Origin of the sequence: Agromyces sp. NPDC057679 (assembly GCF_042799635.1) — a bacterium.
Taxonomy (GTDB): Bacteria; Actinomycetota; Actinomycetes; order Actinomycetales; family Microbacteriaceae; genus Agromyces.
In genome coordinates, this window is sequence record NZ_JBHVIK010000005.1 from 109,087 (window position 1) to 163,032 (window position 53,946).

Annotated in this window: 58 protein-coding genes (2 of these 58 cut by a window edge); 35 read left to right on the forward strand and 23 right to left on the reverse strand. The window is 71.7% G+C overall.

The window, feature by feature from the left end:
* From ACFVAJ_RS19990 to ACFVAJ_RS20000, 3 genes are all read left to right on the forward strand, one after another.
* Positions 1-986: the 3' portion of a PhoH family protein gene (locus ACFVAJ_RS19990; RefSeq protein WP_376947817.1), read on the forward strand. 418 nt of this gene lie to the left of the window's left edge; only the last 986 of its 1,404 coding nucleotides appear in the window; its start codon lies off the left edge, out of view; its stop codon occupies positions 984-986.
* A 149-nt stretch (positions 987-1,135) separates the two neighbouring features.
* Positions 1,136-1,537, forward strand: coding sequence for a nuclear transport factor 2 family protein (locus ACFVAJ_RS19995; protein ID WP_376947297.1), 402 nt, complete (start codon positions 1,136-1,138; stop codon positions 1,535-1,537).
* Entirely contained in the window at positions 1,534-2,208 is a 675-nt protein-coding gene (locus ACFVAJ_RS20000) for an HAD family hydrolase (protein WP_376947299.1), read from the forward strand. Before ACFVAJ_RS19995 ends, ACFVAJ_RS20000 begins: the two co-directional genes overlap by 4 nt.
* Before the next feature lie 82 nt (positions 2,209-2,290).
* Here the strand turns inward: ACFVAJ_RS20000 and ACFVAJ_RS20005 are convergent, their stop codons facing one another.
* The 5 genes from ACFVAJ_RS20005 to xseA form a co-directional block, all read right to left on the reverse strand.
* Positions 2,291-3,706, reverse strand: coding sequence for a class II fumarate hydratase (locus ACFVAJ_RS20005; RefSeq protein WP_376947301.1), 1,416 nt, complete (start codon positions 3,704-3,706; stop codon positions 2,291-2,293).
* Between the two features lie 62 nt (positions 3,707-3,768).
* Complete coding sequence (locus ACFVAJ_RS20010) at positions 3,769-4,443, reverse strand: carbonic anhydrase (protein ID WP_376947303.1); 675 nt, start codon at positions 4,441-4,443, stop codon at positions 3,769-3,771.
* A gap of 23 nt (positions 4,444-4,466) precedes the next feature.
* A complete protein-coding gene (locus ACFVAJ_RS20015; RefSeq protein WP_376947305.1) occupies positions 4,467-5,108 on the reverse strand; it encodes a DUF4245 domain-containing protein in 642 nt (213 codons plus the stop codon).
* Positions 5,108-5,362 (reverse strand): exodeoxyribonuclease VII small subunit, encoded by a 255-nt coding sequence (locus ACFVAJ_RS20020; RefSeq protein ID WP_376947307.1) that lies wholly within the window; start codon positions 5,360-5,362, stop codon positions 5,108-5,110. Before ACFVAJ_RS20020 ends, ACFVAJ_RS20015 begins: the two co-directional genes overlap by 1 nt.
* Positions 5,363-5,372: 10 nt before the next feature.
* Entirely contained in the window at positions 5,373-6,680 is a 1,308-nt protein-coding gene (xseA, locus tag ACFVAJ_RS20025) for an exodeoxyribonuclease VII large subunit (RefSeq protein WP_376947309.1), read from the reverse strand.
* A 40-nt stretch (positions 6,681-6,720) separates the two neighbouring features.
* Here xseA and ACFVAJ_RS20030 point away from each other — a divergent pair, with 40 nt between their 5' ends.
* The 4 genes from ACFVAJ_RS20030 to ACFVAJ_RS20045 all read left to right on the forward strand — a co-directional run bounded on the left by ACFVAJ_RS20030 (position 6,721) and on the right by ACFVAJ_RS20045 (position 12,332).
* Positions 6,721-7,761 carry a 4-hydroxy-3-methylbut-2-enyl diphosphate reductase gene (locus ACFVAJ_RS20030; RefSeq protein WP_376947819.1) on the forward strand — a complete coding sequence of 347 codons (1,041 nt, stop codon included), beginning with the start codon at positions 6,721-6,723 and terminating at the stop codon, positions 7,759-7,761.
* A 115-nt stretch (positions 7,762-7,876) separates the two neighbouring features.
* Complete coding sequence (locus ACFVAJ_RS20035; RefSeq protein WP_376947311.1) at positions 7,877-8,515, forward strand: TetR/AcrR family transcriptional regulator; 639 nt, start codon at positions 7,877-7,879, stop codon at positions 8,513-8,515.
* Entirely contained in the window at positions 8,506-10,242 is a 1,737-nt protein-coding gene (locus tag ACFVAJ_RS20040) for an ABC transporter ATP-binding protein (RefSeq protein ID WP_376947313.1), read from the forward strand. The genes ACFVAJ_RS20035 and ACFVAJ_RS20040 overlap by 10 nt, the downstream gene beginning before the upstream one ends.
* 68 nt (positions 10,243-10,310) lie before the next feature.
* Positions 10,311-12,332, forward strand: a complete 2,022-nt coding sequence (locus ACFVAJ_RS20045; protein WP_376947821.1) for an ABC transporter ATP-binding protein — start codon at positions 10,311-10,313, stop codon at positions 12,330-12,332.
* 28 nt (positions 12,333-12,360) lie between these two features.
* Here ACFVAJ_RS20045 and ACFVAJ_RS20050 read toward each other — a convergent pair whose 3' ends face one another.
* Both ACFVAJ_RS20050 and fbaA read right to left on the reverse strand, forming a co-directional pair.
* On the reverse strand, positions 12,361-13,026 hold the full coding sequence (locus ACFVAJ_RS20050) for a DUF6264 family protein (RefSeq protein WP_376947315.1): 666 nt from the start codon (positions 13,024-13,026) through the stop codon (positions 12,361-12,363).
* An 11-nt stretch (positions 13,027-13,037) separates the two neighbouring features.
* Entirely contained in the window at positions 13,038-14,072 is a 1,035-nt protein-coding gene (fbaA, locus tag ACFVAJ_RS20055) for a class II fructose-bisphosphate aldolase (protein ID WP_244853242.1), read from the reverse strand.
* Between the two features lie 130 nt (positions 14,073-14,202).
* On the opposite strand from fbaA, the gene ACFVAJ_RS20060 reads away from it, so the two are divergent.
* Both ACFVAJ_RS20060 and glpX read left to right on the forward strand, forming a co-directional pair.
* A complete protein-coding gene (locus ACFVAJ_RS20060; RefSeq protein WP_376947318.1) occupies positions 14,203-15,222 on the forward strand; it encodes a fructose-bisphosphatase class II in 1,020 nt (339 codons plus the stop codon).
* Positions 15,223-15,388: 166 nt separating this feature from the next.
* Positions 15,389-16,390: a class II fructose-bisphosphatase gene (glpX, locus tag ACFVAJ_RS20065; RefSeq protein WP_376947320.1), complete on the forward strand. Its 1,002-nt coding sequence runs from the start codon at positions 15,389-15,391 to the stop codon at positions 16,388-16,390.
* Positions 16,391-16,466: 76 nt separating this feature from the next.
* Here glpX and rmuC read toward each other — a convergent pair whose 3' ends face one another.
* Positions 16,467-17,927: a DNA recombination protein RmuC gene (gene rmuC / locus ACFVAJ_RS20070; RefSeq protein ID WP_376947322.1), complete on the reverse strand. Its 1,461-nt coding sequence runs from the start codon at positions 17,925-17,927 to the stop codon at positions 16,467-16,469.
* A gap of 57 nt (positions 17,928-17,984) precedes the next feature.
* Positions 17,985-18,602: a 3'-5' exonuclease gene (locus ACFVAJ_RS20075; RefSeq protein ID WP_376947327.1), complete on the reverse strand. Its 618-nt coding sequence runs from the start codon at positions 18,600-18,602 to the stop codon at positions 17,985-17,987.
* A 143-nt stretch (positions 18,603-18,745) separates the two neighbouring features.
* On the opposite strand from ACFVAJ_RS20075, the gene ACFVAJ_RS20080 reads away from it, so the two are divergent.
* A complete protein-coding gene (locus ACFVAJ_RS20080) occupies positions 18,746-19,531 on the forward strand; it encodes a class I SAM-dependent methyltransferase (protein ID WP_376947329.1) in 786 nt (261 codons plus the stop codon).
* Between the two features lie 19 nt (positions 19,532-19,550).
* Here ACFVAJ_RS20080 and ACFVAJ_RS20085 read toward each other — a convergent pair whose 3' ends face one another.
* Positions 19,551-20,222, reverse strand: coding sequence for a hypothetical protein (locus ACFVAJ_RS20085; protein WP_376947331.1), 672 nt, complete (start codon positions 20,220-20,222; stop codon positions 19,551-19,553).
* Positions 20,223-20,331: 109 nt separating this feature from the next.
* On the opposite strand from ACFVAJ_RS20085, the gene ychF reads away from it, so the two are divergent.
* The 7 genes from ychF to ACFVAJ_RS20120 all read left to right on the forward strand — a co-directional run bounded on the left by ychF (position 20,332) and on the right by ACFVAJ_RS20120 (position 24,720).
* Positions 20,332-21,405 carry a redox-regulated ATPase YchF gene (ychF, locus tag ACFVAJ_RS20090; RefSeq protein WP_376947333.1) on the forward strand — a complete coding sequence of 358 codons (1,074 nt, stop codon included), beginning with the start codon at positions 20,332-20,334 and terminating at the stop codon, positions 21,403-21,405.
* Between the two features lie 7 nt (positions 21,406-21,412).
* Entirely contained in the window at positions 21,413-22,081 is a 669-nt protein-coding gene (locus ACFVAJ_RS20095) for a helix-turn-helix domain-containing protein (RefSeq protein ID WP_376947335.1), read from the forward strand.
* 81 nt (positions 22,082-22,162) lie between these two features.
* Positions 22,163-22,693: a VOC family protein gene (locus tag ACFVAJ_RS20100; protein ID WP_376947337.1), complete on the forward strand. Its 531-nt coding sequence runs from the start codon at positions 22,163-22,165 to the stop codon at positions 22,691-22,693.
* A gap of 187 nt (positions 22,694-22,880) precedes the next feature.
* Complete coding sequence (locus ACFVAJ_RS20105; RefSeq protein WP_376947339.1) at positions 22,881-23,333, forward strand: hypothetical protein; 453 nt, start codon at positions 22,881-22,883, stop codon at positions 23,331-23,333.
* A 189-nt stretch (positions 23,334-23,522) separates the two neighbouring features.
* Positions 23,523-24,227, forward strand: coding sequence for a CHAD domain-containing protein (locus ACFVAJ_RS20110; RefSeq protein WP_376947341.1), 705 nt, complete (start codon positions 23,523-23,525; stop codon positions 24,225-24,227).
* Between the two features lie 17 nt (positions 24,228-24,244).
* A complete protein-coding gene (locus ACFVAJ_RS20115) occupies positions 24,245-24,481 on the forward strand; it encodes a hypothetical protein (protein WP_376947343.1) in 237 nt (78 codons plus the stop codon).
* On the forward strand, positions 24,478-24,720 hold the full coding sequence (locus ACFVAJ_RS20120) for a hypothetical protein (protein ID WP_376947345.1): 243 nt from the start codon (positions 24,478-24,480) through the stop codon (positions 24,718-24,720). Before ACFVAJ_RS20115 ends, ACFVAJ_RS20120 begins: the two co-directional genes overlap by 4 nt.
* A 109-nt stretch (positions 24,721-24,829) precedes the next feature.
* Here ACFVAJ_RS20120 and ACFVAJ_RS20125 read toward each other — a convergent pair whose 3' ends face one another.
* Positions 24,830-25,393: an ArsR/SmtB family transcription factor gene (locus tag ACFVAJ_RS20125; protein WP_376947347.1), complete on the reverse strand. Its 564-nt coding sequence runs from the start codon at positions 25,391-25,393 to the stop codon at positions 24,830-24,832.
* 67 nt (positions 25,394-25,460) lie between these two features.
* Here ACFVAJ_RS20125 and ACFVAJ_RS20130 point away from each other — a divergent pair, with 67 nt between their 5' ends.
* Together ACFVAJ_RS20130 and ACFVAJ_RS20135 are read left to right on the forward strand one after the other, a co-directional pair.
* Positions 25,461-26,033 carry a dienelactone hydrolase family protein gene (locus tag ACFVAJ_RS20130; protein WP_376947349.1) on the forward strand — a complete coding sequence of 191 codons (573 nt, stop codon included), beginning with the start codon at positions 25,461-25,463 and terminating at the stop codon, positions 26,031-26,033.
* Positions 26,034-26,071: 38 nt separating this feature from the next.
* Complete coding sequence (locus ACFVAJ_RS20135; RefSeq protein WP_376947351.1) at positions 26,072-26,620, forward strand: GNAT family N-acetyltransferase; 549 nt, start codon at positions 26,072-26,074, stop codon at positions 26,618-26,620.
* 21 nt (positions 26,621-26,641) lie between these two features.
* On the opposite strand, the gene ACFVAJ_RS20140 is transcribed toward ACFVAJ_RS20135, so the two are convergent.
* Entirely contained in the window at positions 26,642-27,391 is a 750-nt protein-coding gene (locus ACFVAJ_RS20140; protein WP_376947353.1) for a patatin-like phospholipase family protein, read from the reverse strand.
* Positions 27,392-27,511: 120 nt separating this feature from the next.
* On the opposite strand from ACFVAJ_RS20140, the gene ACFVAJ_RS20145 reads away from it, so the two are divergent.
* On the forward strand, positions 27,512-29,020 hold the full coding sequence (locus tag ACFVAJ_RS20145) for a hypothetical protein (RefSeq protein ID WP_376947355.1): 1,509 nt from the start codon (positions 27,512-27,514) through the stop codon (positions 29,018-29,020).
* 19 nt (positions 29,021-29,039) lie between these two features.
* On the opposite strand, the gene ACFVAJ_RS20150 is transcribed toward ACFVAJ_RS20145, so the two are convergent.
* Positions 29,040-29,384: a LysR family transcriptional regulator gene (locus ACFVAJ_RS20150; RefSeq protein WP_376947357.1), complete on the reverse strand. Its 345-nt coding sequence runs from the start codon at positions 29,382-29,384 to the stop codon at positions 29,040-29,042.
* Positions 29,385-29,527: 143 nt separating this feature from the next.
* On the opposite strand from ACFVAJ_RS20150, the gene ACFVAJ_RS20155 reads away from it, so the two are divergent.
* On the forward strand, positions 29,528-30,130 hold the full coding sequence (locus ACFVAJ_RS20155; protein ID WP_376947359.1) for a class I SAM-dependent methyltransferase: 603 nt from the start codon (positions 29,528-29,530) through the stop codon (positions 30,128-30,130).
* Between the two features lie 13 nt (positions 30,131-30,143).
* On the opposite strand, the gene ACFVAJ_RS20160 is transcribed toward ACFVAJ_RS20155, so the two are convergent.
* The 5 genes from ACFVAJ_RS20160 to ACFVAJ_RS20180 all read right to left on the reverse strand — a co-directional run bounded on the left by ACFVAJ_RS20160 (position 30,144) and on the right by ACFVAJ_RS20180 (position 35,818).
* Positions 30,144-33,959, reverse strand: a complete 3,816-nt coding sequence (locus ACFVAJ_RS20160; RefSeq protein ID WP_376947361.1) for an SCO7613 C-terminal domain-containing membrane protein — start codon at positions 33,957-33,959, stop codon at positions 30,144-30,146.
* Entirely contained in the window at positions 33,956-34,204 is a 249-nt protein-coding gene (locus ACFVAJ_RS20165; protein ID WP_376947363.1) for a helix-turn-helix domain-containing protein, read from the reverse strand. Before ACFVAJ_RS20165 ends, ACFVAJ_RS20160 begins: the two co-directional genes overlap by 4 nt.
* The gene (locus tag ACFVAJ_RS20170) at positions 34,204-34,680 is read right to left on the reverse strand and encodes a DUF2975 domain-containing protein (RefSeq protein WP_376947365.1); all 477 of its coding nucleotides are present in this window, start codon (positions 34,678-34,680) and stop codon (positions 34,204-34,206) included. Before ACFVAJ_RS20170 ends, ACFVAJ_RS20165 begins: the two co-directional genes overlap by 1 nt.
* Before the next feature lie 80 nt (positions 34,681-34,760).
* Positions 34,761-35,159 (reverse strand): hypothetical protein, encoded by a 399-nt coding sequence (locus tag ACFVAJ_RS20175; protein WP_376947366.1) that lies wholly within the window; start codon positions 35,157-35,159, stop codon positions 34,761-34,763.
* An 80-nt stretch (positions 35,160-35,239) separates the two neighbouring features.
* Positions 35,240-35,818, reverse strand: a complete 579-nt coding sequence (locus tag ACFVAJ_RS20180; RefSeq protein WP_376947368.1) for a 1-acyl-sn-glycerol-3-phosphate acyltransferase — start codon at positions 35,816-35,818, stop codon at positions 35,240-35,242.
* 88 nt (positions 35,819-35,906) lie between these two features.
* Between ACFVAJ_RS20180 and ACFVAJ_RS20185 the strand changes: the two genes are divergently transcribed.
* From ACFVAJ_RS20185 to ACFVAJ_RS20205, 5 genes are all read left to right on the forward strand, one after another.
* Positions 35,907-36,245 (forward strand): NIPSNAP family protein, encoded by a 339-nt coding sequence (locus ACFVAJ_RS20185; RefSeq protein ID WP_376947369.1) that lies wholly within the window; start codon positions 35,907-35,909, stop codon positions 36,243-36,245.
* 13 nt (positions 36,246-36,258) lie between these two features.
* Positions 36,259-37,938: an ABC-F family ATP-binding cassette domain-containing protein gene (locus tag ACFVAJ_RS20190; protein ID WP_376947371.1), complete on the forward strand. Its 1,680-nt coding sequence runs from the start codon at positions 36,259-36,261 to the stop codon at positions 37,936-37,938.
* A gap of 44 nt (positions 37,939-37,982) precedes the next feature.
* Positions 37,983-38,411 carry a PPOX class F420-dependent oxidoreductase gene (locus tag ACFVAJ_RS20195; RefSeq protein WP_376947373.1) on the forward strand — a complete coding sequence of 143 codons (429 nt, stop codon included), beginning with the start codon at positions 37,983-37,985 and terminating at the stop codon, positions 38,409-38,411.
* Between the two features lie 62 nt (positions 38,412-38,473).
* Positions 38,474-39,334 (forward strand): DNA-formamidopyrimidine glycosylase family protein, encoded by an 861-nt coding sequence (locus ACFVAJ_RS20200; protein ID WP_376947375.1) that lies wholly within the window; start codon positions 38,474-38,476, stop codon positions 39,332-39,334.
* Positions 39,335-39,465: 131 nt separating this feature from the next.
* Complete coding sequence (locus tag ACFVAJ_RS20205; RefSeq protein WP_376947377.1) at positions 39,466-41,184, forward strand: cell wall-binding repeat-containing protein; 1,719 nt, start codon at positions 39,466-39,468, stop codon at positions 41,182-41,184.
* 60 nt (positions 41,185-41,244) lie between these two features.
* Here ACFVAJ_RS20205 and ACFVAJ_RS20210 read toward each other — a convergent pair whose 3' ends face one another.
* The gene (locus tag ACFVAJ_RS20210) at positions 41,245-41,463 is read right to left on the reverse strand and encodes a hypothetical protein (protein ID WP_376947379.1); all 219 of its coding nucleotides are present in this window, start codon (positions 41,461-41,463) and stop codon (positions 41,245-41,247) included.
* Positions 41,464-41,525: 62 nt separating this feature from the next.
* The gene (locus tag ACFVAJ_RS20215; protein WP_376947381.1) at positions 41,526-41,882 is read right to left on the reverse strand and encodes a DUF4180 domain-containing protein; all 357 of its coding nucleotides are present in this window, start codon (positions 41,880-41,882) and stop codon (positions 41,526-41,528) included.
* Between the two features lie 239 nt (positions 41,883-42,121).
* On the opposite strand from ACFVAJ_RS20215, the gene ACFVAJ_RS20220 reads away from it, so the two are divergent.
* The 7 genes from ACFVAJ_RS20220 to ACFVAJ_RS20250 all read left to right on the forward strand — a co-directional run bounded on the left by ACFVAJ_RS20220 (position 42,122) and on the right by ACFVAJ_RS20250 (position 47,003).
* Positions 42,122-42,304, forward strand: coding sequence for a CsbD family protein (locus tag ACFVAJ_RS20220; RefSeq protein WP_376947383.1), 183 nt, complete (start codon positions 42,122-42,124; stop codon positions 42,302-42,304).
* A 36-nt stretch (positions 42,305-42,340) separates the two neighbouring features.
* Positions 42,341-42,598 carry a DUF6458 family protein gene (locus ACFVAJ_RS20225; protein WP_376947385.1) on the forward strand — a complete coding sequence of 86 codons (258 nt, stop codon included), beginning with the start codon at positions 42,341-42,343 and terminating at the stop codon, positions 42,596-42,598.
* Positions 42,599-42,775: 177 nt separating this feature from the next.
* Positions 42,776-43,315, forward strand: coding sequence for an RNA polymerase sigma factor (locus ACFVAJ_RS20230; protein ID WP_376947387.1), 540 nt, complete (start codon positions 42,776-42,778; stop codon positions 43,313-43,315).
* An 88-nt stretch (positions 43,316-43,403) separates the two neighbouring features.
* Complete coding sequence (locus ACFVAJ_RS20235) at positions 43,404-44,822, forward strand: hypothetical protein (RefSeq protein WP_376947388.1); 1,419 nt, start codon at positions 43,404-43,406, stop codon at positions 44,820-44,822.
* 84 nt (positions 44,823-44,906) lie between these two features.
* Complete coding sequence (locus tag ACFVAJ_RS20240; protein ID WP_376947390.1) at positions 44,907-45,767, forward strand: Fpg/Nei family DNA glycosylase; 861 nt, start codon at positions 44,907-44,909, stop codon at positions 45,765-45,767.
* Positions 45,768-45,792: 25 nt separating this feature from the next.
* Positions 45,793-46,386: a GNAT family N-acetyltransferase gene (locus ACFVAJ_RS20245; protein ID WP_376947392.1), complete on the forward strand. Its 594-nt coding sequence runs from the start codon at positions 45,793-45,795 to the stop codon at positions 46,384-46,386.
* A complete protein-coding gene (locus ACFVAJ_RS20250; protein WP_376947394.1) occupies positions 46,383-47,003 on the forward strand; it encodes a GNAT family N-acetyltransferase in 621 nt (206 codons plus the stop codon). The genes ACFVAJ_RS20245 and ACFVAJ_RS20250 overlap by 4 nt, the downstream gene beginning before the upstream one ends.
* Here the strand turns inward: ACFVAJ_RS20250 and ACFVAJ_RS20255 are convergent.
* Positions 46,987-48,921, reverse strand: coding sequence for an anthranilate synthase family protein (locus ACFVAJ_RS20255; protein ID WP_376947396.1), 1,935 nt, complete (start codon positions 48,919-48,921; stop codon positions 46,987-46,989). The two genes, ACFVAJ_RS20250 and ACFVAJ_RS20255, sit on opposite strands and share 17 nt — an antisense overlap.
* Positions 48,922-49,116: 195 nt before the next feature.
* Between ACFVAJ_RS20255 and ACFVAJ_RS20260 the strand changes: the two genes are divergently transcribed.
* Complete coding sequence (locus ACFVAJ_RS20260) at positions 49,117-49,944, forward strand: putative protein N(5)-glutamine methyltransferase (protein WP_376947398.1); 828 nt, start codon at positions 49,117-49,119, stop codon at positions 49,942-49,944.
* Here the strand turns inward: ACFVAJ_RS20260 and ACFVAJ_RS20265 are convergent.
* Positions 49,936-50,592, reverse strand: coding sequence for a phosphoribosyltransferase (locus ACFVAJ_RS20265; protein ID WP_376947400.1), 657 nt, complete (start codon positions 50,590-50,592; stop codon positions 49,936-49,938). The genes ACFVAJ_RS20260 and ACFVAJ_RS20265 overlap by 9 nt on opposite strands.
* A 233-nt stretch (positions 50,593-50,825) precedes the next feature.
* Here ACFVAJ_RS20265 and ACFVAJ_RS20270 point away from each other — a divergent pair, with 233 nt between their 5' ends.
* The gene (locus ACFVAJ_RS20270; RefSeq protein ID WP_376947402.1) at positions 50,826-52,562 is read left to right on the forward strand and encodes a substrate-binding domain-containing protein; all 1,737 of its coding nucleotides are present in this window, start codon (positions 50,826-50,828) and stop codon (positions 52,560-52,562) included.
* A 154-nt stretch (positions 52,563-52,716) separates the two neighbouring features.
* On the opposite strand, the gene ACFVAJ_RS20275 is transcribed toward ACFVAJ_RS20270, so the two are convergent.
* Positions 52,717-53,946 carry the 3' portion of a DHA2 family efflux MFS transporter permease subunit gene (locus ACFVAJ_RS20275; protein ID WP_376947404.1) on the reverse strand. Its footprint extends 309 nt past the window's final position, so the window shows 1,230 of its 1,539 coding nt (coding positions 310-1,539); its start codon lies beyond the right edge, outside the window; the stop codon is at positions 52,717-52,719.

A 53,946-nucleotide genomic window follows, 5' to 3' on the forward strand; every position in this document is an offset into this window, starting at 1 on the left:
CGCGCATCCTCGCGTGCGCCGCCAACCTGCAGCAGGACGGGATTCCGGTCACCGTCGTGTCGAAGGACCTGCCGCTGCGCGTCAAGGCCGCCTCGATCGGACTCGACGCGCAGGAGTACCGGCACGAGCTCGCCCTCGACTCGGGCTGGACGGGCATGGCCGAGCTCTCGCTCGGCTCGAACGACATGGCCTCCCTCTACGAGCACGAGCAGATGACGACGAAGGAGGTCGACGGGATGCCCGTGAACACGGGCCTCGTCATCCACTCCGACCGCGGCTCGGCCCTCGGCCGGGTCGTCGGCGAACGCGAGGTGAAGCTCGTGCGCGGCGACCGCGACGTCTTCGGCGTGCACGGCCGCTCGGCCGAGCAGCGGCTCGCGATCGACCTCCTGCTCGACCCCGAGGTCGGCATCCTCTCGCTCGGTGGGCGCGCCGGCACCGGCAAGTCGGCGCTCGCGCTGTGCGCCGGGCTCGAGATGGTGCTCGAGCGCCAGCAGCACAAGAAGATCATGGTGTTCCGCCCGCTGTACGCCGTCGGCGGGCAGGAGCTCGGCTACCTGCCCGGCGACCAGGGCGAGAAGATGAACCCCTGGGGCCAGGCGGTGTTCGACACGCTCGGCTCCGTCGTCTCCGACAACGTGCTCGACGAGGTGGTCGACCGCGGACTGCTCGAGGTGCTGCCGCTCACGCACATCCGCGGTCGCTCGCTGCACGACGCCTTCGTGATCGTCGACGAGGCGCAGTCGCTCGAACGCAACGTGCTGCTCACCGTGCTCAGCCGCATCGGCCAGAACTCGCGGGTCGTGCTGACCCACGACGTCGCCCAGCGCGACAACCTCCGAGTGGGCCGCCACGACGGCATCGCCTCCGTCATCGAGACGCTGAAGGGACATCCCCTCTTCGCGCACATCACGTTGACGCGGAGCGAGCGCTCGGCGATCGCGGCGCTCGTCGCCGAGGTGCTCGACGGGGCGGAACTGACGTAGGAGGGGCCGGGTCTCGCGCGGCGGCGCGCGGTTCGGAGGAGTACGCACGATCGGGAGGAGGTCCGCCGATCGTGCGTTCTCCTCCCGAGCGGTGGCGGCCTCCGGGTCGAGCAGGGCGGGATGTCGGCGGATCGCGACAGGATGGTGGCATGCTCAGCGACCCGACCCCCGCCGGCGTGATCGAAGCCCTCTGGAGGCGCATGCAGGCCCGCGACTGGGCGGGCGTTCGCGAACTCCTCGCCGACGAGCTCGTGGTCGACTGGTACGCCTCGCTCGAGCGCATCGTCGGCCCCGAGAACTTCGTCGCGGTCAACGCCGAGTACCCCGAGGGCTGGTCGATCCGCGTGCTCTCGATCGTGGCCGACGGCGACCGGGTCGTCTCCGAGGTCGAGGTGCCGCACGAGGGCGTCGGCGTGTTCCGAGCCGCCTCCTTCTGGACGGTTCGCGACGGGCTCATCGTCGAGGGTCGCGAGTACTGGACGACCCGCGGCGGCGATCCGGCGCCCGAGTGGCGGCGGCAGTGGGTCGAGGCGATGGCCGACGCTGGGTGAGCGGGCCGGGGGACCGCGACACGGGCACCGGCCGGCGCGTGCACGCGGTGCTGTTCGACGTCGACGGCACCCTGCTCGACGCGCTCGACGGGCAGCGCCGGATCTGGGGCAGGTGGGCCGCACAGCGCGGTCTCGACGCCGAGCGCGTCCACGAGGTCGCCCTGCGGACCCGGCCGCTCGAGACGGCGGCCGAGTTCCTCCCCGCGGCGGAGGTCGAGGCGAGCATCGCCGAGTTCGACGTGCTCGAAGACGCCGAGGCCGCGCACGGCGAGCTCCGTGGCATCCCCGGCGCCGCCGAGCTGCTCGACGCCCTGCCGCGAGGCGGCTGGGCCGTGGTCACGTCGAACGCCGAGCGCAGGGTCGTCCGACGCTTCGCACGACTCGGGCTGCCCGTGCCGTCGGTCGTCGTCGACAACGCCGCGACCGAGCGCGGCAAGCCCGCACCCGACCCCTACATCCTGGCCGCGCAGCGACTCGAGGCGCGCCCGGTCGACTGCCTCGTCATCGAGGACTCGCCATCGGGCGTCGCCGCCGGCCTCGCCGCGGGCATGACGGTGTGGAGCGTGAATCGGGCCGTGCCGGTCGACGGGGCGCACCGCCACTTCACGACGCTCGCCGACGCGGCCCCGGCGATTCGCCGATTCGTCGACGGGGTCACCGACACACGCTGAGTCCGGCGCCGTCTGCGACAGTCCCGAGACGACGGATGCCCCGTGCCGAGACCGGCACGGGGCATCCGAGGTGCTTCGAGGACTACTTCGCCTGCGGCGGACGCGTCATCGACAGGAGGTCGAGGGCGCTGTCGAGCTGCTCTTCCGTGAGGTCGCCGCGCTCGACGTAGCCGAGGTCGATGACGGCCTCGCGCACCGTGATGCCCTTGGCCACCGAGTGCTTCGCGATCTTCGCCGCCGCCTCGTAGCCGATGAGCTTGTTGAGCGGGGTCACGATCGAGGGCGACATGCCGGCGAGGGCGGTCGCGCGCTCGACGTTGGCCTCGAGACCGTCGATCGTCTTGTCGGCCAGCACGCGCACGGAGTTCGCGAGCAGGCGGATCGACTCGAGGAGCGCGGTGCCCATGACGGGGATCTGCACGTTGAGCTCGAACGCGCCCGAGGCGCCGCCCCAGGCGATGGTCGCGTCGTTGCCGATGACCCGCGCGCAGACCATGAGCACGGCCTCGGGCACGACGGGGTTGACCTTGCCCGGCATGATCGAGGAGCCCGGCTGGAGGTCGGGGATGTTCAGCTCGCCGAGGCCGGTGTTCGGGCCCGAGCCCATCCAGCGGAGGTCGTTCGCGATCTTCGTGAGGCTCACGGCGATCGTGCGGAGCGCGCCGGAGGCGTCGACGAGGCCGTCGCGGTTGGCCTGCGCCTCGAAGTGGTCTGCCGCTTCGGTGACGGGCAGCTCGGTCTCGCGCTGGAGGAGCTCGATGACGAGCTGAGGGAACCCGGCCGGGGTGTTGATGCCGGTGCCGACGGCGGTACCGCCGAGCGGCACCTCGGCGACGCGGGGGAGCGCCGTGCGCACACGCTCGATGCCGAGGCGCACCTGGCGGGCGTAGCCGCCGAACTCCTGGCCGAGGGTGACGGGCGTCGCGTCCATGAGGTGGGTGCGGCCGGCCTTCACGACGTCGGCCCACAGCTCGGCCTTCGCCTCGAGGGCGACGGCGAGGTGGTCGAGCGCGGGGATCAGGTCGTCGATGAGCGCCGCCGTCACGGCGATGTGCACCGAGGTCGGGAAGACGTCGTTCGACGACTGCGAGGCGTTGACGTGGTCGTTCGGGTGCACGGGGCTGCCGAGCTTGGTGGTCGCGAGGGTCGCGAGCACCTCGTTCATGTTCATGTTCGAGCTCGTGCCCGAGCCGGTCTGGTACACGTCGACCGGGAAGTGCTCGGTGAAGCCGTGCGCGCCCGAGATGACCTCGTCGGCGGCGGCTTCGATCGCCTGGGCGATGCCCGCGTCGAGCACGCCGAGCTGCGCGTTGGCCTGCGCGGCGGCCTTCTTGATGCGCGCGAGCGCCTGGATCTGCTGCGGCTCGAGCCCCGACCCCGAGATGGGGAAGTTCTCGACGGCGCGCTGCGTCTGCGCGCGGTAGAGGGCACGGGCGGGAACCCGCACCTCGCCCATCGTGTCGTGCTCGATGCGGTAGTCGGCGGCGTTGTCCACCACGGTGTGTTCCCTTTCGGTTGCTGCGATGCCGGCCCCGCCGGCGGGAGACGCGCTGCGCGGCGTCAGATGCGACCGAGGACGATGTCGGTCTCGACGCGACCCTCGAACAGTCGGTAGTTCGCGCCGACGATAGCCAGCGTACCCGCTGCGATCGCGTCGCTGATCATCTCCGAGCTCTCGACGAGCTCGGTCACGGTGTTGCGCAGGTGCTCGCGCCCGACGTAGCCGGCGTCGACGTGCGAGGGGTCGATGGCACCGTCGGCGCTGGCGCCGTTGCCGGCCACCTTGCGCACCGCGGGCACGATCTTCTCGACGAGGCCGGCGATGAACGAGGGCAGCGGTGCGGCGTCGCTCGCCTGCGAGTCGATGGCGGCGCGCACGGCGCCGCACTCGTCGTGGGCGAGCACGACGACGACCGGCACGTGCAGGATGCCGACGGCGTACTCGAGCGAGCCGATCGCGGACGGCGAGACGACCTGGCCGGCGTTGCGCACGACGAAGGCGTCGCCGAGGCCGACGTCGAAGATGATCTCGGCGGCGAGGCGCGAGTCGCTGCAGCCGAAGACGGCGACCATGGGGCGCTGCGCGTGCGCGAGCGACGTGCGCCGGTCGATGTCCTGGCGGGGGTGCTCGGGCGTGCCGGCGACGAATCGCTCGTTGCCGCGACGGAGTTCGCGCCACGTGGCAGCCGGAGTGTCGGGCCGTTCGGTGGTGGGATCGTTCGGCTGCTCGGTCACGTGGCTCCTCGTCGTCGGGCGGGTCAGTCCTGTGCGTCGACCGTCGGGGCGATGGCCGTCGCGAGTGCGGTGAACTCCTCGGGGGAGGCCGTGCCGAGCAGCACGAAGGTGCTGCCGCCCGACTCGGTCGTCAGCGCGTAGCGCGCGTTGCCGACGTCGTCCCCGGTCTTGCGGTTGTCGTAGATCGTCCACTCGACGCCGTCGATCGTGGTCGTGCCGGTCGCGAGGGTGCGCGCGAGCAGCCCCGAGACCCACGTCGGGTTGGCGTCGAAGCCCTGGTAGAGGCCGATGAACTCGTCGCTCGGCGTCAGGTAGCCGGCGTACCAGGCCGTGACCCCGTCGGCCTGGCTCGTGCGCAGCTCGGCGGCGTTGGCTCGCCAACCCTCGGGCAGTTCGGGTACGGCGAGCGGGTCGTCGCTCGCGATCTGCGCCTGCTCGGCGACCTGGGCGACGTCGACGTCGCGTTCGAGCGGGGTGTCGCTGCGCGGCACGAGGAGGACGATGACGACGACGAGCGCGAGGCTCGCGCCGAGGGCGAGCACGAGGTTCTTCGTCGTCTGCCGCTGACGGTGCTTGAGCGAGTTCTCGGCCTTGCGGGCCGCGGTCTCCTCAGGGGTCTCGGGGCGGCCGAGCTCGGCGACGACCCGCGGTGCGCGCTGGGCCATCAGGCCTCGCCGCCGTCGCGTCGGGCGTCGGATGCCACGGCGCCGGCGCCGGCGCGGGCCGCGTCGAGACGCGCCTTCGCGCCGATGAGCCACTCCTCGCAGCGGGCCGCGAGGGCCTCGCCGCGCTCCCACAGGGCCAGCGACTGCTCGAGTGTGGCGGAACCCTGCTCGAGTTCGCCGACGACGCGGACGAGCTCGTCGCGGGCCTGCTCGTAGCTCAGCTCGGCGACGTCGAGTTCGTTGGTGGGGGGCATGGCGCCCATTCTATTCGGCGTCGCCTGAGTGGCCGACCGGAGCGGCCTCGCCCTCGGAACGGGCCGCGAGGCGGCCCTCGGCGAGCGTGAGCGTGAGGGCCGCGCCCGACGGTGCGCCCTGCGGGCCGCGGAGGACGTGCCCGTCGGGTCCCTGCACGATCGCGTACCCGCGATCGAGGGTCGACTGCGGCGAGAGCGCCCGCAGGTGGCCGCGGAGTTCGCCGATGCGGTGGGTCTGCCGCTCGACCTGCCGCTCGACGAGCTCGGCGCCGCGCGCGACCCAGCGCGTGAGGTCTTCGGACCGACGATCGACGATCCACGTGGTGTCGGCGAGCGCGGGCCGGGTGCGGAGATGGCCGATGCGATCGATCTCGTGCGCGACGAGGGTGCGCAGGCGCAGGCTCACGCGTGCACGCGCCTGTTCGACGCGCAGCAGCTCTTCGCCGACGTCGGGCACGACGCGCTTCGCGGCGTCGGTCGGCGTGGAGGCGCGGAGGTCGGCGACCTCGTCGAGCAGGGGGCGGTCGGCTTCGTGGCCGATCGCCGAGACGATGGGGGTGGATGCCGCGGCCGCGGCCCGCACGACGCGCTCGTCGCTGAAGCCGAGCAGGTTCTGGAAGTCGCCGCCGCCGCGGGCCACGATGATCACCTCGACCTCGGGGTCGGCGTCGAGGCGTTCGATCGCGGCGACGACCTCGCCCGGGGTGCGATCGCCCTGCACCGCCGCGTGCACGACCCGGAACTCGACGGCCGGCCACCGGAGCCGGGCGTTGCGCAGCACGTCCTTCTCGGCGTCGCTGTCCTTTCCGGTGATGAGTCCGACGACGCCGGGGAGGAACGGCAGCCGCCGCTTGCGGGAGACGTCGAAGAGCCCCTCGGCCGCGAGCTGCGCACGCAGGCGCTCGAGCCGCTCGAGCAGGTCGCCGAGGCCGACGTGCTTCAGCTCGAACACCTGCATCGACAGCGAGCCGCCCTTGACCCACCAGTTCGGCTTCACGAGCGCGACGACCCGGTCGCCCTGTTTGAAGTCGCCGCCGAGGCGCGACTTCACCGACGACCAGATCTGGAACGACACGGTCGCGTCGGCGTCGAGGTCCTTCAGCTTGCCGTAGACATTGCCGCCCGAGACGCCCCACTGGGTGATCTCGCCCTCGACCCAGACGGTGCCGAGCCGGTCGAGGTACTGCTTGAGCTTCGCCGAGAGCTGCGAGACGGGCCAAGGGGCCTCGCGCGTCGCCGGGGCGTCGCGCGGTGCCGGTGCGTCCGTCACGCTGGCCTCCCGACCGCCCGCCCAGGTTGTGCCGCGTAGGATTGGCATCGTGACGAGCTTGACTGATGCACCGCGGATCGACCTCGGCATGCCCAGAATCCCGAGCGTGCGAGGCCGGCTCAAGAATAACCCGGTCGACGGCGCCAAGCGGGTGCTGCTGGCAGCGCCGCGCGGCTACTGCGCGGGCGTCGACCGCGCCGTGATCGCGGTCGAGAAGGCGCTCGAGCACTACGGCGCGCCGGTGTACGTGCGCAAGCAGATCGTGCACAACATCCACGTCGTGACCGAGCTCGAGAAGCAGGGCGCGATCTTCGTCGACGAGGTCGACGAAGTGCCCGAGGGCGCCCACATCGTGTTCAGCGCGCACGGCGTCTCGCCGGCGGTCGTGAACGCGGCATCCGACCGGGGCCTGCACGCCATCGACGCGACGTGCCCGCTCGTCACCAAGGTGCACCGCGAGGCGGTGCGCTTCGCACGCGACGACTTCGAGATCCTGCTCATCGGCCACGAGGGGCATGAAGAGGTCGAGGGCACGGCGGGCGAGGCGCCCGACCACGTGACCCTCGTGAACAGCCCCGACGACGTGCCGAACATCGAGGTGCGCGATCCCGACAAGGTGGTCTGGCTCTCGCAGACGACCCTCTCGGTCGACGAGACCATGGAGACCGTGCGCCGTCTGCGCGAGCGGTTCCCGAACCTGCAGGACCCGCCGTCGGACGACATCTGCTACGCCACCCAGAACCGTCAGGTCGCGATCAAGAAGGTCGCCCAGGAGGCCGAGCTCGTGATCGTCGTGGGGTCGGCGAACTCGTCGAACAGCGTGCGCCTCGTCGAGGTCGCGCTCGAGAACGGGGCGAAGGCCGCGTACCGCGTCGACTACTCGAGCGAGATCCGCCAGGAGTGGCTCGACGGCGTCGCCTCGGTCGGCGTCACGAGCGGCGCCTCGGTGCCCGAGGGCCTCGTGAAAGAGGTGCTGCTCGAGCTCGCCGATGCCGGCTACGCCGAGGTCGCCGAGGTGAAGACGGCCGAGGAGGACCTCATGTTCTCGCTGCCGAAGGAGCTCCGCAAGGATCTCCAGGGCAACCGCGACGCGCGCGCCCTCGGCGGTCGCCGCACCGCCGACGCCTGAGCTCGAGCGCTCGCCCTCGGCGCGCGACGCGGTCGCGGCGCTGTTCGCCGTCGGCGTGACGCGTTCGGCGTCGAATGCTAGTGAGTGAGCACTCACTCCGCGTAGGCTCGGCCTCATGACCGCCTCCGTCACGAAGCCGAGCCGCGCCCGGCCGATGCCCGTCGATGAGCGTCGCGCCGCGATCGCCCGCGCGACGGTGCCGCTGCTCTCGATCCACGGCCGCGACGTCACCACCCGGCAGATCGCCGAGGCGGCGGGCGTCGCCGAGGGCACGCTGTTCCGCGTCTTCGACAACAAGGACGCGATCATCGACGCCGCCGTCGAGGTGTTCCTCGACCCCGAGCCGTTCCGGGACGCGCTCCGCCGCATCGACCCGAGCCTGCCGCTCGAGCTCAAGATGCAGCTCGTGATCGACCGCTTCCAAGACCGATTCAGTGGCATCTTCGGCGTCTTCGCCGCACTCGGCAACCGGCCCCGGCCGCCGGCCGCGCCGAACATCGAGATCATCGTCGGGATCTTCGAACGGCTCCTCGCCCCCGAACTCGAGCGGTTGCGGGTCCCGCCCGCCGACGTGTTCGCCTTCGTGCGCATCATCGCCTTCTCGTCGGCGATGCCGCAGTTCTCCCAGACCACCGGTCTCGACTCCGACCGGCTCGCCGACCTCATCGTGCACGGCATCATCGGCCGGCGCGACGTCGTCGCCGAGGCATCCACCCCGTCAACCGCCCCGAGGGGAACCGAACCATGCTGCTGAAACTGCTGCGAACGTACCTGCGCCCCTACCGGTGGCTCGTCGTCGCCGTCATCTTCTTCCAGCTCGTGCAGTCGATCGCGTCGCTGTACCTGCCGAGCCTCAACGCCGATATCATCGACGACGGCGTGGCCACGGGCGACACCGGCTTCATCCTGTCGACCGGCGCGCTCATGCTCGGCATCACGCTGCTGCAGGTGGCCGCCTCGATCACCGCCGTCTACTTCGGCGCGAAGACCGCGATGGGCCTCGGCCGCGACGTGCGCCGCTCGGTGTTCCGCCGGGTCGCCGACTTCTCCGAGCAGGAGGTGTCGCGGTTCGGCGCGCCGAGCCTGATCACCCGGTCGACGAACGACGTGCAGCAGGTGCAGATGCTCGTGCTCATGAGCTGCACCATCCTGGTCTCGGCGCCGATCCTCGCGATCGGCGGCGTCATCATGGCGCTCAGGGAGGACCTGGCCCTCTCGTGGATCATGGTCGTCGCCGTGCCCGTGCTGCTCGTCTCGGTCGGGCTCATCATCAGCCGCATGGTGCCGCTGTTCCAGTCGATGCAGCGCAAGATCGACGGGGTCAACCGGGTGTTGCGCGAGCAGCTCACCGGCATCCGCGTCATCCGCGCCTTCGTGCGCGAGGGTGTCGAGTCGGAGCGCTTCGACGACGCCAACGACGCCCTCACCGACACCGCGCTCAAGGCCGGCCGGCTCTTCGCGCTCGTGTTCCCGATCGTGATGCTCGTGCTCAACCTCTCGAGCATCGCGGTGCTGTGGTTCGGCGCCTTCCGCGTCGAGGACGGCTCGATGCAGGTCGGCTCGCTCACGGCCTTCCTCAGCTACCTCATCCAGATCCTCATGGCGGTCATGATGGCGACGATGATCGCGTTCCTGCTGCCGCGCGCGGTCGTCTCGGCCGGACGCATCGGCGAGGTGCTCGAGACCGAGTCGACCGTGCACGACCCGGCGCAGCCGGTCGAGCGGCTCACCGCCCCCGGCACCGTCGAGTTCCGCAACGTGAGCTTCGCGTACCCCGGCGCCGAGGAGCCCGTGCTGCACGACCTCAGCTTCACCGCCCGCCCGGGCGAGGTGACCGCGATCATCGGCTCGACCGGCGCCGGCAAGACGACCATCGTGAACCTCGCGGCCCGTCTCTTCGACGCGACCTCGGGCAGCGTGCTCGTCGGCGGCGTCGACGTGCGCGAACTCGACCCCGAACTGCTCAACGCGCAGTTCGGCCTCGTGCCGCAGCGGCCCTACCTGTTCGCCGGCACCGTCGCCTCGACACTGAGATACGGCGATCCGGATGCCTCCGACGACGAGTTGTGGGCCGCGCTCGAGACCGCGCAGGGCCGCGACTTCGTCGAGGCCATGCCCGACGGGCTCGACGCTCCGATCGCGCAGGGCGGCACGAACGTGTCGGGCGGGCAGCGCCAAAGGCTCTCGATCGCGCGGGCGCTCGTGAAGCGACCGTCGATCTACCTCTTCGACGACTCGTTCTCGGCGCTCGACACCGCGACCGACCAGCGACTGCGCGCCGCGCTCGACCGCGAGGTCGCCGACGCGACGATGATCGTCGTCGCCCAGCGGGTCGCCACGATCACGGGGGCCGACCAGATCCTCGTGGTCGAGGACGGCCGCATCACGGCCCGCGGCACCCACGACGAACTGCTCGAGACCTCGCAGGCGTATGCCGAGATCGTCGAGAGCCAGCTGAGCGCAGAGGAGGCGGCAGCGTGAGCGAGCAGAAGACCGAGACGGCGGCGACCCCCGCCGCGACGCCCCGCCCGCCTGTGCGGCGCGGTCCGATGGGCGGCGGCCCGATGGGCGGCATGGGCATGCCCGTCGAGAAGTCGATGAACTTCGGCCCGAGCGCGAAGCGCCTCATCGGGCGGCTGAAGCCCGAGCGCACGCTCGTCGTGTTCGTGATCCTCCTCGGCATCGTCAGCGTCGTGTTCAGCGTGCTCGGGCCGAAGATCCTCGGTCAGGCGACCAACATCATCTTCGAGGGCTTCATCTCGGCGCAGATGCCGTCGGGCGTCACCCAGCAGCAGGTCGTCGACCAACTGCGCGCGTCCGGCGACACCCAGCAGGCCGACATGGTCGCCTCGATGCAGAACATCGTGCCCGGCCAGGGCATCGACTTCGGCGCGCTCGCCGCGGTGCTCGGGCTCGTGCTGCTGCTCTACGTGCTCGCCTCGCTGTTCGGCTGGGCGCAGGCGTACGTGCTCAACGGGGTGACCCAGCGCACCGTCTACCGGCTGCGCCGCGAGGTCGAGGAGAAGATCCACCGGCTGCCGCTGTCGTACTTCGACAAGATGCAGCGCGGCGAGCTGCTCTCGCGGGTGACGAACGACATCGACAACATCTCGCAGACGCTGCAGCAGACGATGAGCCAGCTGCTCACCTCGCTCCTCACCGTCGTCGGCGTGCTCATCATGATGTTCATCATCTCGCCGCTGCTCGCGGCCATCGCGCTCGTCACGATCCCGCTGACGATCGTCATCACGACGGTCATCGCGAAGCGCTCGCAGAAGCAGTTCGTCGCCCAGTGGACGCACACCGGCACCCTCAACGCGCGCATCGAGGAGGCCTACTCGGGCCACGCGCTCGTGCGCGTCTTCGGTCGGCGTCGCGAGGTCGAGCAGGGCTTCGACGACAAGAACGAGGAGCTCTACCAGGCCAGCTTCGGCGCCCAGTTCGTGAGCGGCATCATCATGCCCGCGATGATGTTCGTCGGCAACCTCGTCTACGTGGCGATCGCCGTGGTCGGCGGCCTCATGGTCGCCGGCGGGTCGATCTCGCTCGGCGACGTGCAGGCGTTCATCCAGTACTCCCGCCAGTTCACGCAGCCGTTGAGCCAGCTCGGCTCGATGGCGAACCTGCTCCAGTCGGGCGTCGCGAGCGCGGAGCGCGTGTTCGAGCTGCTCGACGCCGACGAGCAAGTGGCCGACCCGGCCGAGCCCGAGGCGCCCGAGACCGCTGCCGGCGAGGCATCCGGTCGTCTCGTCTTCGACGACGTCTCGTTCAGCTACGACCCCGAGAAGCCGCTCATCGAGCACCTCTCGCTCGCCGCCGAGCCCGGCCAGTCCATCGCGATCGTCGGCCCCACCGGTGCCGGCAAGACGACCCTCGTGAACCTCATCATGCGGTTCTACGAGCTCGACGCCGGACGCATCACCCTCGACGGGGTCGACATCACCCGGATGACGCGCGACGAACTGCGCGGCCGCATGGGCATGGTGCTGCAGGACACCTGGCTGTTCTCGGGCACCATCCGCGAGAACATCGCCTACGGCAGGCCGGACGCCACGGAGGAGGAGATCCTCGAGGCGGCACGCGCGACCTACGTCGACCGCTTCGTGCGCAGCCTGCCCGACGGGTACGACACCGTGCTCGACGATGAGGCGTCGAACCTCTCGGCGGGAGAGCGGCAGCTCGTGACGATCGCGCGGGCGTTCCTCGCGCGGCCGTCGGTGCTCATCCTCGACGAGGCGACGAGCTCAGTCGACACCCGCACCGAGCTGCTGCTGCAGCACGCGATGAACGCGCTGCGGGAGGACCGCACCTCGTTCGTGATCGCGCACCGGCTCTCGACGATCCGCGACGCCGACCTCATCCTCGTGATGGAGGCGGGGCACATCGTCGAGCAGGGCACGCACGCGGGTCTGCTCGCCGCGGGCGGCGCGTACGCGCGCCTCTACCAGGCCCAGTTCGCGGCGCCGGTCGACGGCGAGGAGGAGACGGTGCGCGAGGACGAGCGCGACGCGGAGGCGGTGGAGTCCGCGACCGCCGAACCGAAGACGGGTGCGATCGAGGCGCTCGGGTAGCGCGGGGCCCGGAACGCGGCGTCGCCCGTCAGGGAGCCGTCGTCGGAATCGTCAGGAAGAACTCGGCGAACGCCGGGTCGCTGAACGCGACCACGTAGGTCACGATCATCACGACGATGAACGCGACGACGCCGGCGAGCAATGGAATCCACCATGAGCTCGACCCCGCCTGCATGCGTGCGCGCGACCAGCGCAGCGCGACGAACCAGAGGGCGAGCTGCGCGATCACTCCGATCGCGATCGCGACGGGCACCACGGGCCCGGGGTTGAACTCCGTCGGCGGCGTGGTGCCGAACATCGAGGCCGTCAGCTCCAGCGACTGGAGCATGCTCGACGGCAGGGAGACGAGCGAGAGCACGTTGTAGACGGCACCCATCGCCCCGAAGACCAGGAGCGCGACCGTCCAGGCGCGATCGGTCGGTCGGGCGACGGCGCCCGTGTCCGGCCGGGCGTACGCCGGGCCCGGACCACCGGCGGCGGGGGCCGGACCGGCGCCCGGGCCGGCGGCGTCGGCCGCATGGGTCGCGCCGGCCGCGTGCGGGTCGGCCGGCGGCTGCCAGGTCCACCCCTCGGGGGCGTACTCGCCGTACCTCGGACGAGGCCGCTCGTCGGCGGGCGGCGTGGCCGGCGGCTGCGGGGCAGCGGCGCCGGCCACGGCGTCGTCGGGCGTTCGAGCGGCCTCGTCGCGAGTCATCCGGTGCTGCCTTACGCCGAGGTGATCGACTGGCCGGCCGAACCCAGCTGACGGGTCGACTCGCCGACGCGCACGGCCATCGCCGACTCGGCGACCTTGCCCCACGCGCGCGGGTCGTACTGCTTCTTGTTGCCGACCGAGCCGTCGACCTTCAGCACGCCGTCGTAGTTCTGGAACATGTAGCCGGCGATCGAGCGCGTGAAGGCGTACTGGGTGTCGGTGTCGATGTTCATCTTCACGACGCCGTTCGCGACCGCCTCGGCGATCTCGGCGTCGGTCGAGCCCGATCCGCCGTGGAAGACGAGGTCGAGCGGCTTCTCACCGGTGCCGTACTTCGCCTGCAGGCCGTCCTGGATCTCCTTGAGGAGGGCCGGGCGCAGCTTCACGTTGCCGGGCGCGTAGACGCCGTGCACGTTGCCGAAGGTGAGGGCGGCCATGTAGCGACCCTGCTCGCCGAGGCCGAGCGCCTCGACCGTCGCGATCGCGTCCTCGAGGGTCGTGTAGAGCGCCTCGTTCGAGCCCTCGTGCTTGACGCCGTCCTCTTCGCCGCCGACGACGCCGATCTCGACCTCGAGGATCGCGTTGATCGCCTTCATGCGCGGGAGGATCTCCTTCGCGATGTCGAGGTTCTCGGTGAGCGGCACAGCCGAGCCGTCCCACATGTGCGACTGGAAGATCGGGTTGCGGCCCGCCTTCACCTCGGCCTCGGAGGCCTCGATGAGCGGGAAGACGAAGTCGGCGAGGGCCGGCTTCGGGCAGTGGTCGGTGTGGAGGGCGACGGTGATCGGGTACGACTTCGCGACCTCGTGCGCGAAGCGCGCGAAGGCGAGGGCGCCGGTCGCGCGGGCCTTCACGGTGTGGCCGGCGAAGTAGTCGGCGCCGCCCGTGGTGACCTGGATGATGCCGTCGGAACCCGCCTCGGTGAGGCCCTGGAGCACCGCGTTCAGGGTCTGCGAGCTCGAGACGTTGAAGGCGGGGAATGCGAAGCCCTTGGCCTTCGCGGTGTCCAGCATCTCGGCGTACTGCTCGGGGGTGGCGATGGGCATGGTGCTCCTTCGGTGACGACAGTGTGGGTTCGGCACGAGTCTATCGACTTGTCGAGCACGGCTCAGGTGTCGGATGCCACGTGGCGACGCCGCACGTCGGGCGGGCGCCGCGGCGGGGCAGGATGGAGCCATGACCGACCCGAACGATCCCGTCGATCCCGCCGCGCTCGCCGAACTGCTGCGCCCCGCCGTGGTCGCCGCGGCCGCGGCGTGCCTGCCGCTCGTGGGGCGCGGCGACGGCGACGGGCTCGACGGCGCCGCAGTCGCCGCGATGCGCGCCGTGCTCGCCGGGCTTCCGGTCGACGGCCGCGTCGTCGTCGGCGAGGGCGAGAAGGACGACGCCCCGATGCTGCACCTCGGCGAGCGGTTCGGTCGCGCCCGGGACGGCGACCCGACGATCGACCTCGCCGTCGACCCGGTCGACGGCACGCGCCTCGCCGCTGCCGGACGGGCCGGCGCGATGGCCGTGATCTCGGCGGCGCCGCGCGGGGCGTTCTTCGATCTGGGGCCGGCGCACTACCTCGAGAAGCTCGTCACCTGGTTGCCGGGTTTCACGACCGATCGGTCGGCGGGCCGCCCGATCGCCGAGCTCATCCCTGAACTCGTCGCCGAGGCTGCGCTCGCGCGGGGCGTCGCCGCGCGAGACATCCGCATCGCCGTGCAGGACCGACCTCGCAACCGCCCGTACGTCGAGGCCGTCAGGGCCGCCGGTGCGGCGGTCGAGCTGTTCGAGCACGGCGACATCGAGCGGAGCCTCCAGGCGCTGCACGGTGCGGCGGCCGGGGGCGGCTTCCCGCCCGCAGGTCGTGGACTGGACGCCGTGATCGGGATCGGCGGCGCGCCCGAAGGCGTCATCGTGGCCGCCGCGGTGCGGGCGCTCGGCGGGTCGATGCTCGCGCGCTTCGCACCGCAGTCCGACGCCGAGCGCGATCGGGTGCTGATGCACCTCGGCGGGTCGCGGGCCATCGACGGGCTCGCCGACCTCGACGAGCTCTGCGCGGCGCCCGCCGCGATCGTGCTCGCCGCCGTCACCGACTGCGAGATCGGCCTCGCGCTGCCGGGCGTTCAGCGGATGCCCGCAGGGATGCGGGCGCACTGGTGGTCGGCACCCGGCAACGCGTCCGGGTGGGTCGACCGCCTCGAGAGCTGAGCGCGCCGTCCGCGCCGGTGGATTAAGAATGCACATTCTTTCACTGACGAACGGGCGAAAACCGGGCCGCTCTCGCGGTCTCGTGCCTAGGCTGGAAGCGGACGATCGTCCTTTCCCCGCCGGCCTCCGATCGAGGCCGATCGCACGAACTCCGGAGGACCACTCGATGGTGAGCACCGATACCGCCAGCCTCTTCCTGCACCCCGACCGCAACATCGCACTCGAACTGGTGCGCGCGACCGAGGCCGCGGCGATCCGCTCCTACCCGTGGATCGGGCGCGGCGACAAGCTCGGCGCCGACGGCGCGGCGGTCGACGCGATGCGGGCCTTCCTCGGCACCGTCAACTTCGACGGCGTCGTCGTCATCGGCGAGGGCGAGAAGGACGAGGCGCCGATGCTCTTCAACGGCGAGCGCGTCGGCAACGGTCGCGGCCCAGCGTGCGACATCGCCGTCGACCCGATCGACGGCACCTCGCTCACGGCGGCGGGCCGCCAGAACGCGCTCTCGGTCATCGCGGTCTCCGACCGGGGCAGCATGCTCGACGCGTCGAGCGTCTTCTACATGGACAAGATCGTCACGGATGCCTCGGGCATCGGCGTCGTCGACATCCGCAAGCCGATCGGCGAGAACCTGCGGGCCCTTGCCGCGGCGAAGGGCAAGGACGTCGGCGAGCTCCGCGTCGCGGTGCTGAACCGCCCCCGCCACGAGCAGCTCATCGCCGACATCCGCGCCGCGGGTGCCGGCACCCGCCTCATCAGCGACGGCGACGTCGCCGGCGGCATCAACGCGGCCCGGTACGAGTCGCGCATCGACATGTGCGTCGGCATCGGCGGCAGCCCCGAGGGCATCACGACGGCGTGCGCGATCAAGGCGCTCGGCGGGTTCATGCAGGGCAAGCTCGCGCCGCTCGACGACGCCGAGCGTGCGCGCGGCGAGGCCGCCGGCCTCGACTGCGACAAGATCTACGAGCTCGACGACCTCGTGCGCGGCGACAACACCTTCTTCGTCGCGACGGGCGTGACCGACGGCGAGCTCCTCGACGGCGTGCGCAAGAAGGGCCCGATCATCCGCACCGAGTCGATCGTGCTGCGCGGCAAGTCGGGCACGGCCCGGCGCATCGTCGCCGACCACCTCATCGAGAAGTGGCTGCCCGACGCCGACATCTGAGCCTCCGAACGCCGAGCGGGCGTCGGGCCGACTGGAGTCGGCCCGACGCCCGCTTCGCTGTCTGGGCGCCCGATGGTCAGATGCTGCGTCGGATCTCGGGGTCGATGTCGGCGAGGATGTCGTCGTGTGCCGTCGCATCCTCGGTGTCGACGGCCGCTTCGGCCCCACCCTCGCCGGGTGCGTCGAGCATCGGCTGCTCGGCGGCGGCCGTGGTGAACTCGTACGCGGTCAGTTCGCGGGGGCTCTCGTCGATGCCCTCGATCGTGGCGAGCACCTTGGTCTCGTCGAGCGCCTTGAGCTTGCGGGCGGTGGGCAGCACGCGCGACTCGAGCGAGCCGACGAAGGTGTTGTAGTCCTTCACGGTGCGTTCGATCGTGCGACCGAGCTTCTCGATCTGCCCGGCGGTCGTCGACAGGCGCGCGTAGAGCTCACGGCTGAGGTCGAAGAGGGTCTTCGCCTCCTTGGTCAGCACGTCTTGCTGCCAGCTGAACGCCACGGTCTTGAGCACCGACCAGAGCGTGACGGGTGAGGCGAGGGCGACCCGCTTCGAGAAGGCGAACTCCAGCAGCGAGGGATCGGCCTCGAGGGCGCTCGAGATGAGCGACTCGCTCGGGATGAACGCGATCACCATCTCGGGGGAGGCGCCGAGGCCCTCCCAGTAGGTCTTGCCGCCGAGCGCGACGATGTGGTCGCGCACTGCCTTGACGTGGTTCTTCAGGAGGGCGTCGCGCTGGGCGCCCTCGCTGCCGGTCGCGGTCGCGGGAATCTGGCTGGCCTCGAGGTACGCGTTGAACGGCACCTTCGCGTCGACCGCGATGTGCTTGCCGCCCGGCAGGTGGATGACCATGTCGGGGCGACCCGCGCCCGCGTCGGTCGTGACCGAGTGCTGCGTGTCGAAGTCGACCCGCTCGATGAGGCCCGCAGCCTCGACGACGCTGCGCAGCTGCGTCTCGCCCCAGACGCCGCGCGTGCTGTTGGACCGAAGGGCGGAGGCGAGCGACTCGGCCGTCGAGCGCAGGCGCTCCTCGCTCTCGGCGGCGGCCTTCAGCTGCTGGCTCAGCTCGCCGTGCTGCCGGTGGCGCTGTGTCTCGAGCTCGGCGACCTTGGCCTGCATGTCGGTGAGCGTCTTCTTCACCGGCGCGAGCTCTTGGAGCACCTTGCTGTCGGCCGCCTCCTTCGCCTCGCGCTGGCGCTGCTCGAACTGCTGGCGCTCGACGAGCTCGCGGTACTGGGCACGTGCCGCCTCGATCTGCTCGCGGAGGCCGGCGGCCGTGGCCTCGACGGCGGCAAGCTCGGCGCCGAGGTTCGACTGCTTCGCCTGCTCGTCGGCGAGGGCGCGCGCGAGCTGCGCCTCGCCGCTCGCCCGCAGCTCGATGAGCGCCTGCTGGTGCCGCGCCTCGACGAGGGCGGGGTCGTCGACCGGCACGAGGTCGGCCGGACCGGCCGCTGCGGCGCGTCGCTGGGCGAGGAACCAGGCGCCGAGCGCGCCGAGCAGGACGCCCACGATGAGGCCGATGACGAGCAGCAGGATCTCCATGCCATCGAGTGTCGCAGGCGCCGCCGACATCGTACGGCGGCGGGTCGGCGGGGCGGGCTACTGCAGCGCCATCGGGCCGTTCGCCGCACGGTCGGCGGCCACGGCGACCGGGCCGATCGACCCGAGCTTCACCCGCGTGATGTGCGCGAGGCGCTCGACGTCGTCGGCGCCGTGGCGCCCGGCGGCGTGCACGATGATCGCCGCGCAGGCTTCGGCGTCGGCGAGGGCGTCGTGGTGCGAGAAGCCCTCGAAGCCGGCCGCCATCGCCGCGACGGGCAGCCGGTACGAGTCGAGGTGGTAGGTGCGCCGCGCCACCTGCAGGCTGCACAGCGAGCGGTAGTCGGGCACCTCGAGGCCCCAGGCGGTCGAGGTCTTGGCGATGACGCCGAGGTCGAACGTCGCGTTGTGCGCCACGAGCACGTCGTCGCCCGCGAACTCGCGGAGCGCCGGCAGGTGGGTGCGCCAGTCGGGGGCGCCCTCGACCATCTCGGGCGTGATGCCGTGGATGCGGACGTTCCACTCCGAGAACTCGTCGTGCGGGAACGGCGGCCGGATGTACCAGTGCACCCGGTCGACGACCTGCCCGTCGCGGACCTTCACGAGCCCGACCGAACAGGCGGACGCGCCGGAGGAGTTGGCGGTTTCGAAGTCGATCGCGGTGAAGTCCACTGGCACGAGGACATCGTGCCACGCGTCGCCGACACCGGCGGACCGCGAGCCGGGCGGGTCACGAGACCGGCATCGAGGCGTGGCGGTTGACGGATGACCCGCCGCGGACTGGAATGGAGGCGCGACCCGCGCGACGAGAGGACGAGCCCATGAGCGACGCCCCCGAACGAGGTGCGGGCGAACTCGTCGCCGACCCGGGCGCACCCGAGACGCGGCGCACGGCGAGATCGTTCGGCGCCGCGGCATCCGTCTATCACCGGGCGCGACCCGGCTACCCGCCGGAGGCCGTCGAGTGGCTCATCGGCGATGCGCGACGGGTGCTCGACCTCGGCGCCGGCACCGGCAAGCTGACCGAGGCGCTCGTCGAGCTCGACCGGGATGTGATCGCGGTCGATCCGGTCGAGGAGATGCTCGAGGAACTCGAGATCGCGGTGCCCGGCGTGCCGCGGATCCTCGGCACCGCCGAGGACATCCCCATCGAGGATGCCTCGGTCGACGCCGTCGTCGCGGGGCAGGCGTGGCACTGGTTCACCCCCGAGCGCGCGATTCCCGAGATCGCCCGCGTGCTGCGGCCCGGCGGCGTGCTCGGGCTCATCTGGAACTCGCGCGACACGAGCACCGACTGGCTGCGCGAGGCCGGCGAGATCATGCACGAACGCCACGATGCGAGCGCGACGTTCGAGACCTACGTGCAGGTGGGCCGGCCGTTCGGGTCGATCGAGGAGCACACGGTCGCCTGGTCGAAGCGGATGACGCGTGCCGGCTTCCTCGACCTCGTGCGCTCGCGGAGCTACTTCATCACCGCGAGCGAGTCCGAGCAGGCTGCGACGCTCGCCGCCCTCGAGACGCTGCTCGCGACGCATCCCGATCTCGCGGGCGCCGAGGAACTCGAGGTGCCCTACGTCACCCGGTGCTTCCGCACGCGGCTCGGCTGAACCGCGGCGGCCGCCGGACTCAGAACGGGTAGTACGAGAGCACGGGTGCCGTCAGCATGACGATGGTCGTGTCGCTCTCGTCGGCGCGCAGCCCCACCATGTCGGTGGTCTCGCCACCCGGCGTGGGCGGCACGAGCGACGGGTCGACGGGGTCGATCCGATAGTTCGATCCCTCCTGCACGAGGGGCGCCACCGCGGCGACCTCGCTCACCGGCGACCCGACGGTCGGGCCGCTCGCGCTGCGCACCGCGACGCCCTCGATCTCCGGCGCGGCGACCTCGACGAGCGACGGCAGGAAGTAGTCGGCGCGGGAACCCTCGAGGCCGACGGCGTCGCCGAGCGTGAAGTCACCCCAGGTGTACAGGTCGAAATCGGCGTAGTGCCCGCCCGAGCCGTCGCGGAGTGACATCACCGGATCGGCGCCGAAGGCGTCGGTGAGGGCCGCGACCGCCGGAGCGACCTCGTCGACCCAGACGTGCGTGAACGTCGTCGAGCCCTCGGCGTCGACGAGGCTGAAGCCGCCGCCGTCGACCACGATCTCGGCCGTCTCGGGCTCGGCGGGCTCGGGCGGCGAACTCGACGCAGCCGGGGTCTCGCTCGGTGCTGGGGTCGCCGGGGCCGGCGCGGTGGCGGCGCAGCCGGCGAGCGCGACGGCGGCGGCGGCGATGAGCGTCAGGCGAAGCATCCTCATGCGCTCAGCATGGCTGAACCGACCGCGCCGGCGAGTGAGGCTCCGATAACGAATCGGCGGCGTTCTCGCCGACCGCACGACCAGCCGCACCCCGGTAGACTGTGCCCCCGTGGCTCTCACTATCGGTATCGTCGGCCTGCCCAACGTCGGCAAGTCCACCCTCTTCAACGCCCTGACCAAGAACCAGGTGCTCGCGGCGAACTACCCGTTCGCGACGATCGAGCCCAACGTGGGCGTGGTGAACCTGCCCGACCCGCGACTCGCGACGCTCGCCTCGATCTTCGGCTCCGAGCGCATCCTGCCCGCGGCGGTGTCGTTCGTCGACATCGCCGGCATCGTGCGCGGCGCCTCCGAGGGCGAGGGCCTCGGCAACAAGTTCCTCGCCAACATCCGCGAGGCCGACGCGATCGCGCAGGTCGTGCGCGGCTTCGAGGACGGCGACGTCGTGCACGTCGACGGCAAGATCGACCCGAAGTCCGACATGGAGACGATCAACACCGAGCTGATCCTCGCCGACCTCGAGACGCTCGAGCGCGCCATCCCGCGCTACGAGAAGGAGATCAAGGGCAAGAAGCTCGACCCCTCGGTGCTCGCCGCCGCGAAGGAGGCGCAGGAGGTGCTGCAGAAGGGCACGCCCCTCTCCGCGGCATCCGTCGACCTCGCGCCCATCAAGGAGCTCGGCCTGCTCACCGCGAAGCCCTTCATCTACGTCTTCAACGTCGACGAGTCGGTGCTCACGGATGACGCGAAGAAGGCCGAGCTCGCCGAGCTCGTCGCCCCCGCCGAGGCCGTGTTCCTCGACGCGAAGATCGAGTCGGAGCTCATCGACCTCGACCCCGAGGAGGCCGCGGAACTGCTGGCCTCGACGGGCCAGGAGGAGTCGGGCCTCGACCAGCTCGCCCGCATCGGCTTCGACACGCTCGGCCTGCAGACCTACCTCACCGCGGGCCCCAAGGAGTCGCGTGCGTGGACGATCCACAAGGGCGACAAGGCCCCGCAGGCGGCCGGAGTGATCCACACCGACTTCGAGCGCGGCTTCATCAAGGCCGAGGTCATCTCGTTCGCCGACCTCGTCGAGACCGGATCGGTCGCCGAGGCCCGCGCGAAGGGCAAGGCCCGCATGGAGGGCAAGGACTACGTCATGCAGGACGGCGACGTGGTGGAGTTCCGCTTCAACGTGTGATCCGCGGATGGAGCGCATCTACGAGGAGCACCATCCCGATTCGCCCGTGCTGGAGTGCGTGTGGCAGGCGCGCGCGACGCGAGATGAGCGCTACCTCGTGCCGGCCGTCGAGTACTGGGATCTGTGGTTCGCCCGCGAGCCGGATGGAGAGGTGCTCGCCGGACTGGCGGGCCCGACCCTCGGGCACCGCTGGATCCGCTCGAAGATCGGAGAGCACAGCTGGGGTATCCAGCTGAAGCCTCACGCCATTCTGCCCGGAGTGAGCAAGCAGCTTCTGCTCGGCGGCGAGCGGCAGCTCGTGGTCGAAGCCGGGCACGTCGTACTCGCGCAGCATGCCGTGCCGTTCCCGGAGTTCGAGGATCTCGAAGCCTTCACCGACCGCCTACTGGAACTCGACGTACTGCGGAGCGACGACGACGTCCGGCGGATGCTCTCCGGCGATGACGCAGGCTACTCGGAGCGGCACCGGCAGCGCCGGGTGCGCGCCGCGACCGGGCTCACGCGCAAGCAGATCGAGCAGTTGTCGCGAGCGCGTGAAGCGTTCGCTCTGCTGCTGCAGGGCGTGTCGCCGGTCGAATGCGCTGCACGCTGCGGTTTCGCGGACCAGGCTCACCTGACTCGTTCGCTGAGAGCCTTCCACGGACGAACGCCAGCCCAGGTGCTGTCCGGCCGATGACGGCGGGAATGTTCAAGACCGTGACATTCGCTCGGTGATGGACTGATGACATCGCATCGACCACGAGTACAGGAGCACACGATGTCTGCACCCGCCGCCCCCGAGGGGTATGCCACGGTCAACCCCTTCATCATCACCAGCGACGCCGATGAGCTCGCCCGGTTCGTCGTCGAGGTCTTCGACGGCGAGGAACGCGCGGAGGCCCGCACCGTCGACGAGGACGGCCTCCTTCTGCAGGCCGAGGTTCGCGTCGGAACGACGACCATCATGTTCGCCGAGCGCAAGCCGGACTGGCCCTTCACTCCGAGCCTGCTTCAGGTGTACGTCGATGACATCGACGCGGTGCTCGAGCGTGCACTCGCCCGCGACTCACGGCTCATCACGAAACCCACCGACTTCTTCGGGACCCGGTTCGCTCGCATCCAGGATTCGAGCGCGAACATCTGGTGGATCTGGCAGCACGGCGAGCCTGCATCGGAAGAGGCCTCCGGTGACCAGGACTGGACTGTCGACGAGCAAGGCGGAGGATGGGGAGAGGTCTCGGCCGAGCTCGCTTACATCCACGACACGCTGCTCGACGCGATGACCGGCTTGCGCGATCCGAAGAGCTGAGAGGCGCATCGCCTGCGGCGAGTTCGGCCCGCCGCCACTCGGCGGCGGGCAGTACCGGGTAGTCCGTCGGGTAGACGCCGATCGCGAACCCGTAGATGTCTCGCCCGACTCGGGAGGCGGTCGAACTCCTCGACCAGATCGGCCATGCGGCGCCCGCGGCGAGTCGTCGGCTCGCTATGTTGCACTCATGTCACGTCGCCGGAGGCATGCCCGCCCAGCGGTCGTCGTCGCGATCGCGATGTGCGCGGTCGCGGGGCTCTCCGCGTGTTCGTATGTCGACCGCATCGCCGTCCGCCTCAACGAGGACCAGACCGTCGACGTGCTTTCCTGCGAGTCGCTCGACGAGATTTCGGGCGCTCGCGTCTACCTCGACGACGACTTGTCCGCGACACTGCGCGCAGATGAGTTGGCCGACTCGGCCGGTGGACTCACGCAGGGAGGCGTGATTCGGCTCTCGGAGGTTCCAATGGGAGGCGAGTGGAGCATCCTTGGCCTCTCTGTCGATGGAGTCCTCGATTCGCACGGGTGGACGCTCGACGGCGCATTCGAGCGCGAGGATCTGGTCGTCGGGGACTGGGTCTGGGCGAGGACGGGCGTGTTCTTCGGGGCCGTACCGGTCGAGGGATGCGAACCGAGGTAGGCACACGATCTCCGAGGAATGCAACGAGGTGGAACTCCGCCGCAGCGCGCTGTTCGCTGACCTCGCCTCGGGCGGGCCGGCCGGCCGCGCCGGGATGGCTCGTCAAGAAGGCCGGCTGACGGACGCAGCCTGACGGCGGGGCGACGGCCGGGGATACCCGGGAGGCGCCGCTCCCGGCACAATCGAAGTATGACTGCCGAGGCCCTCCTCGGTGACTGGGTGCGCGACGTGATCAGCGAGCTCATCGGGGTGGAGCCCGGGGTTCGACGGAATGCCGACGAGGCCGTTCACCGGGCGCGCACGCTCACACGCCGGCTGCGCGCGTTCCTTCCGCTCGTCCCCGGCCGTGACGCTGAGAAGGCGGCGCGCGGACTCGAGCGCTACGGGGACGTGCTCGGGGCGGTTCGGGACCTCGAAGTGCGCCAGAGGCTGCTGCAGCGGCTGCTGGCGGAGTTCGGCGACGACGGCCGATCGGACGCAGCGCCCCGACGGCTGGTGAAGGCGGTCAAGCGAGAGCGACGACGCGCTCATCGCGATGTGGTGGACTACCTCGACGGGCCGAGGTACCGCAAGCTCGTCGTCCGACTCGAAGCCGTATGCGGGGCCGTCGACGGGCTCGACGAGTGGGAGGTCCGACACGAGATCCGCAAGCACGCGCGGGCCCTGCGGTACCTCGCCGAAGCGCTCGGTGATGAACAGGCCGCGGCCGTCGGCGCGGCGCTGCAGGACGCCGTCGGCGACCAACGAGATCACCTGTTGCTCGCGCGGTGGCTCGACGCCGACGCCGAGGCAGATTCCGACGAGTCGATCCGCGGAGTCCGGGATATCGCGCGACGGCGAGCGGAGGAGATGTCGCGAGCTCCGGCTCAGCGCGGCCTACCTGGACGGTCATGATGCCGTAGCATTCCGACGTGACCGAAGGCCAGATCGCCGCTCTCGTATGGGGTCTGTTCGCCGTCCCGTTCGGCGCGATGTTCATTGTGAAGCGGGAGGCCATCTCTGCGGCAGCGCGGAAGCAGCGTGAGCAGCAGGGGATCAAGCTCACCGAACGCACGCAGTCGCCTCTGCTGATGGCGTTCGGCGGCGCGGTCCTCATCTGCGCAGGCGTCGCCATGGTCATCGCCTCGCTCACGGGAGCGCTTCGGTGAGTCGACTCGATTCCGCGATCGGCTGGGTCACGACCGGCCGCGGGCGACGTGTCCAGGCATGGTGGAACATCATCATGTGCGCGTGCATCTTCCTCGGCGCTGCGAGCGCCGGCATCGCGAAGGATCCCATGTTCCTCGTCGTCGCGATCGGCGCGGCGGCGATGGAGGTGCAGTTCATCCGGCAGCTCATCCGCGTCGGGCGCACACCCGAGCTCGACTCTGATTTCGAGGCTGAGTAGCGGGCGGCTCCGCCGTCAGGCGACGTGACTGCGTCCGGCAGGACGAGGACCCGGATGTCCTTCGGCACGGTCGCGGTCGACGGGTGCGAACCCCGGTAGCGGCGAGCGCTCAGTCAGACGTCGGCAACGCCGGGTAGTCGGTGGGGTAGACCCCGATCGCGAAGCCGTAGACGGTCTCGCCCGAGCGCGGCAGCCGGTCGAACTCCTCCACGAGCTCGGCCAGGCGCCGCCAGAACTCCGAGGCCTGGTCCTCCGAGATGCGCGCATGACGGATGAAGCCCCAGAGCTTCCCCTCCTCGAACGCCGAGGCCGACTCACGTGCGGCGACCTCGAAGTCGTTGAAGTCGCCCGACACCTCGCCACCGACGGATGCCGGCTCCGCCGCGATGAAGAACAAGCGCGCCGTGCGCCCGTAGAAGCGCTCCTCGATCGCTCGCACCTTCCGCGTGCGCACCACCTGGAGCAGGCCGTTGCGGGCGAGCACGTCGACGTGGTGGGCGACCGTGCTCTTGGGGCGATCGACGGCCGCCGCCAGCTCGGTGACGGTCGCGGCGCGCTCGTGGAGCAACTGCAGGATCGTGGTGCGGAGCGGGTGGCCGATGGCCTTCACCTGCGCAGGCTCGGTCAACGCCATCCGATCGGCGAGCTCATAGCCGGGAGGGTTGTCCGCCATGACCGAACAGACTAGCATCGTCGAATGATCCAAATAGATCGATCATTCAACGAGGAAGACTGCTGACATGGCCGAAGTGCTGCTGTACCACCACATCCAGGGCTTGACCGACGGAGTGCGCGCGTTCGCCGACGAGCTGCGGCGGGCCGGTCACACCGTGCACACGCCCGACCTGTTCGACGGACGCACGTTCGACAGCATCGAGGAGGGGTTCGCGTTCGCGCGCGAGGCGGGCTTCGAGGCCATCCGGGAGCGCGGCGCCGCTGCGGCGGACGAGTTCGGTCCCGAGCTCGTCTACGCCGGATTCTCCTTCGGCGTGATGATCGCCCAGCGGCTGGCGCAGACCCGGCCCGGCGCCCGAGGGGCGCTGCTCATGTCCTCGTGCATCCCCGTGTCGGAGTTCGGGGGAGCGTGGCCCGGGGGAGTTCCGGTGCAGATCCACGGCAAGGAGGGCGACGAGTTCTTCGACGAGGACCTGCCGGCCGCACGCGAGCTCGTCGCGTCGACGAGCGATGCCGAGCTGTTCGTCTATCCCGGAGACCAGCATCTCTTCGCCGACTCCTCGCTCGACGCGTACGACCCCGAGGCGTCGGCGCTGCTCATCGAGCGGGTGAAGGGGTTCCTCGCGACGACGGTTTGAGCAAGGCGCGCGCGGGGCGATCGTGCGACGATGTCGAGGTGACCCTGCCCACACCCACCCTGGAAACCGAACGACTCCGACTGCGTCCCTTCGCCGACGGCGACGCCGATGCCCTCTTCGCGCTGAACAGCGACGCGTACGTGCTGCGCTACTGGGACTCTCCACCGTGGACCGACCGGTCGTCGATCGAACGCTTCATGGCCGGATGCCGACGGATGGAGGAGGAGGGCACCGGTGCGCGCGTCGCGATCGAACGGACGAGCGACCAGATGTTCGTCGGCTGGTGCACCTTCAACAGCTGGGATCCGGACTTCAAGAGCGCGTCGCTCGGCTACTGCTTCACGCAGTCGAGCTGGGGGCACGGCTACGCGACGGAATCGGCTCGCGCCGTACTCGGCTGGGCCTTCGACACGCTCGACCTTAACCGGGTCCAGTCCGAGACCGACACCCGCAACGTGGCCTCGGCCCGGGTGCTCGAGAAGCTCGGTTTCGAGCGCGAAGGCACGTTGCGCGAGGACTGCATCGTCAACGGCGACGTCTCCGACAGCTGGGTGTACGGCCTGCTGCGGCGCGACTGGGAGCGCTGAGCGCGCGAACGGCGAGGGGCCTCAGACGGCTGCGAGCTCGGATGCGGCATCGAGCGCGAGCGCCGCGGCACGGCGACCCTCGGCGATGAGGCGCGGCGCATCCGCCATCGTCCACTGCGCCATGCCCTCCATCTCGGGCTGGACGAGCACGACCGACGGGTCGCGCACGAGGTCGGCCGTGCGGCTCACCGTGCGCATCATGCGGACGTTCTCGAACTTCGCGTGCAGGCGCACGACGATGACGCGCGAGGCGCCGAGCTCGCGCGCGGCCGCGAACGGAACATTGTCGACCATGCCCCCGTCGGCGAGGAGCGCGCCGTGGCGACGGACGGGTGCGAGCAGGCCCGGTACCGCGATGGTCGACCGCAGCGCGACGCTCAGGGGCCCGTGGTCGATGGTCACCGCGCGACGGGTGAGCAGATCGGTGGCGACCGCGCCGAAGCGGCGCGGGAGTTCCTCGATCAGCGGATCGCAGCCGAAGACGCGTCGCACGCCGTCGTCGATCGCACGCGAGTCGAGCAGCCCGAGCCGCGGGGCGAACGACCAGCGGGCGATCTCCCGCCAACGGAAGGCGAGGGCGACGCGTTCGATCTCCGTCGCGTCGAAGCCGGCTGCGTAGGCGGCGGCGATCAGCGCGCCCGAGCTCGTACCGACGGCGATGCCGGGCCGGATGCCACGGTCCTCGAGCTCGTGCAGCACACCGACGTGTGCGGCGCCGAATGCAGCGCCACCGCTCAGGGTGAGGCCGAGGGCAGGATCGCTCGCAGTCACGTCCGGTTCTCCGATCTGTCTGCGGTCGACCGTATCCGGTCCATGTGGGGCGATGCTGTGCGGCCGCAGTGAGAACCCTGAGCGCCCTGGGATGTCCGCGCTGTGACGTAGTCTCCGAGCATGCGCCGACGGACCCGAGACCTCGCCGTGGCCGTGCTCGACCTCCCGCTGCCGGTACCCGAGGACGCTCGCGACCGCTACCGCACTGCAACGTGCGTGCTCGACGATCGATTCCTGGTGACCTCGTGGGTCGAAGGGCGCGAGTCGGTGAGGATCGGGGTGCTCGACCTCCGCGACGGATCGTGGCGCGTCGGCAAGGGCGTTCGCGGCATGCTCGCCGCCGCACTGGCGCTGCCGGGCTCCCGAGCGCTCCTGCTGTGCGACTACGGCCTGTTCGAGTTCGATCTCCAGGCGATGAAGGTCACCCGTCGACTCAGCGCGAAGATCGGCAAGTACAACGATCTGCTGCGATTCGACGACGACGACCACGCCCACGTCGTCGTGGGCAACAGGCGCGCGACGATGGAGTCGCTCGTCTCGCTCGAAGCGTTCGATGTCGTGCGACGACGGAAGCGGCGCACGGGCGCGGTCGAACCGGTCGGCGAAGTCGCCGCGCGTGCGGGCGTCGAGCGCGTGCTGCATCGCGACGACGGCGTGCTCCTCGGTGCCACGAGCTCGCATCCGGGCGGCCGCCAGCAGCTCGTCGTCATCGACGAGGCGTCGGCCGAGGTCGTGACCTCCGTGGAGTTCCCGTCCGGTCTCGCGAGCGCGCACCCCGTCCACGACGGGATCGTCGCGGCCGCGCCGCACCTCGGGCGCGGTGGTGGCCTCACCGCGGTCACCGGGCTCTTCGACGAGCCCGACCCGGCGGATGACGGCCAGACACTCGCGCAGACGGCCGCCCTGGCGAGCGGCTCGGCCGCGGCGATCCTCGAACGTCGCCGACGCCGAATCGCGCCCCGGACGGTCGTCCGAGGCATCCGACTCGACGCGGGCGGCGAACTCGCCGATGTGTCGGCGCAGCGCATCACGCTCCTCGATTGCAGCGTCGCGCGTGCGAGCACCGCCGAGGAGCGACCGAGGATCGCGCGCGTCCACGTCACCGACCTCGAGCTTTCCCCGGCCTCTGTGAACGGGGCCGTGCTCGAAGACGTCGTCATCGACGGGATCGCCTCCACGGTGAACTCGTCGTTCGTCTTCGGGTGCGAACTGCGCCGGGTGACGCTGCGGGGCCGCATCGAGCATCTCATCCTGAACGCCTCGATCTCGGATCTCGACCCGGAGACGAACCGGCGCTATGCGGCGTGGCACCGTGCTCGTCTCGACGACCCCGAATGGATGCTCGACCTGCGGGAGGCGACCGGCGACATCACGATCCGGGGGTACCCGTCCAGGTTCATCCGACGCAACCCCGAGCTCCACGTCGTCGTCACCGCCGAGTCGGCGGCCGGATCGGACTGGGAGTCGATCGACGCGGGGCGCTCGGCGCTCGTCGTCGGGCTCGACGAACTCATCCAGTACGGGTGGGAGGACGTCACGCTCATCGTCGATCCGCACGGCCGTCGCGCTGACGCCGACTTCCGGTACGTCCGCGAGCTGCGCGCCCGCGGAATCGCTCAGGCCGACTAGGCGGCGACGCGGCTCGTCGTCAGCGGCCCTGGCGCTTCTTGTACGGCTTCGGCTGACCCTTCACGATGGGGGCGCGCCCCTTGCCCTTCGAGGCCTTCGCCTTGCCGCCGGCCCTCGCCTGGGGCTTCTCGGCGGGCGGCGGTGCGGCGGCGATCCGCTCCTCGGCTTCGGGCAGGAAGGCCTTGCCGACGGGCGTCAGCTGGGTCGGTGCCTGGCGAGTGAAGAGCGGCTGCCCGATCTCGGCCTCGAGCTTCTCGATCGAGGTGTACAGGGAGGCGAGCGGGATGCCGAGCCGCTCCGCGGCGCGCGGGAAGTGCAGCTCCTCGGCGACGGCGATGAATCGTCGGAGATCGGCGATCTTCACGGGAGGCCCTTCGTCAGTCCGCGCGTATCGCGGTGATCTCAGGGTACGTGAGTCGGTGTTCGCTCCTGCGCAGGCCGCGCAGGAACCCATGGGCGCGACTCTGTCGGTGTGGCAGGGTCTTCACTGGATGCAGGAGGTGACCGATGACGACACGAGCGGTGCGCGAGCACTACGGGGTGCGCGCGGCCGAGTACACCGAGCTGCTCGGCTCGGTCGGCGACTCGGCCGAGCAGGACCGCGACCTGATCGGGCGCTGGGCCGACACGATCGACGGCAGGGTCATCGACGCCGGCTGCGGGCCCGGTCACTGGACGGCGTTCCTGCACGAGCGCGGCCTCGAAGTGCTCGGCATCGACCTCGTGCCCGAGTTCGTCGACATCGCCGCCCGCCGCTTTCCCGACGTCGACTATCGCATCGGCGAGCTGGGCTCGCTGCCCGTCGAGGATGCCTCGCTCGGAGGCCTGCTCGCGTGGTACTCGGTCATCCACACCGAGCCGAGCGCGGTGCCGGCGATCCTCGACGAGTTCGCCCGGTGCCTCCGCCCCGGCGGCACGCTGCTCCTCGGCTTCTTCGACGGCGCCCGGCTCGAGCCCTTCGACCATGCGGTCGTGACGGCGTACCACTGGCCTGTCGGCGAGATGTCGCACGCGCTGCGTGCGTCGGGCTTCGAGATCGTCGAGACCCACGCACGCCACGACCCGGGCAGCCGCCCGTACGGGGCGATCCTCGCGCGCCGCGCCGTCTGACCCACCCTGCGGTTCACCGCAGATCGCCGAGCCGTGCCGCGATGCCCTGCTGCGCCCCGGTTCGCCGCTCGGCCGTCACGGCGATGATGAGCAGCACGGCGCCGACGACGGCGAGCGTGATCCACCAGGGCATCGACTCGATGCCGCGGCCGATCTGCACGGCGAAGACGACGACGTTCTCGATCGGCAGCACGATGATGCCGATGAGGAACGGCGCCGCGAGCTTTCGCGCCGAGCCGACGAGGATCGCCGTGAGGGCGAACACGATGACGAGGATCGCACGCCAGGTCTGCGGGTCGGTGAAGGTCGCGGTGATGGAGGCCGAGAGGAGCACCACGAGGCCGGGTGCGAGCAGCGCCCACGAACCTCGCCACCCGGCCGGCCACGCCGTGAGACGTGCCGCGAGCGAGCCGCCGCCCTGCGCTGCGGGGGCCGCCGTCGCGCCATCGCCGCGCCGCAACGCGACGACCCCGGAAGCGAGCAGGAAGAGCCCGAGCGGCACCGAGAACCACTCGACGCGCAGCTCGCGCGGGCTCCACGCGACCACCGCGGTCACGAACGCGAGCACGAACACGAACCACACGGGCGGCAGGCTCGTGCGGGCGGTGACCGAACGCATGGCCGCGATCAGCATGACTGTGAGCAGGGCGAGCATGAGCGCCCACATCGACCAGATCTCGGGCCATTCGGGTCGGATCGCGGGCCACGCCGCGACGGCGACGAACGCGAGGGCGGGTGCGGTCAGCCAGCGCGTGCGCGCACGTGCCGAGCCGGGCGCACCTGTCACGCTGATTCCGCGACCGGCGATGAAGGCGGCGACGGCGCCGAGCAGGCCCACGCCCGCGCAGACGAGCACGAGCGGGATACCGACGGCCGGCGAGTCGGGCATGCCGTCGAGGCCGAGGCGAGCACCCTGCAGCGCCGCCCCCGATGCGGCGACGACCGCGGCTGAGAACACGGCCGGTCGCAGCATCCGAAGTCGCGCAGCCTGCGCACTGAGATCGCGGCCCCTCGCGCCACTACGACCGAGCAGCAGTCCGAGCGCGACGAGCAGCCACGCCGCGCCGATCAGCGCCCACCCGCGGGCGTCCGCGGCGAGGCTCGCGCCGTCGGCGCCTCCGATCGAGAGCAGCAGCACGGCGATCGTCGGCACGATCGCGACGAGCAGGCCGGATGCCACGAGCGCGACCGCGCGCGTACCGCGAACCGTGAGCACCGCACCGACGAGTGCCGCACCGAGTCCCGGCGGCACGAGGTACGCCTCGACGTCGGTGATGCCGGCGAGACCCCAGGCGCTCCAGAGCGCGCCCGTGAAGCTCGCGGCCGCGAGCCACCAGCCCAGTCGACGACGCTGCACGACGGCCATCGCCGTCGCCCCGAGCCCGAGGACGACGAACACGATGAACGTCGTCTCGAGGCCGGCGGCGCTGCGCAGGAGCGAGAGCAGCACGGTGATCGCACCGGTGGTGAGCGTCGAGACCTCGACGGCGACGCGAGCGGCCCGGGCGGGCGCGGCGCCGAGCCCGTGGCGTTGGAGCGCACGCCCGATCGCGGCGCTCGCGGGCAGCATGGCGGCGGTGAGCCCGGCGATGACGGGCAGCACGACCGGGGAGGCGCTGCCGGCGAGCACCTCGGCGCCGAGGCAGACGATGACGACCGCCGCGCTCGGCACGACGATCGCCGCGGCCGCGGTGCGCAGGGAGATGCCGAGGCCGGGGCGCCGAGTGATCACGAGGGCAACGGCGAGCAGCAGCATCAGTCCGGTCGAGAGCGCGGTCCATCCGCTGCGTTCGAACAGCACCTGCACGATGCCGATGCCGAAGGGCACGGCGGCGACCGCGAGGATCGCCCACCACGAGCGGGCGCCGACGCGCGGCAGGAACGTCGCGACGATCGCGACGAGCAGGCCGACGGCGGTCGTGAGGCACCACTGCGCGATCCCCGCGAGCTCGGTCGTCCCGAGCACCGTCGCGACCACGGTCAGCGCGTAGGCGAACCCGGCACCGACGTAGAGGAAGCGCAGCATGGCCGGGGTCACGAGCGCGAGCGCGCCGACCCCGATGAGCACCGCGACTCCGGCCCACGGCTGCGTCGAGGCATCCGTGCTGGCGATGACCGCGCCGAGCACGACGGTCAGGTGCGCGCCGCCGAGGAGCGAACCGCCGACGAGCGTGCGCGGTCGGAGCACGGCGACGAACCGCAGGAGCACGGCCACCGTCAGCGTGAGGGCCAGCACGATCGCGATGCGCGCCCCGAGCGCGAGGGCGGGGATGCAGGCAAGCTGCAGCCAGGCGAGCATGCCGAGCAGCACCGCGGTGGTGCCGAACGCCCCGTCGACGGCGATCCGTACGACGGAGACCGGTTCGACGTCGTCCGAGACCGCGCCGCGTGCACGCCGGCGCGAGGAGATGACCGCGAGCGCGGCCGACCCGAGCGCTGCGGCGGCGCACGCGGCCGCCACGCCGACGACGTCGGCGGGCGACTCGATCGGCGGTCCGTACGGTCTCGGCGAGATCGAGCCCACGAAGGTGACGAGCACGGCGATCATCCCGGCGACCGTCGCCGGGACAGCGGATGCCCCGGCCGCGAGCAGTGCTCCGGCACTGAACGCGCCCGGCACGAGTCGGGGCAGTCTCGGCATCAGCAGCCATGCGGCGATGACGCCGAGTTGTGCGCTGCCGACGAACACCACGAGGATCCAGGAGTCGGGGACGTCGTCGAGCCCGGTTCCGAACGGCAGCACCGCGATCGCGACGACTCCGGCGAACCCGGCGACCGTGCTCCAGAGCCCGCGAGCCGGGTGCCGTACGGAGATCGAGCCCAGCACGGCGACGGCGGCGAACGTGCCGGCGACGAGCAGCCAGAGGGTCGCGTCGGTCGGGGTCTCGACGAACGGCAGGAGCATGAGCGTGAGGGGGACCGCCGCGACCTGGATCACGGTCAGCGTGCGCTCCTCGGCGCGGAGGGGTGCACCGAAGCGCCGCGCGACACGGCGGGCGAGGGCGATGAGGGCGAATGCGGTGAAGGCCGTGGCGAGGTGTCCGACGAGTGCGGCACCGGCCGTTCCTCCGGCGTAGCCGAACATGGCCGGCACGGTGGCGAGCGCCGTGAGCGATGCCCACAGCCAGATGCGGATGCGCGCGAGGAGGCCCAGTGCCGCCATCGCCGCACCGCCCACGAGCGTGCCGAAGGCGGCGGCCAGCCACGCGCTCGCCGGATCGACCGCGAGTTCGACGAACGACGAGACATCCAGGGCGACGAAGACGAGACCGAGGCCCCCGACCGACTCGGCCGAGAAGCGCAGGCCGCGCCGTGCGAGCCACCATGCGCCGCCGAGGAACACGAGGGTGATCGCCGCGAGGATCGCACTGCGCACGCCGTGGTCGGTCAGGTCGGGGTTGAAGAAGGTGAAGACGACGGCCGCGACGGCGAGGAGCCCGGCGCCCGCGACGGCGAGCACCGACTGGACGGTCGCGGTCGACTCGGGCCGTGAGGCGGGCGGCGTCGCGATCGGCGCGGATGCCACGGGGTGGGTCGCTGCGGCAGGAGGGGCCGCCGCGGCATCCGATGTCACGACCGGGGCGGCCGCTGCGGCGGGCATGGCGACTCGGTCGACGACCGCCTGTCGCCCACGGATCGCGGCCGCCGCCTGCGCGGACGCGGCCGCGAGTTCGGCGCCGAGCGCGGCATCGACGACCGCGCCGCACGTCGCACAGCGCCCGTCGCGCAGTCGATCGCCTGCGCACACCGGGCACGCCGTCGTATCGAGCAGGTAGGCGATGGCGGCGTCGCTCCAGCCGCGGGTGGGGGAGGAGCTGGGCAGGGTCATGCCGACACCTCCGATCCGGGGTGGGCCGGGGCGTCCGCGCCGTCGGGCACCCAGCGCAGGATGTCGCCCGGCTGGCACTCGAGCACGCGGCAGATCGCGTCGAGCGTCGAGAACCGCACCGCTTTCGCCCGGCCGTTCTTCAGCACCGAGACATTCACGGGCGTGATGTCGATCGCGGCGGCGAGCTCGGCGACCGACATCTTGCGGCGGGCGAGTTCGACATCGAGGTCGATGACGATGGCCATCAGACGACCTCGGAGAGATCGTGCTGCAGTTGGGCCGCGTTCTGGAGGAGCCCGCGCATGACGCCGACGAGGAGCGCGAGACCCGAGCCGACGACGATGCCGAGGGCGCAGAGCAGCTGCACCGAGGGGTTCGCGACGCCGGCGGTGAACAGGAGCACCGCGGCGACGGCGATCAGGAGGGTCGCCGCGATGATCGAGCCGAGGATGAGATCGACCCAGCGGAAGGCGTCGGAGCTGAAGATGCTCTGCGCCCCGACCATCGAGAGCAGCCGCCATACGCACAGCATCACGACCTCGACGCACACGAGGAACAGCACGGCGATGACGATGCCCGGAACCTGGAGTCCTGCGAGCTCGGGGTAGTCCTCGGCGAGGTTGCGCGCCGTGCCCGGCACGAGGAAGAGCTGGCAGGAGACGAGCAGCAGGAGCATCACGGCGATGAGCGCCTTGAGCGCGAGGATGGTCGGCCGTTGCATGTGATTCCTATCGGTAATCGGTATGTAGCTATCGACAAACGATACATATCGACGACCGAAAGCGGTAGTCCCGCGCGACGTCACTGCTCGAGGTCGCGGGGCGCCGCGAGCGGGATCACCTCGCGGGCCGCTGCGGCGAGGAGTTCGTCGGTCGTGACGAGCGCGTCGGCCTGCAGCGACGCGACGGCGAGGTATTCGGCCGGCCCGAGCTCCGTCCAGCCGAGCCGGGCGGCGAGCTTCCACGCCACCGAGCGCGACACCCGGTCGCCGAGCAGTCGGACCTTCAGCTCGGCGAGTCGTTCGAGCTGCTCGCGCCCGGTCCGTTCATCGATCCGTCCCTCGTGCACGTCGCGGTAGAGCATGGCGAGCACGTGCGAGCGGAGCACCGCGGGAGCGACGAGCTGATGGCCGGGATCGGGCGAGAGGTCACCGCGGACGATCCGCAGCGCGACCTCCGCGTCGATGGCGTAGCGAGTCATGGCTCCATGCTGGCCGCAGACGAGGCTCGCCGATACCCCGACCGCGGCCGAGGTGCGATCCCGCGTGAGGGGGTCGCGGCTCAGGCGCCGGGCGCCGACTCCTCGCGCAGGCGCGGCTCGACGCGCTGCGCGGGACGCACACCCGCCTTGTCGGCGTAGAACTCACGGATGCGGTCCATGTCGGCGCCGACGTCGCCGGTCAACTGGAAGGTCGGGCCGAGGCCGGTCGTCATCGTGGTGCGGTCGACGTAGCCGAGGGTGACCGGCATGCCGGTCTCGCGGGCGATGCGGTAGAACCCCGACTTCCAGTACTCGTGCGCACCGCGGGTGCCGTCGGGGGTGACGACGAGTCCGAAGACCTCGCCGGCGCGGATGCGCTCGACGACCTCGCCGACGACGCGGCTCGGGTCGGCGCGATCGACGGGGATGCCGCCGAGCCCGCGCATGATCGGACCGCGCCAGCCCGTGAACAGGCTCTTCTTGCCGAGCCAGCGCACGTCGATGCCGAGCCGCCAGGCGATGGCGAGCATGAGCACGAAGTCCCAGTTCGAGGTGTGCGGCGCCCCGACCAGCACCGTGGGACGGGCGGGTGCCGGCTCGCCCGTGAGGGTCCACCGGCTGAGAGCCCAGTAGACACTGGAGACGAGACGACGCAGCATGCGGCAACCGTATGCGATCGCATATGTCTGTGTCGGTATGCGTAGCCGCGCTCGCGAGGCCGGCGTCGGATGCAGCAGGATGTCTCGGATGAGCAACCCCGTCACCGTGCACCTGCGCTACGAGATCGATGCCGACAAGATCGCCGAGTTCCGCGAGTACGGGCAGCGTTGGATCGGGCTCGTGAATCGACTCGGCGGCACGCACCACGGCTACTTCCTGCCGAGCGAGGGCGACAGCGACGAGGCGTTCGCGCTGTTCACGTTCCCGTCGCTCGCGGCATACGAGCAGTACCGCCTCGCCTCGGCCGATGACGCCGAGTGCATCGAGGCGTACCGCTTCGCCGTCGAGACGAAGTGCATCCGCCGCTACGAGCGCCGCTTCCTCGCGCCCGTCTTCGAATCGGCGAAGCTCCCAGCCTCGCGCTGACTAGGGTTGTCCGGTGACTGCAACACTCGTGGCCCAGGGCCTCGCCGGCGGATACGCCCACCGTACCCTCTTCGACGACCTCGACCTCACGGTCGCACCGGGCGACGTCGTCGGCGTCGTCGGCGCCAACGGCGCGGGCAAGTCGACGCTGCTCGGCATCCTCGGCGGCGCGATCGCGCCCCTCGCCGGCACCGTGTCGCTGGCTCCCGCCGATGCCTTCGTCGGCTGGCTCCCGCAGGAGCACGAGCGGATCGAGGGCGAGACGATCGCACAGTACGTCGCCCGGCGTACGGGGTGCGCCGAGGCATCCGCCCGCTTGGATGCCGCGGCCGAACTGCTCGCGCTCGCCGAACCCCCCGCCGGGGTCGACCCGGGCGAGGAGTACTCGGTCGCGCTCGAACGCTGGCTCGCCTCGGGGGCGGCCGACCTCGACGAGCGCCTGCCCGCGGTGCTCGCCGAGCTCGGGCTCGCCGTCGGCGACGGCGCCGGAGATGCCCATGCCGTCACCGCAGACTCGCTCATGACCGGCCTCTCGGGCGGGCAGGCGGCCCGCGTCGGCCTCGCCGCCCTCATCTGCTCGCGCTTCGATCTCGTGCTGCTCGACGAGCCGACGAACGACCTCGACCTCGACGGGCTCGCCCGGCTCGAGGCGTTCGTCGCCGGCCTCCGCGGCGGCGTCGTGCTCGTCAGCCACGACCGCGAGTTCCTCGCGCGCACCGTGACGAAGGTGCTCGAGCTCGATCTCGCCCAGCACTCGAACCGCCTCTACGGCGGCGGCTACGACGCGTACCTCGAGGAGCGCGAGACCGTGCGCCGGCACGCGCGCGAGGACTACGAGGAGTTCGCGTCGAAGAAGGCCGACCTCGTCTCCCGCGCCCGCGTGCAGCGCGAGTGGTCGAGCCAGGGCGTGCGCAACGCCATGAAGAAGTCGCCCGACAACGACAAGATCCGGCGCAAGGCCGCGACCGAGTCGAGCGAGAAGCAGGCGCAGAAGGTACGCCAGATGGAGAGCCGCATCGCCCGCCTCGAGGAGGTCGAGGAGCCGCGCAAGGAGTGGAAGCTCGAGTTCACGATCGGGCAGGCACCCCGGTCGTCGGCCGTCGTCGCGACCCTCGACGCGGCATCGGTCACGCGGGGCGACTTCGCGCTCGGACCCGTCTCGCTGCAGGTGCAGGCGGGCGACCGCATCGGCATCACGGGGCCGAACGGGGCAGGCAAGTCGACGCTCCTCGGCGTGCTGCTCGGCCGCATCGCGCCCGACGGCGGGCGGGCGAGCCTCGGCTCCTCGGTGGCGATCGGCGAGATCGACCAGGCCCGCTCGCAGCTCGCCGGCCGTGCGCCGCTGGCCGACGCGTTCGAGCTGCTCGTGCCCGAGTTGAGCTCGGGCGAGGTGCGCACCCTGCTCGCGAAGTTCGGCCTGAAGGCCGACCACGTGCTGCGGCCGGTCGACGACCTCTCGCCCGGCGAGCGGACCCGCGCGGGCATGGCCCTGCTGCAGGCTCGCGGCGTCAACGTGCTCGTGCTCGACGAGCCGACGAACCACCTCGACCTTCCCGCGATCGAGCAGCTCGAACAGGCGCTCGAGAGCTACGAGGGCACGCTGCTGCTCGTGACGCACGATCGGCGCATGCTCGAACACGTGCAGCTCGACCGGCGCTGGAGCGTCGACGGCGGGCAGGTGACCGAGGCATGACGGGCGCGCCCGTCCCGGCCGCCTCGGCAGAAGAGCACCCACGGATGCCCGGGACCGCCGCCGACGGACTCGAGGGATTCCTCGCCCTCGGCGACTCGAAGTACATCCGGCTCACGACCTTCCGCCGTACCGGGCACGCCGTGCATACCCCGGTCTGGGTCGTGCGCGACGGCGAGCGCCTGCTCGTGACGACCGTGGCGGGCTCCGGCAAGGTCAAGCGCCTGGCGCACACCGAGCGGGTGCAGCTCGTGGCATCCGATGTGCGCGGGGTGCTCGCCGACGACGCGGAGGTCTTCGACGGGATCGCCCGCGTCGACGACGCGGACGAGGTGCGCGCCGTGCTCGACGCGGCGCTCACGGCGAAGTACGGCGACCGGTACCGCGAGATCCGCGCCGCGCGCGAGGCCCGCGACCCCGGTTCGCGGTCGACGGCGCTCGTGATCGAACTCGCGGCGGCGGCACGGCACGGCTGAACTCGATGGGCCGGCCGGGCAGGGGGGCTGACGCCGTCGGCGGGGTGTGCGAGCATGTGCGCATGCCCGAGTCACCGGAAGTGCAGGCACTGGCCGACGAGCTCGACGCCCGGCTCGCGGGGCGAGCGCTCACCGGCGTCGACGTGGTCGAGTTCCGCATCGAGAAGACGCGTGGCCGGCCGCCCGAGTCGCTCGTCGGCGAGGCGGTGACGGGCGTCGAACGGCACGGCAAGCTCATCGACCTCGTGTTCGGCGAGGCCGGCCGCCTCGTCGTGTCGCTCGGCCGACACGGCTGGGCGCGGTGGGCGGCGGGAGACGGGCCCGCCCCTGCTCAGGACGATGCCGGCGACCCGCCGCCGACGCTCGCGATCCTCTCCTTCGAGGGCACCGGTGGCGACCGCCTCGACCTCGAACTCACCGACGCGGGCGACTGGGTCTCGCTCGGCGTCTGGGTCGTCGACGAGCCGCGCGAGGTGCCGGCCGTCGCCAAGCTCGGGCCCGACCCCGCCGACGCGGCGTTCACCCGCGCAGCATTCGACGCGGCGGTGGTCGGTCGTCGCAAGCAGACGAAGGCGATCCTGCAGGAGCAGGAGTCGCTGGCCGGCATCGGCAACGCCTACTCCGACGAGATCCTGCATGCGGCGAAGGCCTCGCCCGTGGCCCACGCGTCGACCCTCGACGAGGCCGCGCTCGATCGCCTCTTCGCCGCGACGACGGGCGTCGTCCGAGCAGCCGTCGACGCGCGTCGCGGCGTGCCGATCGACCGGCTCAAGGCCGAGAAGGTCGCCGCAATGCGCGTGCACGGCCGGGCCGGCGAGACGTGCCCGGTGTGCGGCGACACCGTGCGGGAGTTCTCGTTCGCGAGCACGACCGCCGAGTACTGCCCGACGTGTCAGACGGGCGGCGAACACCTGCCCGGATGACCCGCGGAGGACGGTCCCGGGCTTCGCGCCCCACGCCGCCGGCCCGCCCGCCCCCTAGACTGCGATGAGCGAAGGTCGGTCGGGGGACACCGTCGCAAGCCGGATCCTCCACCTGGGGAGGGGGACCCGGAATGCGTCGCGTCGTGCACGGGGGGATGATCGCGATCGCGATCGCAGCGGTCATCGGAGCGTCGGCGATGACGCCGGCGGTCGCATCGGAACCGATCGGGCCGGCGGCACCGAGTGCGCCGCCCGGTGCGCCGCCGACCGCCGATCCGAGCGAGACGGATCCGCCGAGCGCATCCGAGCAGCCGCAACCGTCGACGTCGCCGGGCGAGACGCCGACGGCCGAACCGACCGACCCTGTCGAACCGACCGACCCGGCCGAACCGAGGGACACCCCCGCTCCCGTGGAGACGGGATCACCGGCGCCGGACGACGCCACGGAGCCGACGGCGGAACCGGTCCCCGAGGGGCCATCCCGTTTCGAAGCCGCGGCGGAGACGACGATCGCGCCGTTCCCCAGCGGGGTGCAGCGGGTCGCCGGGGCCGATCGCTACGAGACCGCGGTCGCCCTCTCGCAGCGGTTCGAACCGAACGTGCCCGTGCTCTACCTCGCGACGGGAGCCGACTTCCCCGACGCGCTGACGGCCGCGTCGGCCGCGGCGCTCCGCGGGGGGCCGCTCCTGCTCACCCCGCGCGAGGCACTGCCGAGCTCGGTGCGTGCCGAGATCGTGCGGCTCGCGCCCGCCCGCATCGTGGTCGTCGGCGGCGAATCCGTCGTCGGGGCATCCGTCTTCGGCGAACTCGCCGGCCTGACCCCGAACCGCGTGCGCATCAGCGGGCAGAATCGATACGAGACCGGTGAGCGGTTGGTCGCCGAGGCGTTCCCCACGGCGACGCAGGCGTTCATCGCGACCGGGCGGGGCTTCGCCGATGCGCTGGCCGCGAGCGCCGCGGCCGGTGCGGTCGATGCGCCCGTGTTCCTCGTCGACGGGCTCGCGACGACGGTTCGGCCGAGCACCATCGCCGCCATGCGGAAGCTCGGCGTGCGCACGGTGCACATCGCCGGCGGCACCGCCGCGGTGAGCCCGTCGATCGCTCGTCAGCTCACCTCCAACGGCTTCTCCGTGCAACGGCACGAGGGGCTCGACCGCTACCTGACCGCGGCGGCGATCAATTCGGCGGTGTTCGGCTCGACCGCCGGCTCGGTGAGCAGCACGTTCCTCGCCACGGGGACCGACTTCGCCGACGCCCTCGCCGGGGCCGCGCTCGCCGGCGGCGTCGGTGCACCGCTCTACCTGACCCAGCAGGCCTGCATCCCGCACCCGGTGTGGGTCGCCTTGAACCAGCTCGCACCGGCGACCAGGGTGATCATCGGCGGAGCCGCCGTCGTCGGCGACTCCGTCGCGGCGAACACCGCATGCGCGATGGTCTGGGCGAAACCGGCGGCCGGCCGGATCACCGACGGCTTCGGTCCGCGCGATCCGATCTGCACGCCCGGCGGCTGCACGCAGTCGGTGCATCGGGGCGTCGATCTCGGGACCGGCTGCCGGGCACCCATCTACGCCGCCTCGGGAGGCCGGGTCGGCACCGCGGGGCGGGTGGGCACCTACGGGAACTTCGTGAAGATCGCGCACGGGGCGGGGATCGAGACGGCGTACGCCCACATGGTCGACGGTGGGATCCTCGTGCGCGTGGGCCAGCTCGTGCGGGCCGGGCAGCAGATCGGATGGACGGGTGCCACCGGGGCGGCGACCGGGTGCCACCTGCATTTCGAGGTCGTCCAGAACGGGATCCAGATCGACCCGGTGCCGTTCATGCTCCGGCGCGGCATCCGCTTGGGCTGAGGCCGGGAAGCGATACCCTCGGCGGTCCGGTGCGGAGCCCGTCAGGCGTCGTGTCGGGTCTCACGCGGCCACGAGCGGCACTCCGCCGGCGCGCACCCGGCTGATCGCCTCGGGCGCCGCAGTGAATCGCCCCGCCTGGCCCTCGGGCGTGACGTACTGCACGCGGATACCGCGACCCACGCGGGTGATCTTGGTCACCTCGTACGCGCGATCGGCTGCGCTGACGAGCACGTCGCCCACCCGCAGTTCGCGAGTCTGCCGCAGTTCGATGACCTCCATGCTGAGAGTGTCTCAGCACCCACCGACATCCGTGACGGCTGAGACCGGGGCCCGATCGCCGCTCAGCCGAGCTTCGCGGCGAGCGACCCCTCATCGGGCACGAACCAGATGTGCGCCCCACGATTCGACGCCCAGACGTAGTCGCGCAGCGCGGTGCTCGCCTCGACTCGCTCGGCGATGTCGCCGATGATCGCGAGCCGCAGGCGGTAGTCCACGAGCGTCTGGGCGATCTCGCCGGCGACGCCGCTCGAGAGGTCGAAGAAGGCCGGGTCGAGCCGTTCGACGGGCACCGCGACGACCGAGGCGGCGTGCGCCCACGCACCGCCCACGAGATCCGCCGCATCGTCGGGCGTCGAGACCGGGGGGCCGTCGGCCGCCAGGATCAGCACCCTGACGCCGTGCTTCTCGTCGATGCGCATGGTCGACCCTAACGCGGGGCGGGCGACGACGCACCTGTTCCGCGAGATCGGGCGAGACCCGGCCGTCCTCCAGCAGCTGCGGCTGCCCTCGTCGCACCAGCCGTCGCGCGCGGGATAGGCAGCAGGACCGCCTGCTGTCAACCCGTTGAGGGTGCATGAGGGGCCCACCTACCGTTGAATCGAGGGCGCGTCGCGATCCGCACGCGCCGAGCGACACATCGATTTCCGAGGAGGACCCCATGGGAACCGAAGACAAGATGGGCAACGCCGCCGAGCGCATGGCCGGCAAGGCGAAGGAAGGCTTCGGCAAGCTGACCGACAACGAGCGGCTCGAGGCCGAGGGCAAGGCCGACCAGGTCAAGGCCGACGTCAAGGACGCCGGCGAGAAGGTCAAGGACGCCGTCGACGACGCGAAGAACTGATCGCCGGCACCCCGACAGATTACGGAAGGAACCATCATGAGCATCGGGCTCGGAATCCTGCTCGTGGCCATCGGGGCCGTCCTCACCTACGCCCTGAACGTCACCGTCGACTGGATCGACCTCGATCTCGTCGGCATGATCCTGATGATCGCGGGGGCGGTCGTCACGGTCCTCGGCATCGTGTTCGCAGTGCGCCGCCGACGGAGCGTCTCGGAGACCCGCGCGGTCGCCGACCCCGTCTCCGGCGAACGCGTCACGCGCACCGAGGATCGCGTCGCACCTCCTGAGGTGTGACGCGGGGGAGAAACGGGCGGATGCCACGGGGAGTCCCCGTGGCATCCGCCTTCTCGTGGCGTTCGCGATGATTCTCGCCGACGCGTGCAAGACTCACGGCACGGGTGACACAGACAGGGCGTGAGGATCGCGAGTGCCAGTGCCGCCGCCGATGACGACGTGAGCGAGGGGGTGGCGATGACCGCGCCCCCCGACGAGCCCGAGGCGGCCGCCGGCGACGGGAGTCGCGCGGAGACCGAGTGGTTCACCGAGGTCGTCCGCGAGTATGCAGGGGCGCTGGTGCGCTACTTCGCCCGACGCGGGCCCAGGCAGGACGCCGAGGACCTCGCCGCCGAGGTCTTCGCGACCGCCTGGCGCCGTCGCGAGGACGTGCCGCGCGAGGCCGTCCTGCCATGGCTCTACCGGACCGCCGGCTTCACCCTCGCGAACCACCGGCGCAAGCACGTCGACCTCCCGGTCGACGAGGTGCCCGAGTCCGGTGGGTCGCGCGTCGCCGACGACCCCGAACTCAGCGCCCTGTTCGACGCCGAACTCCGAGGGGCGCTCCAGAGCGTCGGCGAACGCGACCGGCGCATCCTGCTGCTGCACGCCTGGGAGGGGCTCGACGGCGCCGAGCTCGCCGCCGTGCTCGGCATCTCACGGTCGGGGGCCGACGCGGCGCTCTCGCGCGCCCGCAAGCGGCTGCGCGAGGCGTGGGGCGAGCGACTCACCTTCTGAGTCCTTCGGGCACTGCAAGGTTCCGGATGCCCCGGACACATCCTCTTCAGAAGCACGCGTCGGCACAGCACCCACGGAGGCGATCGAGATGACCCGCGAACACGACCACGACGACGAGAACCGGCCCGACGAGACCGACCCCGTCGCCCTGTTGCGCGCGGCCGACCCGGCCGCGGGCGTCGAACCCGCGGCGGGCTTCGCCGACGAAGTGGTCGCCAGGGCGACGGCCGAAGGCGCGCCGGTCGCCGCGGCGACGCCCGCGGCGGAGGCACCCGCGGCGGGCGATCCCGCTCCGGTGACCGACCTCGGCGCCGAGCGCGCCCGACGACGCCCCCGCTGGCTGCCGATCGCGGCGGCCGCCGCATCGGTCGCGATCGTCGGCGCCGCGGGCTTCTGGCTCGGCGGCGCGACGAGTTCGGCGAACCTCGCGTCGAGTGCAGCGCCGCCGATCTCGCTCCAGGGCGTGAACGGCGGATCCGCCGGGGCCGCCGAGGACTCGGGCGTCCCCGAGAGCGCCATGGGCGCCGACCAGAAGATGATGGGCGGCGGCGCCGCCGACTCGATGGTCCCGTACGGCTGGGGGCGCTATGCCTTCACCAGTTCGGGCCTCTCCGAGGAGGAGGGCGACGCGCCCGGCTTCGCCTACGACTCGGGTGCCGAGGGCACCGAAGCGCGCGTCGCCGCGCTCGCCGCGGAGCTCGGCGTCGAGGGCGAGGTCGAACTGCGCGACGGCAGCTGGATCGTCGGCCCGCCCGACGGCACCGGACCGATGCTCTCGGTCGGCCTCGACGGCGCACTCAGCTTCTGGTTCAACGACCCGGCGATGAACCCGTGGGACTGCGGTGTGGTGACGCTCCCCGGCGAGACGACCGAGAGCTCCGAGCCCGTCGCCCCGATCGACCCCGTCGAACCCTGCGAGCCGACCGGCACCGCCCCGGGCGAGGCCGCCGCGATCGACGCCCTGCGCGCGCTCATCGCCGCCTCGGGCGCCGACCCGGCCGACTTCGAGTACTCCTCCGAGACCTGGGAGGGCTCGCCGACCCGGTACGCCCAGGCGTGGCCGGTCGTCGACGGGCAGCGGCTCGATCAGGGCTGGTCGCTCGAGCTCGCCGAGGAGGGCACCGTCAACGCCTCGGGCTCGCTCGCGGCGATCGTCGCGATCGGCGACTACCCGATCGTGAGCGAGCAGGAGGGCTTCGAGCGGCTCTCCGACATCCGCTTCGGCGCGCAGATGACGGCGATGCCCCTCGCCGCGCGCGAGGGCGAGGTCGCGACCGAGGAGTGGGTGCCGCCCACCGCGCCGCCCGCGACCCCCGGCGACGGCACGGCGGTCTCGTGGCCGGTCGACGACGTCGAGATCGTCGATGCCCGCCTCGGCCTCACCACGCAGTGGCAGCCCGACGGCAGTGTGCTCGTCGTGCCAGCGTACGAGTTCACCGACGCCGACGGCGGAACCTGGTCGGTCATCGCGGTGGCCGACTCGGCGCTCGACTTCTCGGCCGAGTAGGGGACTCGCCGGAAGGGGCGCACGCGCCGGGTGCGGTGGCACCCGGCGCGTGCGTTCGTCGGCGGTCGGTGACAGGATGCCACTGTGCCCGAGCTTCCCGAAGTGCAGGCGCTCGCCGCGTTCCTCGCCGAGCGGGCGACCGGTCACGCCTACACCTCGCTGCGGGTCGCGGCGATCTCGGCGCTGAAGACCTTCGACCCGCCGCTCTCCGCGCTCGAGGGCACGCGCATCGAGGGCGTGCGACGGCACGGCAAGTTCGTCGACCTCGAGTCGTCGGGGCTCCACCTCGTGTTCCACCTCGCCCGTGCCGGCTGGCTCCGCTGGTACGACGAGGTCCCGGCGACCCCGGTCAAGCCCGGCCGATCGCCGCTCGCACTCCGGGTGAGGCTCGACGACGGTTCGGGCTTCGACCTCACCGAGGCCGGCACGAAGAAGTCGCTCGCCGTGTACGTCGTGCGGAGCCCCGCCGAGGTCCCGGGCATCGCACGACTCGGTCCCGACCCCACGGCCGCCGACTTCACGCTCGACGACTTCGCCGGCATCCTCGCCGGCCGCCGCACGCAGATCAAGGGCCTGCTGCGCGATCAGACGGTGTTCGCGGGCATCGGCAACGCCTACTCCGACGAGATCCTGCACGCGGCGAAGCTCTCGCCGTACCTCCTCGCCGCGAAGCTCACCCCCGAGCAGCTCGAGGGGCTCTACCGCGCCATGCGCGACACCCTCGCCGACGCGGTGGCCGTGGCATCCGGCCGGCCGCCCGCCGAGCTGAAAGACGCCAAGCGCCGCGCGATGCGCGTGCACGGGCGCACCGGCGAGACCTGCGAGGTGTGCGGCGACACCATCAGGCAGGTGATCTTCGCCGACTCGACGTTCCAGTACTGCCCCGGGTGCCAGACCGGCGGCAAGCCGCTCGCCGACCGGGTGCTGTCCCGACTCGTGAAATGACGGGGGCGCCTGCGAGGCTGGGGGGATGACGACTTCCGAGGTCACCTGGCCGCGCGCCGCCGGCCCGCTCGAGCTCCGGCTGCCGACGCGCGAACTGCTCGACGAAGTGCTCGTGTGGCGCAACCGTCCCGAGGTGACCAGATGGCTGCTGCGCACCGTGGTCGAGCCCGAGGCGTTCGCGAAGACGTGGCTCGACGGCATCGACGACCCGCTCGACCACTCCGCCATCGCCGTGCTCGGCGACGAGGTCGTCGGCACCGGCTCGCTCTGGCTGACCGATGCGATGGGGCAGACCCACGGCGGCCCCGCGAACTACGTGCGCGCCGAGGCGGGCCTCGGCTACGGCATCGCGCCCGCCCACGCGGGCCGCGGCTACGCGACCGACATCGCCAGGGCCCTGCTCGACCTCGCGTTCGGCGAACTCGGCGTGCACCGGGTCACCGCGGGCTGCTACGCCGACAACATCGGCTCGTGGCGGGTCATGGAGAAGCTCGGCATGCGTCGCGAGCAGCACGGCGTGCGCGACTCGTGGCACGCCGAGCTCGGCTGGATCGACGGCTACACCTACGCCATCCTCGCCGACGAGTGGCGGGCGCAGTCCGTTCCGGCCGCGCCGTGACCGACGGTCGCCCGTACCCGCTCTCCACCGAGCGCCTGCGGCTCACCCCGCTCGTCGAGTCCGACCTCGACGAGGTGCACGCGATCTACGGCGACCCGGGCACCTGGCTGCATCTCCCGAGCGGGCGCCATCGCGATCTCGCGACCACCGCCGCGATGCTCGGGCGTTCGGCCGAGAGCTGGCGCACGGCCGGGGTCGGCACCTGGGTGGTGCGTCGCGGCGACGCCGAGGCGCGGCGGCTCGGGGTACCCGCACCGACCGTGATCGGCACGGCCGCGGCGACCGCGATCGACGTCGGCATGCTGAACCTCGGCTATCGCTTCGCCCCGTCGGCGTGGGGCACGGGCTACGCGAGCGAGGCGGCGTCGGCCGTGCTCGCCGCCGCCCGCGTCGCGGCGCCCGAGCGCACGATGACGGCGCGAGTGCTCGTCGCCAACCCCGCCTCGGTCAGGGTGCTCGAGCGGCTCGGCCTCGAACTGCGCTGGAGCGGCGGCGGCACGGGCGCCGACGAGGTGCCGACGGGCGCCGCGCCCCCGTCGTCGGCCCTCGCCCGGCGCATCTACGCCGACCGCCCACTCGACCACGAGCAGCTGCGCGCACTCATCGCCCTCGGCTGACCGCCTGCCCGACGGGTGCCGGGGCATCGCCCGCGGCACCGAGCGCATCACCGGCGAGCACCCCGCCGGTGAGCATGCCGCCGGTGAGCACGCCGTCGACGAGCCGCTCGAGCGTCGCGAGACCGTCGATCGAGAGCACCGACTCGAGATGCCCCTGCACCGAGGCGACGCCGTGGCCCCGCAGGGCGTGCACCGCTCCGGTGCCGGGGTCGGCGGCGATCTCGAACCCGTGGTTCGGCGTCGTGCGGTGACCCGCGTCGAATGCCGTGAAGGTGTTGTAGTACCCGATGCTCGCCCGCTCGCCGAAGACCTCGACCGTGCGCTGCACTCCCTGCTGCGGAGCGGCGAGCGGGGCGATCGCGAGCCCCGACAGCCGTGCGAGCACCTGATGGCTCAGGCACACCGCGAGCATCGGCGCGCGCTGCGCGAGCCGGGCGGCGATGAGCTCGTGCAGCCGTGCCATGCGCGGGTCGGCGGCGTCGCGCGGGTCGCCGGGGCCGGGGCCGAAGACGACGAGCTCGTCGTCGGGCGCCGCCGGCGCCTCGTGCCACGGCACGATGCGGGCGTCGAGCCCGAGATGGCGCAGCTGGTGGGCGAGCATCGTGGTGAAGTCGTCGCCCGCGTCGACCACGAGTGCGCGGGCGCCCCGGGGTGCGGCCGACGGCTGCGGGGTGCTCCAGAACGCGGCGAGCTGCGCGTTGCGCGCGTCGAGCAGCGGGTGCGATGCGGATGCCTCGGCGCCGTGCTCGCCCGACGGCGTCGGCGCCGCGGCATCCTGCCGGGGGAGCGCGCCGATCGCGGTGAGCACCCCGGCCGCCTTCGCGTGGGTCTCGGCGACCTCGCCGTCGGGATCGGAATGGCGCACGAGCGTCGCGCCCACTGGCACGCGCACCGTGCCCGCGCCGTCGAGGTAGGCCGTGCGGATGAGGATGGGCGCATCGAGGTCGTAGCCCGCGGCGCCCGGGGTGAATCGGGCCAGCACGCCCGCGTAGTAGCCGCGAGGCGTCGCCTCGTGCCGCGCGATGACGGTGCAGGCGTTGCCCATCGGCGATCCGGTGACGGTCGGTGCGAACATCGTGCGTCGCAGCACCTCGCGAGGGTCGAGGGCGCTGCGCCCCTCGAGCAGGTACTCGGTGTGGGTGAGGCGCGACATGCGCTTCAGGAACGGGCCGCGGATGCGCCCGCCGTCGGGGCAGACGGCGCTCATCATCTTGAGCTCCTCGTCGACCACCATGACGAGCTCCTCGCGCTCCTTCACGTCGCCGAGGAACGCCTCGAGCGCAGTGTCGTCGGGCGGACCGTCGAGGTGACGGAACGTGCCGCTGATCGGGTTCATCGAGACGACCCCGTCCACCTGGCTGACGTGCCGCTCCGGCGTCGCGCCGACCGCGGAGAGGCCCGGCGTGTGCACCGCGAAGGTCCAGAAGGCGCCGCGCTCGTGCTCGAGGAGGGCGCGCAGCCAGCCGAGCACCGCGTGCGAGGCGGGCGCGGTCGTCGTCCCCGTGAACTCGCGCCGGATCACGAAGTTCGCGCCTTCGCCGCGCCCGATCTCCTCGGCGATGACCCGGCGCACGGTGGCCGCGTACTCGGCGTCGGGCACGTCGACCGCGAGATCGCCGACCACGACGGGATGCCGCGGCAGCAGGCCGATCGCCGCGTCGACCGGAAGCGTCTCGCGCTCGCGGACGACGAGGCAGCGGAGGGGCGCTCCGTCGTCGAGGGCGTCGAATCCGCGCTCGCGCACCTGGCGGAACGGGACGAGGGCGAGCACCTCCGCCCCGTCGAGCGGGATGTCGGCGAGGTTCGCCACGTCGACGACCTCGCCCACGAGGACGTCGAGCGTCGCCGCGCGCTCGCGGCGGATCACGGCGAAGGGCGGCGGCTCGCTCGCGGCGAGCAGCGTGGAAATGAGCGTCATGGTCTTCTCCGGTCGGGCCCTCGGAAGGACCCTCCGCAGCAAACGCGAAACGACCGCCCTCGGGCGGTCGTCGTACGTCGAAACGCGTGGCCGCCTAGGAGGCGGGCCACCAGTTGCGGTTCGACGCGGTCATGCCGAGCACACTACGGCATGCCGAGCGAACGCGCCACGGCGCCGTCGCGCTACGATCCGGGGATGCCTCCCGCCGATGCGTCCTCGAGCCCGAACGCCGCCTCCGCCGACGACGCGCTCGTCGCTCGGCTGCGCGCCGCGGGCTGCGTCTTCGCCGAGGACGAGGCGGCGCTGCTCGTCGGCGCGAGCACCGACCCCGAGCGGGTGGAGGAGCTGGTGGCGCGTCGCATCGCCGGCGAGCCGCTCGAGGCCCTGCTCGGCTGGGCCGAGTTCGCGGGGCTCCGGCTCGACGTCGAGCCCGGGGCGTTCGTGCCACGGCACCGCACCGAGGCGCTCGCCGCCGAGGCCGCGCGTCGCGCGAGGCTGGCCTCGGCGGGCCACGGCCACCCCGCCGTGGTCGTCGACCTCTGCTGCGGCGTCGGTGCGATCGGAGCTGTCGTGGCCGAGACCGCCGGGCCCGTCGTGCTCCTCGCCGCCGACCTCGACCCCGCCGCCGTCCGCGCCGCCCGGCGCAATCTCGAGCCGCGCGGCGGGCAGGTCTTCGAGGGCGACCTCTACGAGGCCCTGCCGCCGGAGTTCGCCGGCCGGGTCGACGTCCTCGCCGTCAACGCGCCCTACGTGCCGAGCGGGGAGATCGCGTTCATGCCGCCCGAGGCTCGCGACCATGAGGCGCGCGTCGCGCTCGACGGCGGAACCGACGGGCTCGACGTGCATCGCCGGGTCGCGGCATCCGCCGCTCGTTGGCTGGCGCCCGGCGGCAGCCTCGTCATCGAGACGAGCGAGCGCCAGGCCGGGACGGCCGCCGCCCTCATGCGCCACGGCGGGCTCGACGCCGTCGTCGTCGAGGACGACGACGTGACCCTCGTCATCGGGTCGCGACCCTCAGCCTGAACGGGCCGCGGCGAGCAGCCGCGCGACCTCCGCGTCCTCCGTCTGACGGAAGTCGAGGTAGTGCATGCCGACGGCCATGAAGCCGGGCGGCGCGAGCAGGCAGATCACCTCGTCGACCTCGGGCATCGCCGCGATCTCGGCGAGGCTCTCCGGCGCGCCGACCGGCGTCGCGACGACGAGGCGCGCGGCGCCCCGCGCGTGCGCGACCCGGCATGCGACCCGCATCGTCGCCCCGGTGGCGACGCCGTCGTCGACGAGCACCGCCGCCCTGCCCGTGAGCGGGATCGGCTCGGCGCCGCCGCGGAAACGCGTGACACGGGCCTCGAGCTCGGCGCGTTCGCGACGTTCGACGGCGGCGAGTTCCGCGCGGGCGGCGCGGAATCCGGCGAGGACGTCGTCGTTGAGCACTCGGGCGCCCGCCTCGCCGATCGCCCCCATCGCCAGTTCGGCCCGGCCCGGCACGCCGAGCTTGCGCACCACGAGCACGTCGAGCGGGGCGCCGAGCGCCGCCGCGACCGGTGCGGCCACCGGGACGCCGCCGCGGGGGAGCCCGAGCACGACCGCGGCCGGTGCCGGCCCGCCGAACTCGGCGAGGAGTCGATCGGCGAGCGCTCGACCGGCTTCATCGCGATTCGTGAACGTGTCCATGTGACTCGTCGGGAGGCACTCCTGGCCTCTCCTCCTCCTTCCGGACTAGTCCTCCGGGCGGGGCTCGTCAAGCCGTCGCCGGACGCGCCGTGAACGGGCAGCCAGGACGGCGAGAAGTCGAGCGGAGTTCGCGTTCACGGCCACGTCGCCTACACTGAGGCAAATCCTTCCCCGCCCCGGGGAACCCGAACAAGGATTCAGCGGGCCCCCGATCCCGCTTGCTTGGAGAGCCAGTGGGACGTCATACCGTCGCGGCGTCGGCGAAGAAGCCGCACCGCAATCTCGTCATGTCCATCATCGGCGCGGTCGCCGTGATCGGCGTCGTCGGCTCGGGGGTCTTCCTCTGGGTCGGCGGTCATCTCGACCCGCTGCTCGCCACGGCCGACCCGGGATGCACCGAACCCGAACAGCTCGTCGTCGTCGCCGACCGTTCGATCGCCCCGGCGCTCGCCGACATCGCCGACACCTTCGACCGCAAGTCGGGCGAGTGCGTCACGACCGAGATCACCGCACAGGACTCCGCCGACACGGCCGCCGTGCTCGCCTCGGGCGGCGTCGACGCCGACGTGTGGGTTCCCGAGTCGAGTGTCTGGCTCGACCGCATGAACGCGACCTCCGCCTCCCTCGGGCAGACCGCTCCCGAGGTCGACGCGCGCGCCTCGATCGCCTCGACGCCGGTCGTCTTCGCCGCGGCCGCCACGGACGCCACCGAACTCGCGAGCGAGCCGGTCAGCTGGTCGCGTGTGCTCGGCGGCGCACTGCCGACGATCCTGCCCGACCCCGAGGCATCCGCAGCGAGCCTCGCCGGGCTGCTCGCACTGCGCGGGCACTCCTCAGCAGAGGACCCCCGTCAGTTCGCCGGCGCGATGATCGCGCTCGGCAAGTCGATCCCCGCATCGACGAGCGCCGCATTCAGCGCGCTCGGTGCCGGTGACACTCCCTCGGTCGTCATCACGACGGAGGCGCAGGTCGCCGCCTACAACAGCGAAGAGCCGCCCGAGCCGCTCGTCGCCGCGTACCCGGCCGACGGCACGCTCGCGCTCGACTACCCGTTCGTACGACTCACTGCCCCGAGCGCCGAGGGCGACGCCGAGGGCGACGAACCCGCCGCCGACGGCGAGGAGACGGCCGGCGACGGCGAGAAGGCCACGACGAGGTCCGAGCTGCTCGACGCGTTCGAGGCCGCCGTGCGCGACGCCGCCAAGCCGTTCGCGAAGGCTGGGTTCCGTGCCGCCGACGGCAGCGGGCTCCTCGACCTTCCCGGTGTCGGCACCGAGGGTCCTGCCGCCGAACCCGCCGCCGACGCCGCGACGCAGCTCGAGATCCTGCGCGCCTGGGGCGTGCTGACGCTGCGGTCGCGCATGCTCGCCGTCATCGACGTCTCGGGGTCGATGGAGGAGCCGGCCGAGAACGGCCTGCGACGCATCGACATCTTCCAGCAGGCGGCGCTCGGTGCCATGCAGAAGTTCTCGGGCGAGGTCGAACTCGGCGTCTGGGTCTTCTCGACCGCCCGCAACGGCGAGCTCGACTACGAGGACCTCTCGCCGATCGCACCGCTCGCCGACGCCGCGCACACGCAGCAGATCGCAGGCGTCATCCAGTCGCTGCCTGCGCGCCTCGGCGGCGCCACCGGTCTGTACGACACCACGCTGGCCGCCGTGAAGCGGGTGCGCGAGACGTACGACCCTGAGAAGGTCAACTCGGTGCTGCTCATCACCGACGGCAAGAACGAGGATGAGAACGGCATCTCGCTCGACGCGCTCCTCGCGGAGCTCAAGAAGATCGACGACCCGGCGAAGCCCGTGCCCGTCATCATGATCGGCTTCGGTCCCGACACCGACCTCGCGGCGATGAAGCAGATCGCCCAGGCGACGCAGGGCGCCGCCTACTCGGCCTCGAAGCCCGGGGATCTCAGCACCGTGCTCGTGGACGCGCTCTCGCAGCGCTCCTGCCGCCCGAACTGCGGCTGAGCACGAGGCGCTTCGCGACGACGGTGACGAGCCGCACGACGAAACGGCCCGGGCGCGAACGCCCGGGCCGTTTCGTGTCTGCGGTGTGTGCGGCGCACTGTGGCCGGTGGACCGGTCGGAGCCGCTCGGTGCCGGGTGGGCCGGCCGGGTCGCCTCAGTGGCCGACCGGGGCGCCCTGCTCCATGTCGGCGGGCTTGCGCACGAGGAACGCACCGACCACCGCGACGAGCGAGATGATCGCGCCCACGAGGAACGCCGCGCGGATGCCGGCCGCCTCGGCGGCGATCGCCGGGGCACCGGCCGCAGCGACGGTCGCGGTACGGGAGGTCATCACCGTGATGAACAGCGCCGTGCCCGCCGCACCGGCGACCTGCTGGATCGTGCCGAGGATCGCCGAACCGTGCGAGTAGAAGCGCGGCTCCACCGAGCCGAGCGCCGAGGTGAACAGCGGGGTGAAGGTGAACGCCAGGGCGGTCGACATCACGATGTGCGCGATGAGCACGAGCCACGGAGGGGTCGACTCGTTCACGAGCGTGAGGCTCCACAGCACGGCCGAGACGCCGATCGTGCCGGGCACGAGCAGCGGCGTCGGGCCGAGGCTGTCGAAGAGCCGGCCGACGGTCGGCCCGAAGAGCCCCATGATGAGCCCGCCGGGCAGCAGCAGGAGCCCGGTCATGAGCGGCTCGAGCCCGAGCACGTTCTGCAGGTAGATCGGCAGCAGGATGATCGTGCCGAACAGCGCGGCCATCATCACCGTCATGAGGCCGATCGAGATCGCGAAGTTGCGCGAGCCGAAGGTGCGCAGGTCGAGCAGCGCGCGGTCGCTGCGCTGCAGCACGAGCTGGCGCAGGATGAACGCGGCGATGCCGGCGACGCCGACCGCGATCGAGATCCACATGGCGGTCTGGTCGGCGGGGGAGCGGCCGCTCACGACGCCGCCGACGAGGCTCAGGCCGTAGACGAGCCCGCCGAACCCGAGCGCGGAGAGCACGACCGAGAAGGCATCGATCGGCAGCTCGCGGGTCTCGCTGACGTTCTCGACGCGGCGGATGCCGATGACGAGCATGACGAGCGCGATCGGCAGCACGAGCCAGAACATGTACCGCCACGACAGGAACGTCAGGATGACGCCCGAGATCGTGGGGCCGATGGCGGGCGCGACCGACATCACGATCGAGACCCGGCCCATGAAGCGGCCGCGGTCGGCGGGCGCGACGAGGGTCATGAGGGTCGTCATCAGCAGCGGCATCATGATGGCGGTGCCGGTGGCCTGCACGACGCGGGCGCCGAGCAGCACCTCGAAGCCGGGGGCGAGGGCCGCGATGAGCGTGCCCGCCGAGAACAGGCTCATCGCGAGGATGAACACCGGACGCGTCGGGATGCG

Bases quoted from the DNA above. Each gene is read 5' to 3' on its own strand.
- ACFVAJ_RS20205 (WP_376947377.1), top strand. From the start codon at position 39,466: ATGCGTCGCGTCGTGCACGGGGGGATGATCGCGATCGCGATCGCAGCG.
- ACFVAJ_RS20095 (WP_376947335.1), top strand. From the start codon at position 21,413: ATGGAGCGCATCTACGAGGAGCACCATCCCGATTCGCCCGTGCTGGAG.
- ACFVAJ_RS20220 (WP_376947383.1), top strand. From the start codon at position 42,122: ATGGGAACCGAAGACAAGATGGGCAACGCCGCCGAGCGCATGGCCGGC.
- ACFVAJ_RS20125 (WP_376947347.1), bottom strand. From the start codon at position 25,393: ATGGCGGACAACCCTCCCGGCTATGAGCTCGCCGATCGGATGGCGTTG.
- ACFVAJ_RS20185 (WP_376947369.1), top strand. From the start codon at position 35,907: ATGAGCAACCCCGTCACCGTGCACCTGCGCTACGAGATCGATGCCGAC.
- ACFVAJ_RS20210 (WP_376947379.1), bottom strand. From the start codon at position 41,463: ATGGAGGTCATCGAACTGCGGCAGACTCGCGAACTGCGGGTGGGCGAC.
- ACFVAJ_RS19995 (WP_376947297.1), top strand. From the start codon at position 1,136: ATGCTCAGCGACCCGACCCCCGCCGGCGTGATCGAAGCCCTCTGGAGG.
- ACFVAJ_RS20230 (WP_376947387.1), top strand. From the start codon at position 42,776: ATGACCGCGCCCCCCGACGAGCCCGAGGCGGCCGCCGGCGACGGGAGT.
- glpX (WP_376947320.1), top strand. From the start codon at position 15,389: ATGGTGAGCACCGATACCGCCAGCCTCTTCCTGCACCCCGACCGCAAC.
- ACFVAJ_RS20165 (WP_376947363.1), bottom strand. From the start codon at position 34,204: ATGGCCATCGTCATCGACCTCGATGTCGAACTCGCCCGCCGCAAGATG.
- ACFVAJ_RS20060 (WP_376947318.1), top strand. From the start codon at position 14,203: ATGACCGACCCGAACGATCCCGTCGATCCCGCCGCGCTCGCCGAACTG.
- ACFVAJ_RS20040 (WP_376947313.1), top strand. From the start codon at position 8,506: ATGCTGCTGAAACTGCTGCGAACGTACCTGCGCCCCTACCGGTGGCTC.
- ACFVAJ_RS20245 (WP_376947392.1), top strand. From the start codon at position 45,793: ATGACGACTTCCGAGGTCACCTGGCCGCGCGCCGCCGGCCCGCTCGAG.
- ACFVAJ_RS20100 (WP_376947337.1), top strand. From the start codon at position 22,163: ATGTCTGCACCCGCCGCCCCCGAGGGGTATGCCACGGTCAACCCCTTC.
- ACFVAJ_RS20195 (WP_376947373.1), top strand. From the start codon at position 37,983: ATGCCCGGGACCGCCGCCGACGGACTCGAGGGATTCCTCGCCCTCGGC.
- ACFVAJ_RS20155 (WP_376947359.1), top strand. From the start codon at position 29,528: ATGACGACACGAGCGGTGCGCGAGCACTACGGGGTGCGCGCGGCCGAG.
- ACFVAJ_RS20080 (WP_376947329.1), top strand. From the start codon at position 18,746: ATGAGCGACGCCCCCGAACGAGGTGCGGGCGAACTCGTCGCCGACCCG.
- ACFVAJ_RS20145 (WP_376947355.1), top strand. From the start codon at position 27,512: ATGCGCCGACGGACCCGAGACCTCGCCGTGGCCGTGCTCGACCTCCCG.
- ACFVAJ_RS20050 (WP_376947315.1), bottom strand. From the start codon at position 13,026: ATGACTCGCGACGAGGCCGCTCGAACGCCCGACGACGCCGTGGCCGGC.
- ACFVAJ_RS20180 (WP_376947368.1), bottom strand. From the start codon at position 35,818: ATGCTGCGTCGTCTCGTCTCCAGTGTCTACTGGGCTCTCAGCCGGTGG.
- ACFVAJ_RS20045 (WP_376947821.1), top strand. From the start codon at position 10,311: ATGGGCGGCGGCCCGATGGGCGGCATGGGCATGCCCGTCGAGAAGTCG.
- ACFVAJ_RS20200 (WP_376947375.1), top strand. From the start codon at position 38,474: ATGCCCGAGTCACCGGAAGTGCAGGCACTGGCCGACGAGCTCGACGCC.
- ACFVAJ_RS20160 (WP_376947361.1), bottom strand. From the start codon at position 33,959: ATGACCCTGCCCAGCTCCTCCCCCACCCGCGGCTGGAGCGACGCCGCC.
- ACFVAJ_RS20105 (WP_376947339.1), top strand. From the start codon at position 22,881: ATGTCACGTCGCCGGAGGCATGCCCGCCCAGCGGTCGTCGTCGCGATC.
- ACFVAJ_RS20015 (WP_376947305.1), bottom strand. From the start codon at position 5,108: ATGGCCCAGCGCGCACCGCGGGTCGTCGCCGAGCTCGGCCGCCCCGAG.
- ACFVAJ_RS20265 (WP_376947400.1), bottom strand. From the start codon at position 50,592: ATGGACACGTTCACGAATCGCGATGAAGCCGGTCGAGCGCTCGCCGAT.
- ACFVAJ_RS20030 (WP_376947819.1), top strand. From the start codon at position 6,721: ATGCCCAGAATCCCGAGCGTGCGAGGCCGGCTCAAGAATAACCCGGTC.
- ACFVAJ_RS20255 (WP_376947396.1), bottom strand. From the start codon at position 48,921: ATGACGCTCATTTCCACGCTGCTCGCCGCGAGCGAGCCGCCGCCCTTC.
- fbaA (WP_244853242.1), bottom strand. From the start codon at position 14,072: ATGCCCATCGCCACCCCCGAGCAGTACGCCGAGATGCTGGACACCGCG.
- ACFVAJ_RS20175 (WP_376947366.1), bottom strand. From the start codon at position 35,159: ATGACTCGCTACGCCATCGACGCGGAGGTCGCGCTGCGGATCGTCCGC.
- ACFVAJ_RS20215 (WP_376947381.1), bottom strand. From the start codon at position 41,882: ATGCGCATCGACGAGAAGCACGGCGTCAGGGTGCTGATCCTGGCGGCC.
- ACFVAJ_RS20110 (WP_376947341.1), top strand. From the start codon at position 23,523: ATGACTGCCGAGGCCCTCCTCGGTGACTGGGTGCGCGACGTGATCAGC.
- ACFVAJ_RS20130 (WP_376947349.1), top strand. From the start codon at position 25,461: ATGGCCGAAGTGCTGCTGTACCACCACATCCAGGGCTTGACCGACGGA.
- xseA (WP_376947309.1), bottom strand. From the start codon at position 6,680: ATGCCAATCCTACGCGGCACAACCTGGGCGGGCGGTCGGGAGGCCAGC.
- ACFVAJ_RS20085 (WP_376947331.1), bottom strand. From the start codon at position 20,222: ATGAGGATGCTTCGCCTGACGCTCATCGCCGCCGCCGCCGTCGCGCTC.
- ACFVAJ_RS20020 (WP_376947307.1), bottom strand. From the start codon at position 5,362: ATGCCCCCCACCAACGAACTCGACGTCGCCGAGCTGAGCTACGAGCAG.
- ACFVAJ_RS20035 (WP_376947311.1), top strand. From the start codon at position 7,877: ATGACCGCCTCCGTCACGAAGCCGAGCCGCGCCCGGCCGATGCCCGTC.
- ACFVAJ_RS20260 (WP_376947398.1), top strand. From the start codon at position 49,117: ATGCCTCCCGCCGATGCGTCCTCGAGCCCGAACGCCGCCTCCGCCGAC.
- ACFVAJ_RS20170 (WP_376947365.1), bottom strand. From the start codon at position 34,680: ATGCAACGGCCGACCATCCTCGCGCTCAAGGCGCTCATCGCCGTGATG.
- ACFVAJ_RS20235 (WP_376947388.1), top strand. From the start codon at position 43,404: ATGACCCGCGAACACGACCACGACGACGAGAACCGGCCCGACGAGACC.
- ACFVAJ_RS20225 (WP_376947385.1), top strand. From the start codon at position 42,341: ATGAGCATCGGGCTCGGAATCCTGCTCGTGGCCATCGGGGCCGTCCTC.
- rmuC (WP_376947322.1), bottom strand. From the start codon at position 17,927: ATGGAGATCCTGCTGCTCGTCATCGGCCTCATCGTGGGCGTCCTGCTC.